Annotated in this window: 43 protein-coding genes, 2 pseudogenes and 1 riboswitch (2 of these 46 cut by a window edge); of the genes and pseudogenes, 29 read left to right on the top strand and 16 right to left on the bottom strand. The window is 73.0% G+C overall.

Annotated features, from left to right (window positions below; all coding sequences use genetic code 11):
* The 4 genes and pseudogenes from IG94_RS0124980 to IG94_RS0124965 form a co-directional block, all read left to right on the top strand.
* Positions 1-705, top strand: the 3' end of a protein-coding gene (locus IG94_RS0124980; protein ID WP_043484467.1) for a serine/threonine-protein kinase. Its footprint begins 1,119 nt before the window's first position; 705 of the gene's 1,824 nt are visible here — the last part of the coding sequence; its start codon lies off the left edge, out of view; it ends in the stop codon at positions 703-705.
* 13 nt (positions 706-718) lie between these two features.
* Positions 719-1,417 (top strand): annotated as a pseudogene (locus IG94_RS0124975) (serine/threonine-protein kinase); the annotation flags it as partial.
* Between the two features lie 221 nt (positions 1,418-1,638).
* Positions 1,639-3,252: a succinic semialdehyde dehydrogenase gene (locus tag IG94_RS0124970; RefSeq protein ID WP_031041349.1), complete on the top strand. Its 1,614-nt coding sequence runs from the start codon at positions 1,639-1,641 to the stop codon at positions 3,250-3,252.
* 80 nt (positions 3,253-3,332) lie between these two features.
* On the top strand, positions 3,333-5,150 hold the full coding sequence (locus IG94_RS0124965; RefSeq protein WP_031041345.1) for a GMC oxidoreductase: 1,818 nt from the start codon (positions 3,333-3,335) through the stop codon (positions 5,148-5,150).
* 386 nt (positions 5,151-5,536) lie between these two features.
* On the opposite strand, the gene IG94_RS0124960 is transcribed toward IG94_RS0124965, so the two are convergent.
* Positions 5,537-5,857, bottom strand: a complete 321-nt coding sequence (locus IG94_RS0124960) for a chorismate mutase (protein WP_031041342.1) — start codon at positions 5,855-5,857, stop codon at positions 5,537-5,539.
* 341 nt (positions 5,858-6,198) lie between these two features.
* Between IG94_RS0124960 and guaA the strand changes: the two are divergent.
* A pseudogene (guaA, locus tag IG94_RS0124955) lies at positions 6,199-7,584 on the top strand (glutamine-hydrolyzing GMP synthase); the annotation flags it as partial.
* Between the two features lie 197 nt (positions 7,585-7,781).
* On the opposite strand, the gene IG94_RS0124950 reads toward guaA, so the two are convergent.
* Entirely contained in the window at positions 7,782-8,282 is a 501-nt protein-coding gene (locus tag IG94_RS0124950) for a pyridoxamine 5'-phosphate oxidase family protein (protein WP_052410843.1), read from the bottom strand.
* A gap of 191 nt (positions 8,283-8,473) precedes the next feature.
* Here IG94_RS0124950 and IG94_RS0124945 point away from each other — a divergent pair, with 191 nt between their 5' ends.
* The 3 genes from IG94_RS0124945 (at position 8,474) to IG94_RS0124935 (ending at position 11,471) form a co-directional block, all read left to right on the top strand.
* Complete coding sequence (locus tag IG94_RS0124945) at positions 8,474-9,277, top strand: class II aldolase/adducin family protein (protein ID WP_031041334.1); 804 nt, start codon at positions 8,474-8,476, stop codon at positions 9,275-9,277.
* A gap of 176 nt (positions 9,278-9,453) precedes the next feature.
* Positions 9,454-10,749, top strand: coding sequence for a hypothetical protein (locus IG94_RS0124940; RefSeq protein WP_031041331.1), 1,296 nt, complete (start codon positions 9,454-9,456; stop codon positions 10,747-10,749).
* Positions 10,750-10,952: 203 nt separating this feature from the next.
* On the top strand, positions 10,953-11,471 hold the full coding sequence (locus IG94_RS0124935; RefSeq protein WP_031041328.1) for a DoxX family protein: 519 nt from the start codon (positions 10,953-10,955) through the stop codon (positions 11,469-11,471).
* A gap of 17 nt (positions 11,472-11,488) precedes the next feature.
* Here IG94_RS0124935 and IG94_RS0124930 read toward each other — a convergent pair whose 3' ends face one another.
* Entirely contained in the window at positions 11,489-11,749 is a 261-nt protein-coding gene (locus tag IG94_RS0124930; RefSeq protein WP_031041327.1) for a hypothetical protein, read from the bottom strand.
* The gene (locus IG94_RS0124925) at positions 11,736-13,178 is read right to left on the bottom strand and encodes a PspC domain-containing protein (RefSeq protein WP_031041326.1); all 1,443 of its coding nucleotides are present in this window, start codon (positions 13,176-13,178) and stop codon (positions 11,736-11,738) included. Before IG94_RS0124925 ends, IG94_RS0124930 begins: the two co-directional genes overlap by 14 nt.
* 229 nt (positions 13,179-13,407) lie before the next feature.
* On the opposite strand from IG94_RS0124925, the gene IG94_RS0124920 reads away from it, so the two are divergent.
* Positions 13,408-14,700: an ATP-binding protein gene (locus tag IG94_RS0124920; RefSeq protein ID WP_031041325.1), complete on the top strand. Its 1,293-nt coding sequence runs from the start codon at positions 13,408-13,410 to the stop codon at positions 14,698-14,700.
* Positions 14,697-15,443 carry a LuxR C-terminal-related transcriptional regulator gene (locus IG94_RS0124915; RefSeq protein WP_031041323.1) on the top strand — a complete coding sequence of 249 codons (747 nt, stop codon included), beginning with the start codon at positions 14,697-14,699 and terminating at the stop codon, positions 15,441-15,443. Before IG94_RS0124920 ends, IG94_RS0124915 begins: the two co-directional genes overlap by 4 nt.
* A 126-nt stretch (positions 15,444-15,569) precedes the next feature.
* Here IG94_RS0124915 and IG94_RS0124910 read toward each other — a convergent pair whose 3' ends face one another.
* Positions 15,570-16,619 carry a C40 family peptidase gene (locus IG94_RS0124910; RefSeq protein WP_031041321.1) on the bottom strand — a complete coding sequence of 350 codons (1,050 nt, stop codon included), beginning with the start codon at positions 16,617-16,619 and terminating at the stop codon, positions 15,570-15,572.
* Between the two features lie 318 nt (positions 16,620-16,937).
* Here IG94_RS0124910 and IG94_RS0124905 point away from each other — a divergent pair, with 318 nt between their 5' ends.
* Complete coding sequence (locus tag IG94_RS0124905; protein WP_031041318.1) at positions 16,938-17,291, top strand: membrane protein; 354 nt, start codon at positions 16,938-16,940, stop codon at positions 17,289-17,291.
* Here the strand turns inward: IG94_RS0124905 and IG94_RS0124900 are convergent.
* Positions 17,269-18,282 carry a tellurite resistance/C4-dicarboxylate transporter family protein gene (locus tag IG94_RS0124900; protein WP_031041315.1) on the bottom strand — a complete coding sequence of 338 codons (1,014 nt, stop codon included), beginning with the start codon at positions 18,280-18,282 and terminating at the stop codon, positions 17,269-17,271. The two genes, IG94_RS0124905 and IG94_RS0124900, sit on opposite strands and share 23 nt — an antisense overlap.
* 26 nt (positions 18,283-18,308) lie before the next feature.
* A complete protein-coding gene (locus tag IG94_RS0124895; protein ID WP_031041312.1) occupies positions 18,309-19,472 on the bottom strand; it encodes a C40 family peptidase in 1,164 nt (387 codons plus the stop codon).
* A 6-nt stretch (positions 19,473-19,478) separates the two neighbouring features.
* Positions 19,479-19,659, bottom strand: a riboswitch (cyclic di-AMP (ydaO/yuaA leader).
* 251 nt (positions 19,660-19,910) lie between these two features.
* Between IG94_RS0124895 and pcrA the strand changes: the two genes are divergently transcribed.
* On the top strand, positions 19,911-22,400 hold the full coding sequence (pcrA, locus tag IG94_RS0124890; RefSeq protein WP_031041309.1) for a DNA helicase PcrA: 2,490 nt from the start codon (positions 19,911-19,913) through the stop codon (positions 22,398-22,400).
* 32 nt (positions 22,401-22,432) lie between these two features.
* Here the strand turns inward: pcrA and IG94_RS0124885 are convergent, their stop codons facing one another.
* Complete coding sequence (locus IG94_RS0124885; protein WP_031041308.1) at positions 22,433-24,124, bottom strand: M23 family metallopeptidase; 1,692 nt, start codon at positions 24,122-24,124, stop codon at positions 22,433-22,435.
* A gap of 196 nt (positions 24,125-24,320) precedes the next feature.
* The gene (locus IG94_RS0124880) at positions 24,321-25,310 is read right to left on the bottom strand and encodes a lipase family alpha/beta hydrolase (RefSeq protein ID WP_031041304.1); all 990 of its coding nucleotides are present in this window, start codon (positions 25,308-25,310) and stop codon (positions 24,321-24,323) included.
* A 497-nt stretch (positions 25,311-25,807) separates the two neighbouring features.
* Here IG94_RS0124880 and icmB point away from each other — a divergent pair, with 497 nt between their 5' ends.
* Positions 25,808-26,224: a coenzyme B12-dependent isobutyryl CoA mutase small subunit gene (gene icmB / locus IG94_RS0124875; protein WP_031041301.1), complete on the top strand. Its 417-nt coding sequence runs from the start codon at positions 25,808-25,810 to the stop codon at positions 26,222-26,224.
* A gap of 43 nt (positions 26,225-26,267) precedes the next feature.
* Here icmB and IG94_RS0124870 read toward each other — a convergent pair whose 3' ends face one another.
* Together IG94_RS0124870 and IG94_RS0124865 are read right to left on the bottom strand one after the other, a co-directional pair.
* A complete protein-coding gene (locus tag IG94_RS0124870; RefSeq protein WP_031041299.1) occupies positions 26,268-27,911 on the bottom strand; it encodes a DUF5691 domain-containing protein in 1,644 nt (547 codons plus the stop codon).
* Between the two features lie 88 nt (positions 27,912-27,999).
* Positions 28,000-29,361: a hypothetical protein gene (locus IG94_RS0124865; protein WP_031041296.1), complete on the bottom strand. Its 1,362-nt coding sequence runs from the start codon at positions 29,359-29,361 to the stop codon at positions 28,000-28,002.
* Positions 29,362-29,492: 131 nt separating this feature from the next.
* Between IG94_RS0124865 and IG94_RS0124860 the strand changes: the two genes are divergently transcribed.
* From IG94_RS0124860 to sucD, 6 genes are all read left to right on the top strand, one after another.
* Entirely contained in the window at positions 29,493-30,614 is a 1,122-nt protein-coding gene (locus IG94_RS0124860; RefSeq protein ID WP_031041294.1) for an ATP-binding protein, read from the top strand.
* A 243-nt stretch (positions 30,615-30,857) separates the two neighbouring features.
* Positions 30,858-33,506, top strand: coding sequence for a DUF5682 family protein (locus IG94_RS0124855; protein WP_308017082.1), 2,649 nt, complete (start codon positions 30,858-30,860; stop codon positions 33,504-33,506).
* Positions 33,503-34,669, top strand: a complete 1,167-nt coding sequence (locus IG94_RS0124850) for a vWA domain-containing protein (protein WP_031041289.1) — start codon at positions 33,503-33,505, stop codon at positions 34,667-34,669. Before IG94_RS0124855 ends, IG94_RS0124850 begins: the two co-directional genes overlap by 4 nt.
* 253 nt (positions 34,670-34,922) lie before the next feature.
* Positions 34,923-35,912, top strand: a complete 990-nt coding sequence (locus IG94_RS0124845; protein ID WP_031041285.1) for a hypothetical protein — start codon at positions 34,923-34,925, stop codon at positions 35,910-35,912.
* 745 nt (positions 35,913-36,657) lie between these two features.
* Positions 36,658-37,842 (top strand): ADP-forming succinate--CoA ligase subunit beta, encoded by a 1,185-nt coding sequence (gene sucC / locus IG94_RS0124840; RefSeq protein ID WP_031041283.1) that lies wholly within the window; start codon positions 36,658-36,660, stop codon positions 37,840-37,842.
* A gap of 28 nt (positions 37,843-37,870) precedes the next feature.
* Entirely contained in the window at positions 37,871-38,755 is an 885-nt protein-coding gene (gene sucD, locus IG94_RS0124835) for a succinate--CoA ligase subunit alpha (protein WP_031041280.1), read from the top strand.
* Between the two features lie 156 nt (positions 38,756-38,911).
* Here sucD and IG94_RS0124830 read toward each other — a convergent pair whose 3' ends face one another.
* Entirely contained in the window at positions 38,912-40,144 is a 1,233-nt protein-coding gene (locus IG94_RS0124830; RefSeq protein ID WP_031041277.1) for a helix-turn-helix domain-containing protein, read from the bottom strand.
* A gap of 96 nt (positions 40,145-40,240) precedes the next feature.
* On the opposite strand from IG94_RS0124830, the gene IG94_RS0124825 reads away from it, so the two are divergent.
* Positions 40,241-41,944 (top strand): cell division protein PerM, encoded by a 1,704-nt coding sequence (locus tag IG94_RS0124825; protein WP_078892416.1) that lies wholly within the window; start codon positions 40,241-40,243, stop codon positions 41,942-41,944.
* An 18-nt stretch (positions 41,945-41,962) separates the two neighbouring features.
* On the opposite strand, the gene IG94_RS0124820 is transcribed toward IG94_RS0124825, so the two are convergent.
* The gene (locus IG94_RS0124820) at positions 41,963-42,775 is read right to left on the bottom strand and encodes a hypothetical protein (RefSeq protein ID WP_031041270.1); all 813 of its coding nucleotides are present in this window, start codon (positions 42,773-42,775) and stop codon (positions 41,963-41,965) included.
* 392 nt (positions 42,776-43,167) lie between these two features.
* Between IG94_RS0124820 and purN the strand changes: the two genes are divergently transcribed.
* On the top strand, positions 43,168-43,815 hold the full coding sequence (gene purN, locus IG94_RS0124815) for a phosphoribosylglycinamide formyltransferase (protein ID WP_031041267.1): 648 nt from the start codon (positions 43,168-43,170) through the stop codon (positions 43,813-43,815).
* A complete protein-coding gene (gene purH, locus IG94_RS0124810; RefSeq protein WP_031041264.1) occupies positions 43,812-45,395 on the top strand; it encodes a bifunctional phosphoribosylaminoimidazolecarboxamide formyltransferase/IMP cyclohydrolase in 1,584 nt (527 codons plus the stop codon). The genes purN and purH overlap by 4 nt, the downstream gene beginning before the upstream one ends.
* Positions 45,396-45,605: 210 nt before the next feature.
* Here purH and IG94_RS0124805 read toward each other — a convergent pair whose 3' ends face one another.
* The 3 genes from IG94_RS0124805 to IG94_RS0124795 all read right to left on the bottom strand — a co-directional run bounded on the left by IG94_RS0124805 (position 45,606) and on the right by IG94_RS0124795 (position 48,756).
* The gene (locus IG94_RS0124805; protein ID WP_031041260.1) at positions 45,606-47,270 is read right to left on the bottom strand and encodes a serine/threonine protein kinase; all 1,665 of its coding nucleotides are present in this window, start codon (positions 47,268-47,270) and stop codon (positions 45,606-45,608) included.
* A complete protein-coding gene (locus IG94_RS0124800; protein WP_031041258.1) occupies positions 47,267-48,013 on the bottom strand; it encodes an FHA domain-containing protein in 747 nt (248 codons plus the stop codon). Before IG94_RS0124800 ends, IG94_RS0124805 begins: the two co-directional genes overlap by 4 nt.
* Positions 48,014-48,144: 131 nt before the next feature.
* Positions 48,145-48,756 carry a hypothetical protein gene (locus tag IG94_RS0124795; protein WP_031041256.1) on the bottom strand — a complete coding sequence of 204 codons (612 nt, stop codon included), beginning with the start codon at positions 48,754-48,756 and terminating at the stop codon, positions 48,145-48,147.
* 273 nt (positions 48,757-49,029) lie between these two features.
* On the opposite strand from IG94_RS0124795, the gene IG94_RS0124790 reads away from it, so the two are divergent.
* The 7 genes from IG94_RS0124790 to IG94_RS0124760 all read left to right on the top strand — a co-directional run.
* Entirely contained in the window at positions 49,030-49,884 is an 855-nt protein-coding gene (locus IG94_RS0124790) for a bifunctional methylenetetrahydrofolate dehydrogenase/methenyltetrahydrofolate cyclohydrolase (protein ID WP_031041252.1), read from the top strand.
* A 355-nt stretch (positions 49,885-50,239) separates the two neighbouring features.
* On the top strand, positions 50,240-50,680 hold the full coding sequence (locus IG94_RS44230) for a DUF3017 domain-containing protein (protein ID WP_051159437.1): 441 nt from the start codon (positions 50,240-50,242) through the stop codon (positions 50,678-50,680).
* Positions 50,681-51,185: 505 nt separating this feature from the next.
* A complete protein-coding gene (locus IG94_RS0124780) occupies positions 51,186-52,670 on the top strand; it encodes an XRE family transcriptional regulator (RefSeq protein WP_107060671.1) in 1,485 nt (494 codons plus the stop codon).
* A 417-nt stretch (positions 52,671-53,087) separates the two neighbouring features.
* Complete coding sequence (locus IG94_RS0124775) at positions 53,088-54,077, top strand: malate dehydrogenase (RefSeq protein WP_031041243.1); 990 nt, start codon at positions 53,088-53,090, stop codon at positions 54,075-54,077.
* A gap of 279 nt (positions 54,078-54,356) precedes the next feature.
* Entirely contained in the window at positions 54,357-55,886 is a 1,530-nt protein-coding gene (locus IG94_RS0124770; RefSeq protein ID WP_031041240.1) for an aldehyde dehydrogenase family protein, read from the top strand.
* Between the two features lie 75 nt (positions 55,887-55,961).
* Positions 55,962-57,494, top strand: a complete 1,533-nt coding sequence (locus IG94_RS0124765) for a GMC family oxidoreductase (RefSeq protein ID WP_031041236.1) — start codon at positions 55,962-55,964, stop codon at positions 57,492-57,494.
* Positions 57,491-57,671, top strand: partial view of a quaternary amine ABC transporter ATP-binding protein gene (locus IG94_RS0124760; protein ID WP_224326273.1) — the 5' end (the start) only. Its footprint extends 1,154 nt past the window's final position; 181 of the gene's 1,335 nt are visible here — the first part of the coding sequence; its start codon is at positions 57,491-57,493; its stop codon lies beyond the right edge, outside the window. The genes IG94_RS0124765 and IG94_RS0124760 overlap by 4 nt, the downstream gene beginning before the upstream one ends.

The following is a 57,671-nucleotide window of genomic DNA, read 5'->3' as shown; positions in this document are numbered from 1 at the left end:
CGGGTGGTGCCGTTCGGCGGTCCGGAGGCGCCGGGAGGGCCGTCCGGCACGGGCACGGGCACCGGCTCGCGCTGGGGCGTCCGGCTGGGGCGCAACGTCTGGATCACCCTCGGCGCGGCGGCCGTCGCGGCGGCGGTGGCGTCGTACCTCGTGGTCGCCGACCCCTTCGCGGGCCCGCTGCCGGAGGGGTGGAAGCAGCGGGAGCTCGGCGCCAAGGCCGGGATGAGTGTCGGCGTGCCCGCGGAGTTCGTGAAGGAGGAGCACGCGGAGGACGAGGAGTGGGACGGCACCTACGAGACGTTCTCCGACCCCAGCGGCATGATCACCGTCCTCGTGGACCGGGACGTCAAGGCCGACGACAAGGCGGGCGAGATCCCGGACACCGCGGGAGCCAACGCCTGGGCGGACTGGGACATGCTCAAGGACGGCGAGTACTCCTGGGACTTCGCCGACAAGCCCGCCCCCCAGGGGGAGCCGGGCGAGACCGAGTACAAGGGCGAGAAGGCCGCCGAGAACACCATCGCCTACACGACCACGGACGCGGAGCACCCTCGCAAGCGCGAGTTCCACATCCTCTACTACCGTGCCGGCAACGGCGACATGTACAAGGTGTCGATCGACTACCCCCGCGAGGGCCACTTCGCGGACGAGGGCCGGGAGATCGCCCGGACGGTGATCGCCAACTGGGAGGTCGACAAGCTCTGATGGGACGTGGCTGATGGGGCTCGAAGGCCGACTGCTGGGTGAGCGGTACCGGTTACTGAGGCGTGCCGGTTCCGGCGCGTCGGGCACCGTCTGGCGGGCCCTCGACGAGGCGGCGGTCCGCGAGGACGACCGCGAGGTCGCCGTCCGCCGGCCCCGGTTGCCCGGCGACCCGGAGGAAGAGTCCTACCGGCGGGCGGCCCACCGCCTCTACCGCGAAGCGCGGGCCGCCGCCCGCGTCGACCATCCCGCCGCCGTCCGCATCCACGACGTGGTCGTGGAGGAGGCCGGTCTCGACGGACTGCCCTGGATCGTCACGGAGTGGGTCCCGGGCGAGTCCCTGCGCGACGTGCTCCTGCGCGGCCCGGTCGCACCGCCGGAGGCCGCCCGGATCGGCCTCGCCGTACTCGGCGCCCTCAGGGCCGCGCACGCCGTCGGCATCGTGCACCGTGCGGTCCGGCCCGCCAACGTGCTGCTCGGACGGCACGGCCGCGTCGTCCTCACCGGCTTCGGCACCGCCCACCTGGCCGGCGGGGAGCCCGTACGCGGTTCCGGGCCCGCGGCCGACCTGCGGTCCCTGGGCGACCTGCTGCGCACCGCCGCCGGAGACCCGCCGCCGTCCGGGCCGCTCGGCGCGCTCGCCGAACGCCTGCCGACCGGGCCCGGCTCGTCCCGGCCGGACGCCGAGGAGGTCGCCCGGCAACTGGAGTCGGTGGTCCGCGACCTCCGGGCCGCACCGGATCAGGAACCGGACTGGGAACCGAATCGCGAACCGGGCCGAAAAGAAGCGATCAGGTTCGGCCCTCCCGCGTAACGCCCTGATCAGCTGGTTTGTTGCCAGCGATCACTGGCGCCGTGTGAGCACTCGGTGAATCACCGTGAATCCCCGTTACCGACGGGTACACAAAGCCCGCCCCGCGTCATACCCTGCGGCACATGACGGACGCGCAGGCCCCGGAACTGACCGGCACCAACCCCCTCGCCCCCGCCCCGGAGGGCGCCCGCACCGCTGCCGACGTGGTCACGCCCGAGCTGGTCGCCCAGCTCACCAAGGGCGTCGCCGGGTCCGGCCGCACGGCCAACCACACCCCGCTCACCGGCGAGAAGCTGGCCGACCTGCCCGAGTCCACGCCCGAGGACGTGGCCGGCGCCTTCGAGCGGGCCCGTGCCGCCCAGGCCGTGTGGGCCCGGACGCCGGTACGGCAGCGCGCCGCCGTTCTGCTGCGCTTCCACGACCTGGTCCTGGCCCGCCAGGCCGAGGTCCTCGATCTCATCCAGCTGGAGACCGGCAAGGCCCGTCTGCACGCCCACGAGGAGGTCCAGGCCGTCGCCGTCGCCGCCCGGCACTACGGCCGCAAGGGGCCCGCCTACCTGCGGCCCAGGCGGCACACCGGCGCCGTGCCGACCCTCACGAAGGTGACCGAACTGCGCCACCCGCGCGGCGTCGTCGGCCAGATCGCCCCCTGGAACTACCCGTTGGAGCTGTCCGTCGGGGACGCGATCCCGGCCTTCGTCGCGGGCAACGCCGTCGTCATGAAGCCCGACACCGAGACGTGCCTGACCGCGCTGTGGGCCAGGGACCTGCTCATCGAGGCCGGCCTGCCCGCCGAGGCCTTCCAGGTCGTCCTCGGTGACGGCCCGGTCGTCGGCCCCGAGGTCGTCAAGCACGCCGACTACGTCTCCTTCACCGGCTCCACCCGCACCGGCCGCGAGGTCGCCCGGGGGGCAGCCGCCCGCCTGGTCGGCGTCTCCCTCGAACTGGGCGGCAAGAACGCCATGCTGGTCCTGGAGGACGCCGACATCGAGAAGGCCGCGGCGGGTGCCGTCCGCGCCTGCTTCTCGTCGGCCGGCCAGCTCTGCATCTCCATCGAGCGGCTCTACGTCCACGAGTCCGTCGCCGACGCCTTCCTGGAGCGCTTCGCCGCCCGCACCAGGGCGATGCGTCTCGGCACCTCCCTCTCCTACGGCGCCGACATGGGCTCGCTGGCGGGCGAGCGGCAGCTGGAGACGGTGAAACGGCACGTCGCGGACGCCGTGGAGCGGGGCGCGAGGCTCGTCGCCGGCGGTGTCGCCCGCCCCGACATCGGCCCGTACTTCTACGAGCCGACCATCCTCGACGGCGTCACGTCCCCCATGACGGTGTGCGACGAGGAGACCTTCGGCCCGGTCGTCTCCGTCTACCGCTTCACGACCGAGGACGAGGCGGTCGAGCACGCCAACTCCACCCCGTACGGCCTGAACTCCGCGGTCTGGACGAAGGACGCCCGGCGCGGCCGCGACGTCGCCGCCCGGCTGCGCACCGGCACCGTCAACATCAACGAGGGCTACGCCTCCGCCTACGGCAGCGTCCAGTCCCCGATGGGCGGCATGAAGGACTCCGGCCTGGGCCGCCGGCACGGTTCCGAGGGCATCCTCAAGTACACCGAGGCCCAGACGGTCGCCCAGCAGCGGCTGCTGCCGATGGCACCGTCGCTGGGGATGGACGACGAGAAGTACGCGGCGTTCATGAGCCGCAGCCTGCGCGCGATGAAGGCGTTCCGCTTCCGCTAGTCCCCCCCCTCGCTCCCGCCCGCGCCCGTTCCTGCCCGCCCCCACCATCCGTTCCCATCCGTTCTCGACGAGGAGAGCACGTGTCGCAGGAGAAGACTGTCCAGACCCGGGACGAGAGCGGGTACGACTACGACGTCCTCATAGTCGGTTCCGGATTCGGCGGCTCGGTCTCCGCGCTCCGCCTCACCGAGAAGGGCTACCGCGTCGGTGTCCTGGAGGCCGGCCGCCGCTTCACCAGGGAGTCGCTGCCCAAGAACTCCTGGGACCTGAAGAACTACCTCTGGGCGCCCAAGCTCGGCATGTTCGGCATCCAGCGCATCCATCTGCTCGGCAACGTCATGGTCCTGGCGGGTGCGGGCGTCGGCGGCGGCTCCCTGAACTACGCCAACACCCTCTACGTTCCGCCGAAACCATTCTTCGACGACCCCCAGTGGCGGGACATCACCGACTGGCAGGGGGAGCTGACGCCGTACTACGACCAGGCCCGGCGCATGCTCGGGGTCCGCATCAACCCGACGATGACCCCCTCCGACGTGCACCTGAAGGCCGCCGCCGAGCGGATGGGCTGCGGCGACACCTTCCACATGGCGCCGGTCGGCGTCTTCTTCGGCGACGGCGAGGACGCCGACGGCACGGCACGGGCGAAGCCCGGCGAGCGGGTGCCCGACCCCTACTTCGGCGGCGCGGGGCCCGAGCGCAAGGCCTGCAACGAGTGCGGCGAGTGCATGACCGGCTGCCGGCACGGCGCGAAGAACACCCTCAACGAGAACTACCTCTACCTCGCGGAGAAGGCCGGCGCGGTCGTCCACCCCATGACGACGGCCGTCTCCGTCACGGAGGACTCGCGCGGCGGGTTCGCGATCGCCACGCTCCGCACCGACCGCAGGAAGAAGGACGCGGGCCGCACCTTCACCGCCCGCCGCGTCGTGCTCGCCGCCGGCACCTACGGCACCCAGACCCTGCTGCACCGCATGAAGGCGGGCGGCCAGCTCCCGTACCTGTCCGACCGGCTCGGCGGGCTGACCCGCACCAACTCCGAGGCACTGGTCGGGGCCCAGACCGACGACCGCCGCTACCGCAGGGCCACGGGAGAACGGCGCGCCGACTTCACGCGCGGCGTCGCCATCACGTCCTCCATCCACCCGGACGCCAGCACCCACATCGAACCGGTGCGCTACGGCAAGGGCTCCAACTCGATGGGCGGCCTCTCGATCCTCCAGGTCCCGTACGCCGGCGAGAAGGGCTCGGGCGCCTCCCGCGTCGCGGGCTTCCTGGCCAACGCGGCCAAGCACCCGCTGCTGGTCCTGCGTTCGCTGTCCAACCGCAAGTGGTCCGAGCGGACCATCATCGGCCTCGTCATGCAGTCCCTCGACAACTCCCTGACCACGCACCTGAAACCGGCGGGCATCGGCAAGGGCCTGCTCACCGCCCGCCAGGGCCACGGTTCGCCCAACCCCAAGCAGATCAAGGCCGCGACCGAGGGCGCCTCCGCGCTCGCCGCCGAGATCAACGGCTTCGCCGGTTCCAACGTGGGCGAGCTGACGGGCATGCCGCTCACCGCCCACTTCCTCGGCGGCTGTCCCATCGGCGCCACCCGCGAGACCGGCGTCATCGACCCGTACCACCGCCTCTTCGGCCACCCCGGCATCTCGGTCGTGGACGGCGCCGCCGTCTCGGCCAACCTGGGCGTCAACCCGTCCCTGACGATCACGGCGCAGGCCGAGCGGGCGATGTCGTACTGGCCGAACAAGGGCGAGAGCGACCCGCGCCCCGCCCAGGGAGACGCGTACGAGCGCCTGGCGCCCGTCGGGCCCAACTCCCCGGCGGTCCCGGAGGAGGCCTTCGGCGCCCTCCGGCTGCCCTTCCTCGGCGTGCCCACGGTGCCGCCGAAGCGGTAGCGGGCCGCGGGCGGACCGTGTCGCGGACGGTGTCGCGGGCTGTGTCGGTGTCGGTGAATCGTGAGGGTGAATCGTCACGGGGTGGGGCCGGGGGACACTGCGGCCCGGACGGGAACGTGGGGACGTGTTCCGTCGGCCGGCTCCGGGCGTCCCCGGAGCCGGCCGTTCCTTGGGTGACCGGGCTGCTGTCCCCTGCCGTCCGGTCACTTCCTGGAGCGAGGTCCCACGACGTGCGGCACGATTCCGCACGTCTCATCGCTCCAGCGAGCCACGCGTGGTTCTTTCGGGCCCGCCCCTGGCTGACACGGACACCGGGACCAACGAAGCCGCGCGCGTGCCGGTCACGCTCCGTACGGGTGAGAAGGCGCCGAACTCAGATACGAGTCTCAGACCCGTCCCCGGCACAGCTCCAGCATCGTCATCGCCAGCGCGGTGCCGGGCTTGCCCAGCGCCTGCCGGTAGTGGTCGAGGACCTCCATCTCGCGGGAGAGGTTCACGCGCCGGCCGCCGGAGGTGATCCTCGTCTCCTGGATGACGGCGGAGACGGCCATCCGTTCCTGGATCAGCCCGATGATCCGGTCGTCCAGGGCGTCGATGCGGTCCCGGGCGCCGGTGATCACGTCGGCGGCCTCGGGGGTGCGGGCGCCCGTCTTGTCCGCGGTGGTGGCGGCGGGCGTGGCGGGGGTCGTGGGCGTGGTGACGGTCATGTCGGGGGTCCTCGCTGGTCGGCGGTGCCCCGGACTGCGACAGGTTCCGGAGAAACGCCAGGCGCCCCGGGCCTTGTCGGCCCGGGGCGCCTGGGAAGTCGCTTGTCAGTTGCTCAAGCAGCACGACCATGGCAGCCGGTGGGCCGGTTGCCATAGATAAACAGGGAAGCCTGGTGCTTGAGCATGGGGCCAGTATGCCCCGCGGACGTTCCGCGACCAAGCCGGTTCGCATGGTGAGATCCGGGGAGGGGGCGAGCGGGTTCCGGCCAGGGACGGGGCACGTGCGCGCCTCGGTAGAATCGGGAACACCAGACCCCCGCCCGACCGCCGGAAGGCACCCCGTGTCATCAGCGACTCCCGCTGCCGCCGCCCCCGACACCGTCCTGGTCGTCGACTTCGGCGCGCAGTACGCCCAGCTCATCGCCCGTCGTGTCCGCGAGGCGCGGGTCTACAGCGAGATCGTGCCGAGCTCCATGCCGGTCGAGGAGATCCTCGCCAAGAACCCGGCGGCCATCGTCCTCTCCGGCGGCCCCTCGTCGGTGTACGAGCCGGGCGCCCCGACCGTCGACCGCGCGCTCTTCGAGGCCGGCGTCCCCGTCTTCGGCATGTGCTACGGCTTCCAGCTGATGGCGCAGACCCTCGGCGGCACCGTCGACAACTCCGGAGCCCGTGAGTACGGCCGCACCGACCTCGCGGTCTCCAAGCCGTCCTCCACCCTCTTCGAGGGCACCCCGGCCGAGCAGGCCGTGTGGATGTCGCACGGCGACGCCTGCTCCGCCGCCCCGGAGGGCTTCACCGTCACCGGCTCCACGGACGTCGTCCCGGTCGCCGCCTTCGAGAACGACGAGAAGAAGCTCTACGGCGTCCAGTACCACCCCGAGGTCATGCACTCCACGCACGGGCAGCAGGTGCTGGAGCACTTTCTGTACCGGGGCGCGGGCCTCACCCCGGACTGGACCATGGGCAATGTCATCGACGAGCAGGTCGCGACCATCCGCGAGCAGGTCGGCGACCGGCGCGCCATCTGCGGCCTGTCCGGCGGCGTGGACTCCGCGGTCGCCGCGGCCCTCGTCCAGAAGGCCATCGGCTCCCAGCTGACCTGCGTCTACGTCGACCACGGTCTGATGCGCAAGGGCGAGACGGAGCAGGTCGAGAAGGACTTCGTGGCCGCGACCGGCGTGCAGCTGAAGGTCGTGGACGCCAGTGAGCGGTTCCTGGGCGCGCTGGCCGGGGTGTCCGACCCCGAGGAGAAGCGGAAGATCATCGGACGCGAGTTCATCCGCGTCTTCGAGCAGGCCCAGCTGGAGATCATGCAGGAGGAGGGCCCCGAGGTCGCCTTCCTGGTGCAGGGCACGCTCTACCCGGACGTCGTCGAGTCCGGCGGCGGCACCGGCACGGCGAACATCAAGTCCCACCACAACGTGGGCGGCCTCCCCGACGACATCGAGTTCGAGCTGGTCGAGCCGCTGCGCAAGCTGTTCAAGGACGAGGTCCGGATGGTCGGCCAGGAACTGGGCCTGCCGGACGAGATCGTCCAGCGCCAGCCGTTCCCCGGCCCCGGACTCGGCATCCGCATCGTCGGCGAGGTCACCGAGGAGCGGCTCGACCTGCTCCGCGAGGCCGACGCCATCGCCCGCGAGGAGCTGACCGCGGCCGGCCTCGACCGTGAGATCTGGCAGTGCCCGGTGGTGCTGCTCGCCGACGTCCGCTCCGTCGGCGTCCAGGGCGCCATGCACGCTCCCCCACTGCCTTAAGGGCGTGGGAGGTGCCCCCACTCGCCGCACCGGGCGCCGACCACGTACAACCAGTACGCCGGTCGACGCCCAGCACTCCCCCAGCCTCCGGCCGGGGGGACCCCCAGAGCACGCACCTGACGCCGCCAGGCCCGCCCTTCGGGCGGACGACGGGAATGTGACGACAGACTCTAGGCGCGCTTGAGGGTGCGCAAGGGCTTTCCGGGCTGCCAGAGTTCGACGACGAGGTACGTGTCGTCCTCGACGCGGGTCCGCACGACCTCCGTCAGCTCGGTACGGAAGAGGTGGAACGGCTCCGGCGGTTCCACCTCTTTGGCGTACCCGGCCCTGGTCTCCGGGTCCTCGACCTCGACCGCCCGCCCGGCGACCCGCACGTCCCCGCCGCCGAGGCCGGTGCCCGCCCCGGGGTTCGCCTGCAGCGCGAAGCGCGGATCGCGGCGCAGGTCCAGCGCCTTCAGCGAGCCCGGCATCATGCCGAGCCACAGCTCGCCGCCCAGGAAACGCACCTCCAGACCCGTGGTGCGGGGCGAGCCGTCCTTGCGGAGCGTGGCCAGGACGTGGTGCGTGTACGCGCCGAAGCGCGCTTCGACGGTGCCGGCCAGGGCGGGTTCGGCGGCGGCGAAGCCCGCCCAGTTCACACCGGTCCGGTTCACAGGGGCGCCTGAGGTCATACGGCGAGTGTGACCCCGAATACCGACACCCTCTGTCGAGTATCGGGCCGGGACCTGTCCTCCCGGCGGCCCCGGGGGTACCTTCCGGCCCGTGAGGCACATCCAGTGCCGGGAGCGGTGCCGGATCCCCGAGAGCGGATTCCGCGCCGGGCCCGCAGCGCTGGGCAGGACCAAGGCAGGACAGAGGACACATGCACGGGACGCCCGGGGCCACTCCGCCCCCGCCGCTGCCCACCGACCGGCTGCGGTTCGCGATGCCGCCGATGCACGACTCGGTCGAGGACGAACGCCGGCACCGCAAGGAACGGCTCGCGGGCGCGCTGCGCGTCTTCGGGCGGTACGGCTTCGAGGACGGGGTCTCCGGGCACATCACGGCCCGCGATCCCGAGTACAGCGACTGCTTCTGGGTCAACCCCTTCGGCATGCCCTTCGCGCACATCACGGTGAGCGACCTGGTGCTGGCCAACTCCGACGGCCAGGTGGTGGAGGGCGGCCACCACGTGAACCAGGCCGCCTTCACCATGCACTCCCAGGTCCACGCCCTGCGCCCGGACGTGGTCGCCGTCGCCCACTGCCACTCGGTGCACGGGCGCGCGCTCGCCGCCCTCGGCGACCTGCTCGACCCGATCACACAGGAGAGCTGCGCCTTCTACGAGGACCACGCCCTGTACGACTCCTACTCGGGCGTCACCGTCGACGCCGAGGAGGGGCGGCGCATCGCACGGGTGCTCGGCTCCGGCAAGGCGCTCGTGCTGCGCAACCACGGGCTGCTGACGGTCGGCGACTCGGTGGACGCGGCGGCCTGGTGGTTCCTGTCGCTGGAACGGTCCTGCCAGGTGCAGCTGACCGCGAGGGCGGCGGGCCGGCCGGTGCTGATCGGCCACCGGCAGGCCGTGGCGACGCGGGAGCAGCTCGGCGGCGACCTGGTGGCGTGGATCAACTACCAGCCGTTGTGGCGGCAGATCAGCCGCGCCGAGCCGGACCTCTTCGGCTGACGACTCGGCCGACGTCTCGGCCGACGTTCCGCGCCGCGTCAACACGGCGATCCACGCTTCACCCGCGCTGAGCAGAGACAACCGGGGGCGCCGGGCGTGGGAGGGTCGGCGTACGGCACAATTCGTCGTCGTCGCAAGGGACTTGGCAGCGTGGGAGCGGAAGGCGGGCGTCGGGAGTGGCGGTGCAGGAGGCGAGACGCGGGAGCGGCTCGGACAAGGGCGCGTACGAGACGGCCCACGGGGGCGGCTGCACCTGCGGGGACTGTCCCCACGGCGCCCGGCAGGGGCACCGCCGGGCGGTCGCCGCGTTCCTGCGGCGCCGGGACGAGTTCGCCGCCGGGCAGGGGCTGCCGGCCGCGGTCGCCCACTCGGCCTCCGCCTCCCGGCAGTGGGTCTCCGAGGAACTGACCCAGTCCGCCGAACTCGTCGCCGAACGCGGTCGCGCCGAGGGCGAGGCGTGGCTCGCGGGCCTGGGCCGGCGCACGGCGGCCGCGGTGTGGGCGGCTGTCGTCCTGCTGCTGCTCGGGCAGGCGCTCACCGCGATCGGCGCGGGCTGGTCGGCGGCGCGCACCGCGGGGCTCGCGGCGGCGCTGGTCGTGGCCGGTGCGCTGACGGCGGCGTCCTGGTTCCACCGGACCCGGGGCGGGGCGCTGGCGCCGGTCATCGGGGAGGACAACCGGCTGTCCACCTCCCGGGCGGTGGCGGTTGCCTGGGTCCTCTTCATCGCCTACGCGGTGCTCGTGCTGGCCGGCCAACTGGCCGTCGCCTCGGGCCACGACCGGCGGGACGCGCTGATCTCTGGCCTCGAACTCGGCCGCGGCACCGGCGCGGTGACCGTGCTCGCCGTGGTCTGCGGGATCGCGGTCCTGGTCCGGCGCGTGGTCGGCCTGCGGGTGCTGGGGCAGCGGCTGCAGAAGGTCCGGGCGGACCGGCCGCGGGCCTCCGACCTCCTCACGGACGACGCGGGACGCGGCACCTTCGCCGACATCCAGTACGTCGTGATCAGCGCCGTCGCCCTGGTCTTCGCGGCGGTGCGCCTGGCCCGGCGTCCGGAACAGCTCCCCGACCTGCCGTGGGGGCTCGCGGTCGTGGTGCTGGTCTCGGCGGCGACCTACCTGGCCGGCAAGTACGCGGAGGGCGGCCGGCCGGTCGTCCTCTCCGTGGTCCGGGCACGGGAGGCCGGTGACCTGGACGCGCCGATCCGTACCGGCGACGACATCGAGATCCGCGGCGCCGGCTTCGTGCCGCCCGGCGCGCAGCGGGCGGACCGGCTGTCCCGCATGGTCGTCCGCATCGGCGCGGTCAACGTCCACGTCCCCCTGGTCCCGGTGGCCGGCGGCTTCAGCAACCCCGCGGACGACCTCCTCACGGTCCCCGTACCGGCCGACGTGGAGCCGGGCCGGGTGGACGTCCAGGTGGTCACCGGCGCGGGCGTGGAGACCAACCGCTACGCGATCGACGTGACGGACTGAGCCTGCCCGAGTCGATGCGGCGGACTGAGTCCGTGTGACGGACTGAGTCGATGTGACGGCCCGACACCTCGCGCGCCGCCCGGCCGGGACCTGTCGAAACCGACAGCAAGAAACCGGTGGGCAGAGGGTTGAGCCGGGTGCCCTTGTCGTACGTATGGTCTGGCGGGGGTCTCGGCATGCGCGGCGGGAGGCGGCTGGCAGTGATGACTCACGGTAGGCGGACGGATGTGTCCCCCTCCCAACAGGGTGGCGGGGACTGGCGGGACAGTGCCGCCCGGTACGCCCTCCTTCCTCTACGGATCTTCCTCGGCGTCACCTTCGTCTACGCGGGTCTGGACAAGCTCACCGACAGCGCCTTCATGAAGGACGGCGGCGCCGGTTCCGTGGGTGACATGATGCGGGCCGTCCGGGACTCCTCGGCCCTCCCCGCGCTGGTCGACCTCGCACTGAAGAACCCGCCCGGCTTCGGCTACGCCATCGCGCTGGGCGAGCTGGCCGTCGGCGTCGGCGTCCTGCTCGGCCTCCTCACCCGGCTGGCCGCGCTCGGGGGCGCGCTGATCTCGCTCAGCCTGTGGCTGACCGTCAGCTGGGCCTCCGACCCGTACTACTACGGCAACGACCTCCCGTACATGTTCTGCTGGGTGCCGCTCGTGCTGGCCGGCGCACCCTTCTGGTCACTGGACGCCTTGATCGGGAACCGGCGCCGCAGGGGGGTCTACTAGGGGATGCCGTTCGCCCGTCAGCCGGAAGGGTCCGCTCGGGACTCGTCCGGCTGTCCCGTGTGCGGCGCCCCCCGGCGCCGGTGCACGGTGCGCCGGTGCACGGTCCGGGCCACGACGCCGACCGCTCCCGCGAGGCAGAGACCGCCCACCACGACGGGGATCACCACGAACCACGGTGTCTCCCACAGCCCGCCCGCGTCACCGGCGTAGATGACCCCGGCCAGGATCAGGAAGACGCCGGCCACCAGCCGTCCGGGCTGGAACCTATGACGCAGCACGGGTCACCTCCGCCTGGCCGATGCCGACCTGGAGGTCGAGGTCGAGCGTCCCGGTGTCCTCGCCGCTCCCGGTGGGACGCAGGGTGATCTCCTTGTGCCTGCCCGGCGCCACGTCCACGTCCTTGTCCTCGTCGCCCGGCAGCCGGATGTCGCCGACGCCCACCGAGACGCTGAGCCGCACCGTCGCGTCCCGGGGCACCACGATCCTTATTCGGCCGATGCCCACGTCGGCGCGGGTGCTGACCGTCTGCTTCTCCGTCAGGTCCAGGCGGGACAGGTCCACGGTGCCGCTGCCCGCGCCGATCTGGTACTCCTCGCGCACGTCCGCCACGGCCGCCGGCGCCCAGGTGGTCCGGGACCATTCCGTGCCCACGTCTTTCGGTACCGCGGCCGAGCCGGCCAGCAGGCCCGCCGTGATGATCGCCAGGAAGACCGAACCCGCTCCCGTGCGCCCGAGGAAGGCGCTGACGGCGATGCCGAGACCGAAGACGGCGAGCGCACATGCCAGCCCGGTCTGCAGGCTGGTGCCGAGCGGGTGGTCGTCCCAGGTCAGCCGGGTGCCGAGGAAACCGGCGAGCACGGCGAGGAGGAACACCCAGCCCCCGATTCCGCGGGGGCCGCGCGGCTGCGGGCGCCGTGGGTGCCGGGCACCGCCCGCAGGGGCGTACGCGAGGTCGAGGCCTCTGCGGCCCGCGAGCCCGCGGCCGATGGCGACGGCCGCCGCGATGTCGCGGTCCTCCGCGTCCGACGGGCCCCACAGGTATCCGGTCCCGCCGTCGTGGGTTCCGTCCTTGACTATGGGGCCACGCCACCAGGAGGGCCAGGTGTACATGATCGGGGGCGCCTGGGCCTCCGGCGGAGCGTCGGCGACGGTCTGGGCGGAGAGCGGGTCGGGCTCGGGGGCCCTGCGGTGCCGCGACCAGTACCCGGCGCCCGCGAGGAGGAGCGAGAGGACGACGGCGAAGGTCAGCACCCCGCCGTTGCGCAGCATGGTCAGGAAGATCCCGCAGCCGACCAGGGCGAAGAGCACGGCCGCCAGCGCCTGGCCGTCGACCCGGCCGGTCAGCAGCTTGCGTACCTCGTTCTCCTCCTCGTCGTCGTAGGGGACGAAGAGCCAGGCGAAGCCGTAGAAGAGGAGACCGATGCCGCCGGTCGCGGAGAGCACCGCGAGGGTGATCCGGAATATCACGGGGTCCAGATCACACTGCCGTCCCAGGCCGGCGCAGACTCCGGCGAGCGTCTTGTACCGGCGGTCGCGCCGGAAGTGCTGCGGCGGCCCGGGAGCGTCGGCGTCGTCGGTGACGCCCGGGCCGCTCGCGGTACCGGGAACATCCGCGGCGGGCGCGGCATCCTGCGGCCCGGCACCCCGTGGAGGGCGCGGGCCGGAGCCGGGTCCCGGACCCGTCGCGGCGTGCTCGTGATCTGTCATGGCTCCATGGTGACGGGCGCGGCGCCGCGACGGCAGTCGGTACGACCCTGGTCGGACCCTGATATCGCCCCTGAGCGGACGTTCGGGAAGCGTTCGAGGCCCCTCGGCCCAGGATTGGTCCCTCGGCCCAGGACCGGCCCCTCGGCCCAGGACCGGGGGAGCAGATCAGGGGAGTATGGGGGGCGGACCCTGATGCCGCCGCTCCCGCACCCGTGTGACCATCAGTGTCATGCCGGAAGCCGCAGCAGCACCCCTCGCAGAACCGCGGCCGCCGCGCAAGCTCTACCGCAGCAGTGACGGACGCTGGCTCGGTGGCGTGGCGCGGGGGCTCGCCGGGCATCTCGGGCTGCCCGTCATCTGGGTGCGCTTCGCCTTCGTCGGCCTGTTCATGGCCGACGGTCTGGGCGCGCTGCTGTACGCGGCCTTCTGGTTCTTCGTGCCGCTGGGCGTCGGCGGTGTCGAGGCGCAGAAGCCGCCGTCCCTCGTCACCTCCGAGACCGCGCCGGACGGCCGCCGCAGACTCGTCGCCCGCAGACCGGACAAGGGGCAGATGGTCGCCCTGCTGCTCATGGTCGTCGTGGCCCTGGTCTTCGTGGGCAACGTCGACCTCGGCGGCGGAGCCAAGGCCTACCTCTGGCCGACCGTGCTCGTCGGCGCCGGTGTCGCCCTCGTCTGGCGCCAGGCGGACAACGCGCGCCGGGCCCGCTGGGCGGAGGTCGGACGCCACCGGCGCACCGTCACCCTGCTGCGCTCCGTGGCCGGGGTCCTGCTGGTGACGGCCGGTGTCACCGGCATCTTCGTCCTCCAGGGCTCCGCCGCGCACCTCGGCTCCGTCCTGCAGGCGGCCCTCGCCGTCCTCGTCGGGATAACGCTCCTCGCCGGCCCCTACCTGGTCCGGATGACGCAGGACCTCTCCGAGGAGCGGCTGATGCGCATCCGCGCCCAGGAACGCGCCGAGGTCGCCGCCCACGTCCACGACTCGGTCCTGCACACCCTGACCCTGATCCAGCGCAACGCGGAGAACGCGGGCGAGGTGCGCCGCCTGGCCCGGGCCCAGGAGCGGGACCTGCGCTCCTGGCTCTACAAGCCGGAGGGCAACGGCAAGGACGAGGACGAGGAGCCCACCACCCTCGCCGAGGCCGTGAAACGCAACGCCGCGGAGGTCGAGGACAAGCACGGTGTCCCCATCGAGGTCGTGGTCGTCGGCGACTGCCCGCTCGACGAGAGGGTCGGCGCACAGATGCAGGCCGCGCGTGAAGCCATGGTGAACGCGGCCAAGTACGGTGGCGAGGGCGGCGCCGTACAGGTTTTCGCCGAAGTCGAGGGGAGGACGGTCTTCGTGTCCGTCCGGGACCGCGGCCCCGGCTTCGACCTCGACTCGATCCCCGCCGACCGGATGGGCGTCAGAGAATCGATCATCGGCCGCATGGAGCGCAACGGCGGCACGGCGCGGCTGCGCGCGGTGCCCGACGGCGGCACGGAGGTCGAACTGGAAATGGAGAGGGCGGAGAAGACGTCATGAGCGACCCGACCGAGGCGGACGGAATCGCGGGAGCGGGCGAGACGGCCGAGCCCGCGCAGCCGGCGAACGGCGGCACGGGGGAGCGCCGGGTACGCGTGGTGCTCGTCGACGACCACCGCATGTTCCGTACCGGAGTCCAGGCCGAGATCGGCCAGACCGCCGAGACCGGGGTCGAGGTCGTCGGCGAGGCCGCCGACGTCGACCAGGCCGTCACGGTCATCACCGCGACCCGCCCCGAGGTGGTGCTCCTCGACGTCCACCTCCCCGGCGGCGGCGGAGTCGAGGTGCTGCGCCGCTGCGCCCCCCTGATGGGCGACACCGACCGGCCCGTCCGCTTCCTCGCCCTGTCCGTGTCGGACGCGGCCGAGGACGTGATCGGCGTCATCCGCGGCGGCGCCCGGGGCTATGTCACCAAGACCATCACCGGCACCGACCTGGTCGACTCGGTCTTCCGGGTCCAGGAGGGCGACGCCGTGTTCTCCCCGCGCCTGGCCGGTTTCGTCCTCGACGCGTTCGCCTCCACCGACGCCCCGCCGGTCGACGAGGACATGGACCGCCTCACCCAGCGCGAGCGCGAGGTGCTGCGCCTGATCGCCCGCGGCTACGCGTACAAGGAGATCGCCAAGCAGCTCTACATCTCGGTGAAGACGGTCGAGTCCCACGTCTCGGCGGTCCTGCGCAAGCTCCAGCTCTCCAACCGCCACGAACTGACGCGCTGGGCGACGGCACGGCGACTGGTCTGACGGAAGCCGTGCGGTCCGCGGAGCCCCGTCACACCACCGACGCCGCACCACCGGCCCTGCACTGCCGGCCCCGCACTACCGGCCCCGCACCACCGGCCCCGCACCACCGCAGTCACCCCGTCCGAGTCAGACGACGCGCGCCGCCCCCGCGAAGGGCATCTCGTCGACCGGGGCCACCCGGACCGGTGCCGACGGGTTCGGGGCGTGGATCATCTTGCCGTCGCCGACGTAGATGCCGACGTGGCTGATGCCCGAGTAGAAGAAGACCAGGTCGCCGGGGAGGAGTTCGGACCGGCCGACGCGACGGCCCGCGTCGATCTGGGCGTAGGTGGTGCGGGGCAGGGAGACACCGGCGGCGCGGTAGGCGGCCTGGGTGAGGCCCGAGCAGTCGAAGGCGTTCGGACCCGTCGCGCCCCATACGTAGGGGCTGCCGAGCTTCTGGTGGGCGTAGGCGACGGCCGCCGCCGCGCGGGAGTGGGGGGCCTGGGCGGAGGCCGGCAGTCCCTCCCTGGGGCCCGCCGCGCGTGAGGCGCGAGCCCCCGTGCCGTCGCCGACGCGGGCGCGTTCCTCGGCGGTCAGCCGGGACAGCTGCCGGCGGGCCGCCTCCAGCTTGCCGGTGACGGTCTCGCGGTGGCGTTGCAGCTCCGCCCGGCGCGAATTCAGCGAGGCCACCTCGACGCGGGCGGCACCGCGCAGTTGCTCGACGTCGCGGAGTTCCTTGCGCACGCGGCCCACGGCGGCCTTCTGCCGGGTGCCCGCGCGCTCGGCGAACGCGGCGCCGTCGAGATACCGGTCCGGATCGGAGGAGAGCGCGAGCTGCACGGCCGGGTCCAGGCCCCCGCTGCGGTACTGCGCCGCCGCGACGGAGCCCAGCGCCTCCCGGGTCGAGTTCAGCCGGTCCTCCTTGCGCGCCGCCTCGTCCCGCAGGTCCTCCAGGCGCCGTTCGGCGGCGTCGGCCTTCTCCTTCGCGCCGTTGTACTTCTCGGTGGCGACCTCGGCCTCCTGGTAGAGCTTGTCCACCGTGGCCTTGACCTGCGCCGCCGTCGGTTGCGGGTCGGCATGCACGGTTCCGCCCAGGCCCGTCGCGGTGGCCGCGCCCGCGAGGGTGATGGTGACGGCCGTACGGGCTCTGCCGCCGCCCGTCGCGCGCTGTCGCGGCCTGCGGTGCGTTCCCACCTGCGATCCACGTCCTTCCGTACGACTCGACTCCGGCCCGTGCCGGGTCGGCTCCGGTCCGCTCCGGCTGCCTGGGGCAGGACGCTAGGCGCGCCGGTAACGGACCGGTGACGGAATGCGCGGAAGTGGCGGTACAGGATCGGAAGGCGACCGTTTGTGACCACCGTCGCGTCCGGCGGCCGTCGTCTTCACGCAGGGTGATGACCGATCTTCGGGACACGGGGGCGGATGGGGGACCTGAGCTGCTACGGGGCCCCGGGGAAGGGCGGGGCGGGCCGGTGTCCGGGCGCCCGCGGGTGCTCATTAGGCTCCGGCCCCATGGACGTACTCATCCACATGTTCGTCGGTCTGCACATCATCGGTATCGCCGCGCTCCTCGGCGGTTTCCTGACCCAGATGAAGGCGACGGGCCAGGGCGCCGCGCGGTTCACGCCCGCGATGCTGCACGGCGCGCTGACGATGCTGGTCACCGGTGCCGTCCTGGTCGGCCTCAACCAGGCCCAGGACCACCCCGTCGACAACGTGAAGATCGGCGTGAAGCTCGCCGTCCTGGTCGTGGTCCTCGGACTGGTCTACGTGAAGCGCGACGCCGAGAAGGTGGAGAAGCCGCTGTTCGGCCTGGTGGGCCTGCTGACCGTCGTGAACGTCTTCATCGCGGTGCTGTGGACCTGAGCCCGGGGGCGCCCCCGGCCGCGGACCGCAGCCCGGCCCGGGCCGCGACGACCGCTCCCGCCGCGACCGCCAGCCACCCGGCCACCGCGATCCACAGCAGCGCCCGGCCGGGCGTCTCCAGCCAGGGCGCGTCGAGGACGGTCGCAGCGGAGAGCGTCGCCGCCGCCGTCATGCCGAGAGGGAAGACGGTCGACCAGCGGCGCACGTCGTAGCGCAGACGGGGCCACACGATCTCGGCGGCCAGGAGTACCGCGTACCATGCCAGGCCCAGGGCGAGGAGGAAGACGGTCAGGTCGTGCAGGACGGCCTGGTCGTCGGCGTTCCACAGGTACATGCCCGTCCCGGCCGCCGCCAGCAGTTCGGCGCCGGCGAGGGCGGAGACGGCGAGCGCACCGCCCGCCACCCAGTGGTCGCCGCGGCCCCGGGCCACCTGCCGCAGATCGAAGCGGAACAGCGCGATCAGGTAGAGCACGATCCCCAGCCAGAACGGCACCAGGGCCGCGTGCGCCAGCCAGGCCGTCGAGGTGGCCGCGGCCAGCGTGGCGCCGAGCACGGCGAGCCCTTCCGTGGCCACGCACCCCAGGAACACCGCCCCGGGCATTCTGCGCCCCCAGCGCCGTACCACCAGCACCAGCAGTCCCGGCCACAGCAGCGCGGCCGACGTCAGCAGCACCGCCGCGAGCGGTGTCCAGCCGAGCAGGGTGAAGCGGGTGCCGAGGACGGTCGTCGCGGCGACCGCGGTCAGCGCGCCCGGTGTGCCCGCCCGTGTCGTCCACCGGGTCCGCTCGGCCGGCAGCAGGTGGACGAAGTTCGCCGCCAGTGTCACCCACGCGGCGCACGCCAGGACCAGGGCGGTCCGGGACAGGGACTCGTGACCGGTCAGGTGCAGGGCGACCGACACGATGCCGGTCGCCATGACCGCGGCCCCGGCCGCCGGTGGACGCTGCGCCCACCAGGCGCGCAAGGGGGAGGGGGAGCTACCGGACGACATGCCCCGATGCTAGAGAGCGGGGCCCGTCAGGCCGGGCGCACCACGCTGTGGATCGACGACTCGCCGTCGTAGAAGATCGACTCCTCGCGGACGTACGCGCCCGGCTTCGGGGCGTGGACCATCTTGCCGTCGCCGACGTAGAGGCCGACGTGGCTGATGTCGTCGTAGAAGAAGACCAGGTCACCGGGTTGGGCCTGGGAGACGGAGACGGTCGTGCCGGCGTTGACCTGGTCGTAGGTGGTACGCGGCAGTGTCACCCCGGCGGCCTTCCAGGCGGCCTGGGTCAGGCCCGAGCAGTCGTAGGAGCCGGGACCGGTGGCGCCCCAGACGTACGGCTTGCCGATCTGGGCCTGGGCGAAGGCGAGCGCCTTCTGGGCCTGGGTGCCGTTCGAGGAACCCGGCGTCGACGACTCGGACGAACCGGAGGAGGAACCGCTTCCCTGCTGCTGGGCGGCCTCCTCCTGCCGCTTGCGCTCCGCCTCCTCCGCCGCCTGCTGCTTCGCCAGCTCGGCGGCCTTGCGGGCGGCTTCCTTCTGCTTCTTCTTCTCGATCGCCGCGAGCCGGGCCTTCTCCTCGGCGGTCAGCTCGGAAAGCAGCTCCCGCGCGGTGGCGAGTTTCTTCTGGACGGTCGACTTGGCCGTCTTCAGGTCGTTCTGCGAGTCGGTGAGCGTATCGAGGCCCGCGGTGGCCTCCTGGCGCTTCTTCATCGTCTCGGACTGCTGGGTGACGTAGTCGTCGACCGCGGTCTTCTGACGACCGGTGAGGCGGTTCATCAGCTGGTTCTGGTCGAAGTAGTCCTGCGGGGAGTCCGCGAGCAGCAGGGTCGCGGTCTCGGGGACCGACGCGCCCGTGCGGTACTGGGCGGAGGCGAAGGAACCCAGCTCCGTGCGCGCGTCGTTGAGCTTCTGGGTGCGCTTGGCGACGTCGTCGAGGAGGGTGTCGACCTTCTTGCGCTGTTTGGAGGTCTTCTCCTTGGCCGCGTTGTACTTCTCGGTCGCCGATCCGGCCTGGCGGTACAGGTCGTCGACCTTCTTCTCGACCTCTTCGAGACTCGGCCGGTCGTCCGACGGCGCGGCGTTGGCCGTCTGGGACAGCAGGGCGACGGAGGTGAGGGCCGCCGTGGCGAGGGCGGGGGTCCGTATGCCTGCGACGCGGGTGCCGGTGGAGCGCGACTTGCGGTGCGACGCCAAGGAGGCGACTCCTTCCAGTGCTCCGCCTACCGGGTTAGCTGTCGGGTTCGGGCGGTGTTGCGCGGAAGGGTTGCCCTACGGCGGACCGTCCTCGGGGAGGGCGGTGCGGCCGATTCACCCCAATGTCTCGGTTGGGTCCCCGGCTCCGGGTGCCGTGCGGGCACACCGGACTAAGCGGAGGCCGCACGGCCCGGCGAGGTTCGCCGGAGGGGGTCGAGCGGCCTGCCCGCACCGTAGCCAACCCGTGTGGCCGCTGTGAAGGTTGGTGGGTGATATGCCCGATACATTTTCGTGACCTTTCGTGGGTGTGCCGCACTTCGGGCAGGAGTGTCACTCTTCGTGGTCCGGCCTGTCGCAGGGCGTGCCCGGTCCCGGAGTGCCGGGCATTTTCCGGGGTGGCACCGGGTTGTCGGTGGGGCGCCCTAGACTCGGAGAGCGATGAGCAGCCTCTTTGACGACAACTTCCTGGCGAGCCTCCAGACCCCCCGTGGTCACGAGGAGGAACCCCCGCCTCCGCCCGAGGACGATCACGGACCGGAGCAGGTCCCGCACGATCTGTTCGCCGGGAAGTTCGACGCGCCGCCGGACCGGGACACCCACTACCGGGACGGTGCGCCGCGCCCGGTCCTGGACCCGGCCGCCCTGCTGGACGGGCTGAACGAGAACCAGCGCGCCGCCGTCGTCCACTCCGGCTCCCCGCTGCTCATCGTGGCCGGAGCCGGCTCCGGCAAGACCCGCGTGCTCACCCACCGCATCGCCCACCTGCTGGCCGAGCGGAGCGTCCACCCGGGCCAGATCCTCGCCATCACCTTCACCAACAAGGCCGCGGGCGAGATGAAGGAGCGCGTCGAGCAGCTCGTCGGCCCGCGCGCGAACGCGATGTGGGTGATGACCTTCCACAGCGCGTGCGTGCGCATCCTGCGCCGCGAGTCCAAGAAGCTGGGCTTCACGTCGTCGTTCTCCATCTACGACGCCGCCGACTCGAAGCGCCTGATGACGCTGGTCTGCCGCGACCTGGACCTGGATCCCAAGCGCTTCCCGCCGAAGTCCTTCAGCGCCAAGATCAGCAACCTGAAGAACGAGCTGATCGACGAGGAGGACTTCGCCGCACAGGCGGCCGACGGGTTCGAGAAGAGCGTCGCCCAGGCGTACGCCCTCTACCAGTCGCGGCTGCGCGAGGCCAACGCCCTCGACTTCGACGACCTGATCATGACGACGGTCAACCTGCTCCGCGCCTTCCCGGACGTCGCCGAGCACTACCGCCGACGCTTCCGGCACGTCCTGGTCGACGAGTACCAGGACACCAACCACGCCCAGTACGCCCTGGTGCGCGAGCTGGTCGGCATCCCCTCGGAGCACGCGGTTGACGTGCCGCCCGAGGCCGAGGTACCGCCCGCCGAGCTGTGCGTGGTGGGTGACGCCGACCAGTCGATCTACGCCTTCCGCGGCGCCACCATCCGCAACATCCTCCAGTTCGAGGAGGACTACCCGGACGCCACGACGATCCTCCTCGAGCAGAACTACCGCTCCACCCAGACCATCCTCAGCGCGGCCAACGCGGTCATCGAGCGCAACGAGTCCCGCCGCCCCAAGAACCTCTGGACCCAGCAGGGCAACGGCGCGCAGATCACCGGGTACGTCGCCGACACCGAGCACGACGAGGCCCAGTTCGTCGCCGAAGAGATAGACCGCCTCACCGACGCGGGCGAGGCGAAGGCCGGCGACGTCGCCGTCTTCTACCGCACGAACGCCCAGTCCCGTGTCTTCGAAGAGATCTTCATCCGCGTCGGCCTGCCCTACAAGGTCGTCGGAGGCGTCCGCTTCTACGAGCGCAAGGAGGTCCGGGACGTCCTGGCCTACCTGCGGGTGCTGGCCAACCCGGAGGACTCCGTGCCGATGCGCCGGATCCTCAACGTCCCCAAGCGGGGCATCGGCGACCGTGCCGAGGCGATGATCGACGCCCTCGCCCAGCGCGAGAAGATCAGCTTCTCGCAGGCGCTGAGGCGCGTCGACGAGGCGTACGGGATGGCCGCGCGCTCGGCGAACGCCGTCAAGCGGTTCAACACGCTCATGGAGGACCTGCGGACCGTCGTGGAGTCCGGTGCCGGACCGGCCACCGTCCTGGAGGCCATCCTCGAACGCACCGGCTACCTGGCCGAGCTGCAGTCCTCCACCGACCCCCAGGACGAGACCCGCATCGAGAACCTCCAGGAACTCGCGGCCGTCGCCCTGGAGTTCGAGCAGGAGCGTGCGGAGGGCGACGAGGGCGGCACCCTGTCCGACTTCCTGGAGCGGGTCGCGCTGGTCGCCGACTCCGACCAGATCCCCGACGAAGAGGACGGCGACGGTGTCGTCACCCTGATGACCCTGCACACCGCCAAGGGCCTGGAGTTCCCGGTCGTCTTCCTCACGGGCATGGAGGACGGCGTCTTCCCGCACATGCGCGCCCTCGGCCAGTCCAAGGAACTGGAGGAGGAGCGGCGCCTGGCGTACGTCGGGATCACGCGCGCCCGGGAGCGGCTCTACCTCACCAGGGCCACCCTGCGCAGCGCCTGGGGCCAGCCGTCGTACAACCCGCCCTCCCGTTTCCTGGAGGAGATCCCGGCGCCCCACCTGGAGTGGAAGCGCACCGGGGCGAACGGGCCCGCGCCCTCCGCGCCGGTCTCGGGGGTGGCCGCCTCGCTGTCCTCGTCCCGCTCCCGCTCGTCGGCTTCGGGCGCGTCCGGCTTCGCCACGCGCAGGTCGGCCTCCGCCGACCAGCCCACGGTCTCGCTGGCGGTCGGCGACCGCGTCACGCACGACCAGTTCGGCCTCGGCACGGTGGTCGGCGTCAAGGGCACGGGCGCGAACGCCGAGGCGACGGTCGACTTCGGGGACCCCAAGCCGAAGCGGCTGCTGCTGCGGTACGCGCCGGTGGAGAAGCTCTGAGTGTCCGGCCGGTCCGCTGAAGGGTCAGGGTCTCACTGCGGGTTGAGTCCGTGGCTGCGCAGCCAGGAGAGCGGGTCGATCGCCGATCCGCCCGCGGGGCGCACCTCGAAGTGCAGGTGCGGGCCGGTCGAGTTGCCCGAGTTGCCGGAGAAGGCGATCGCGTCACCGGCCTTCACCGTCGTACCGGAAGGGACCTGGTAGCTGGAGAGGTGGCAGTACCACGTCTCCGTGCCGTCCTTCGCGGTCAGGATGAGCATGTTCCCGTACGCGCTGTTGTACTGCGTACGCACGGTCCCGTCGGTCACGGCCATCACCTTCGTCCCGTACGACACGGGGAAGTCGATGCCGCTGTGCACGGACATCCAGTTGATGCCGGCCTGCCCGTAGTACGCGCTGAGTCCGTGCTGGGCGACCGGGAGCGCGAACTTGGGACGCAGCCGCTCCTTGCGGGCCGCCTCCTCCGCCGCCCGCCTCTTCTCGGCCGCCTGCTGGGCCTTGAGGTCGATGCGCTCCTGCGTCCGGCTGGCCCGGTCGGCGAAGTCGTCGGCGCCGGCGGCGAGGCTCGTGAGCTGGGTGTCCAGCTTGTTGTTGGCGGCGGACGGTTTGACCGGCGCGGCCTCGGCCTCGCCCGGGTCCGCGGCGGCCGCCGTCGTCTCCACGCCGTCGTCGCCGGTCAGGCTGCCCACGGAGGCGGCGGCGATGCCCGCGACGCTCATCACGCAGGCCGACGGTACGGCGATGGTCAGCAGGGCGGAGCGCTTGGCGGGCTGGCGGCGGCGGGAGCCCGACCCGCCGCGTGAGCCGGTGCGGGCCGTGGGGACTCGGGTGGTGGTGGCGGGGGTGGCAGGGGTGGCAGGGGTGGTCTCTTCCTGGTCGTCCAGGAGTGGCATCACGGTGGGGAGTTCACCGGTGGCGGCCGGCTCGCCGCCTTCCGGGCCGGGCTCCTCGTGGCCGTGCGGGGTGTCGAGGGCGGCGTCCGCCGCTGAGTGCTCCGCGAAGTCCGCTGCGGTCGCGTCCGGGTTCCACTGAGTGGCGTCGTAGGCGCCGGTGTCCACCGTGCCGTCGCCGTAGGCACCGGAGTTGAAGGTGCCGGTGGCGAAGGTGCTGGTGTCGGCGGTGCCGGTGGCGAAGGCGCTCGTGTCGAACGCGCCGGTCTCGAAGGAAGCGTTTCCGACCGCGCCGGTGGTGAAGGTGCCGGTCTCGAAGGTCTGGGTGCCCCAGTCCCACTGCTGGGTTCCGTCGACCGGGTCGCCGGACTGGTCCGGGTGCGCCCAGGCGCCGGTGTCCCACTGCCCGGTGGCCCCGGCGTCCGCGGCCTGCGGCGGCATGGCGGCGGCCTGCTGGTAACCGGCCGTCCACGTCGTCGTGTCGTAGGCGCCGGTGTCGTAGGCGGTGTGGTGCTGGGCCGCGTACGCGTCGTAGTTCAGGACCTGCCCGCTGCCGGTGGACCACTGGGTGGCGTCGCACGCGCCCGTGGTGCCGTACGAACCGGTGACGTCGTAGGTGCCGGTGGTGTCGCCCGGCATACTGCCGAAAAGGGGGTCCGTGTCGAAGGCGGCCGTGGTGCCGGCGCCGGTGGAGTAACCGGTGGTGTCGTAACCGGAGTACGTGGTGAAATTCCCGTACTGGGCCTCCTGTGCGCCGTACGACGCGTACTGCGCCGAAGCGGCTTCGGAAGCCGGAGCCGGGGTGGTTGCGGTCCCCGACGGGTGAGGGTCGTTCACCAACTTCTCTTTCGCCTCGACAACAGGGGCTGCCAGAGCAGTGCGGCGACTGTACCCGGCGGTATACGGGCACGACAATCTTCGTCAGGTTTCGCTGTCGAAGGAAACGGGCAATCGGCCGTGTTTTGGCGGTCGGCGGGCAAGGCTTTGGCTTTGTGTTCGAGATTCGTTCGAATCTGAACGGGTTGTGCCGGGGTCAGGCGACCGTCAGACCGCCGGAGTGTTCGCCCGTTTCCGACCCGATGGTGTCGAGTGCCTGCCTGATGCCCGTGGCCACGGTGGGGTGCACGGGCAGCGCGAGATGGCCGACGCCGCTCACCCGGACGTTCTCCACGGTCAGGTCGGCGTGGTCCAGGCAGGCCGTCTCCAGCGGGTCCATCACCTGGTCGAGGTCGCTCCAGAAGCTGACGAACCGCGTGCGGCAGCCGGGCGCGGGCTGGGCCAGTTCCTCGAGCACCGCCGACCCCGGACGCATCTGGCGGACGATGGGGTGCGCGTTGGCCAGCGGAATCACCCGCGTGCCGGAGTGCGGGGTGCCGAGCGTCACGAGGGTGCGCACCCGTGCGTCTCCGCCGAGGCGCTGGACGTAGTACCGCCCGATCAGTCCGCCCAGGCTGTGCCCGACCACATCCACCCGCTCGCTGCCCGTGCGCTCGCAGATCTCCTCGATGTGCCGGCCGAGCAGCTCGGCGGCGGTGCGGATGTCGCAGGTCAGAGGGGAGTGGTTCAGTGACTCGACCTGGTGCCTGCCGTGCTGGGCCAGACTGCGCCGCAGGAACAGGAAGACCGAGCGGTTGTCGATGAAGCCGTGCAGCAGTACGACCGGGGGGTTCTCGGGGGTCGGGAGCCTGGGCGCGGGAGGCGCGTGGCGTGCGGCCTCGGGGTCCGCCGGCGCGTGGGGGGCCGCCGCTCGGCGCTCCTGGATGATGCCGGAGGGGTAGAGCAGGAGATGCCCGGCGAGGATCGCGGCCTCCAGCGCGCTCGCCTTCAGCAGGTTCAGGGAGAGGCCCGTGAGCCGTCCGGGGAGGCTCGCGAGTTCCGGCAGTCCCGGTACGGCGGGCAGTCCGGGTAGTCCGGACAGTCCGGGGAGCGCGGAAACCCCCGGAAGCCCAGGAAGCCCGGGAAGCTCGGGAAGCAGACGCTGACAGAGCGGGAGCAGGGGCAGTGCTGCCGTGGTGACCTTCATGGGCCGACCTCCTGTCGGCACGCGCAGGGACGCCTCTGTCCCCCGTGTGCCCTTAATCCCCCGTGTGCCCTTGTTGGAGAGCCGTGACACCAGTGGTGGGTGAGGTTTGCGAGGTTTGGCCGGACGGGTGCGTCCTGCGTCGGCGATGCCGTCGTCGTCCGCCGCTGCCTTGTCCCGCCTCGCCGCGGCTCTCCTGCGCGTTTCGATCACCGCGCCCCGAGCCGGGGGCGGCGAACGTGTCCCACCGTGTGATTTCCCCCTCTGTATCCACCGCGAAACTGTCGGCTGCGGGATGCTGGGGATAACGTTCGTTCACTTCGTCGGACCCGGTGGTGCGGGGCTTCGCGTCCGTGGGAGCGCACGCTCCGCGCACTTCGCGTACTTGGCGCACTTGGGCGGCGTGTGTCGATATGGATGCCGTGCCCGTGTGTACGGCATCGGTGAAGTGTGCGGTACTTGTCCGTACGGTTGGATGTAGTCGCTTCATGGAGGCAGTGATGGGTGTGGCAGCCGGTCCGATCCGCGTGGTGGTGGCCAAGCCGGGGCTCGACGGCCACGATCGCGGGGCCAAGGTGATCGCGCGTGCGCTGCGCGACGCCGGTATGGAGGTCATCTACACCGGGCTTCACCAGACACCGGAGCAGGTGGTGGACACGGCGATCCAGGAGGACGCCGACGCGATCGGACTGTCCATCCTCTCCGGTGCGCACAACACGCTCTTCGCCGCCGTGATCGAGCTGCTCCGTGAGCGGGACGCGGCCGACATCCTGGTCTTCGGAGGCGGCATCATCCCCGAGGCGGACATCGCCCCGCTGAAGGAGAAGGGCGTCGCGGAGATCTTCACCCCCGGAGCGACCACGGCGTCGATCGTGGACTGGGTCCGGGCCAACGTCCAGGAGCACGCGCAGGCGTAGCCGTCGCGACCCGAGCCGCCCCGGTGCCGCCGGGGCACACTTGCTACTCTTCCCGTCCTCCCTCCAGTTCCCCGGCCATCGCCGCCCGCAGCCGCAGGGTCGTCACGAGCCGTTGGAACGCCTCCGCCCAGTAACTTCCGGCTCCCGGCGACGCGTTCTCAGGCTCGTCGGGTGTCGCCAGCAGCGCGTCGAGGCGGCCCGCCTCCGCCGGGTCGAGGCAGCGCTCGGCCAGGCCCATGACACCGCTGAAACTCCACGGATAACTTCCGGCGTCCCGGGCGATGTCGAGCGCGTCGACCACGGCCCGCCCCAGCGGCACCGCCCAGGGCACCCCGCACATGCCGAGCAGCTGGAACGCCTCGGACAGACCGTGTGTCGCGATGAACCCGGCGACCCAGGCGGCCCGTTCCTCCGCGTCCAGCGTGCCGAGCAGTTTCGCCCGCTCGGCCAGGGACACCGCCCCCGGACCGCCGGCCTCGGGGGCCGTGGGCGCTCCCAGCAGCGCCCTCGCCCACGCGCCGTCGCCCTGCCGCACCGCCGCCCGGCACCACGCCGCGTGCAGCTCGCCACCCCAGCCGTCCGACACGGGCAGGGCGACGATCTCCTCGGGACCGCGACCGCCGAGCCGCGCCGACCAGGTCCGGAGCGGAGCGGCCTCCACCAGCTGACCGAACCACCACGACCGTTCTCCCCGCCCCGCCGGGGGGCTGGACACCACCCCGTCCCGCTCCATGCCCGCATCGCACTCGTGGGGCGCCTCGACGGCGATCGCCGGCGGGACGAGGGCGCGGTCGAGCGACACGCACGTCACGGCCCGTGCCGCCATGCGCCCGGCCAGCGCCGAACCCGGCAGCGCCGACAGCAACTCCGCCGCTGTCGCCCGTACGTTGCGACTGCGGTCGGCCAACGCCTCTTCGAGGAACGGCTCGTCCGCGGCATCCAGCCCCGTGCGCAGCGAGTCGAGGAACATCAGCCGGTCCTCGGCACGCTCCGCCGCCCAGGTCGAGGCCAGCAACTCCCGCGCACCGCCCGCGTTACGGGTCCGCAGAGCCGCAAGGAGCGCGACCCGTTCGGCGAACAGGCCCTCGTCCCAGAGCCGTCGCACCCGCTCCTCGGCATCGGAGCCGGGCGGCACTGGTCCCACGCCCGGCATGGCACGCAGCGCGAACCGCCAGTCCGGATTCAACCGGGCCAGCCAGACGGCACGCGGCCCGGCGAACGCCAGCACCGCCGGCCGCAGGTCCGTACGCCCCCGGGCCGCGTCCAGCAGTGCCGGGAGGGCCTCCGGAGGGGCCGCGAAACCACGGGCGTTGGCCGTCGCCAGCCACTGGGGCAGCAACTCCATCAGATCGGGCGCGCCGCCCCGGCGCCCGCCGGCCGCCGGACCGGGGCGGTCGGCGAGCAGCATGGTGAGCCGGTGGGCGGCGGCGGCCGGGAGCGCGGGGCGGGGATCCCCGGGAGCGGGGTCCGGGCGTCGCGCGGCCCGGGCCGGCCGCAGCCCGGCCCGACGGCGGACGGTCTCGGCGGCGGCCGCGTCCAGCAGCGCCTCCGGCGCCCCCGGACCGTGTCCGCTTCCGGGCGGCGTGCGCCGGTCCGTCCCGAGCAGGGCCGAGGTGACGAGTGCCTCCCAGACGGCTGGGGCGGCGGCTGCAGAGCCGCCGGGCGGAAGGGCGTCCACCCTGGTCATACGGTTCCCCTCTGATCTCCTGGATCCCTGGTCGTCCTCAAGTCCCCTCGGGCTCTTGCGTGGTCGGGCGCGCCCCGTGCGGCGCGGGTCAGCACAGCGGTACCGCCGGGCCCGGTCCGGTCGGCCAGGCCGTCAGCGGAGTGAAGCCGCGGTGACCGCACTCCCCGAAGACCGTCACGGGGGCGCCGCCCGACAGGGCGACCAGGCGCCACAGGCCGGGCCGGTTCCCGGTCGCCGGGGTGAGCGGCAGCGCCGTGTCCGAGTCGGCGTCCGCCAGTTGCCAAGCGTCGCCGTCCGGTACCGGGACCACCCGCTCCAGTGCCACCGGCACCGATTCCAGCCACGGGTCCTCGCGGAGCGTCTCGCCGTAGTCGGCGGCGGCCCGGGCGGCCGTCACCCCGCGCGGGCGTGTCCGGGCGGGTGCGGGCGGTCCGAACCGGCGGCCCAGGGCTCCGCGCCGCCGACCGGTGTCCGGGTACGCCGACACCTCCGCGTCCAGGGCGAGTCCCACGGGCAGTGCCGGCTCCAGGGGCCGACCGCCCGCGCCGTAGGAGAGGAGCAGCACGGCGCGCTCCTCCTCCGCTCCGTACAGCCAGGTGCGGCGGGTCGTCAGCCGCGCGTCCGCCGTGTCGTACCGAGCGACGACCAGCCAGCGGTCCCGCACCGGAGAGCCGTCCGCCGACGTCGGCAGACCCACCCGGGAACGGACCGTCGCGGCCAGCGCGTCCGGCAGCCGCTCGCGGTGGAGCCAGCCCCGGCCGAGCAGGTGCAGCAGGGCGCACTCCTCCAGCAGCCGGACCGGCCAGCCGGGACCCGACGACGGTATGGCCCCCAGCTCCCGCACCCGAAGGGCCAGTCCGGGCGCCTGGGCGTCGACCATGCGGGCCGCCGTCTCCTCCCACAGCGCGTACCCCGGCTGTTCCGCGCCCGCCAGGCCGCCGCGCAGCAGGTCCGTCAGCCGTTGCTCCAGATCCGTCACGCCCGCGGTGATCCGCCCCGCCCGCTGCTCCGCACGGCGTCGTGCCGCCTCCGGGTCGCCGGTACCGGCCGCGCCGTGCGGGCCGGCCGCCGGCCCCTTCCTCTCCCGCCCCGCGCCCGCGCGCCGCTCGACGGGCCAGGGCCGCGTCCAGGCCGGTGCCTCGGCCTCCGGCACCGCCCCGGCCCCGCCCGCCCAGAGCAACAGCAGTCCCAGCGCGTGCTTGCACGGGAGCTTGCGGCTGGAGCAGTCGCACCGGAACGCGGGCCCGGTCCCGTCCGCGACCGTGACGACCGTCCGGTACGGCTCGCTGCCGCTTCCCTCGCACAGTCCCCACACCGTCCCCCCGTCGGAACTCCCCACCCCGGACCAGGGGCCGGCCGCGCCGAGCCTGCTCCCCGCCTCGCGCGACGCCGCGTCCGGCGCCAGCGTCAGCACCTGCTCCACGGTCCAGCGCACCCCCTGCTGAGTCATGCCATCGAAGGTAGGACCCGCCACTGACAACGGGCCGACGGCGAGCGTTTTCGCTGGTCAGAGCGATTGTCAGTGGCGTGGTGCACGGTGGATGACAGATCGAACCGGCCGAGCTGGAGGGGGAATCAGCCATGCCTGTGTCCGTGGAGCCGACGACCGCACCTTCGACGCCCGCCGAAGTGCTGCGGCCGCACGCCGAGGACGCGTTCGGGGCCGAACTGGCGGCGCTGGCCGTGCAGGACGACCGGCCGCGTCCGGCCCGCTGGAGGCTGTCGCCGTGGGCCGTCGCCACCTACCTGCTCGGGGGTGCCCTGCCCGACGGCACGGTGATCACACCGAAGTACGTGGGCCCGCGGCGCGTCGTCGAGGTCGCCGTCAGCACGCTCGCCACCGACCGCGCCCTGCTCCTTCTCGGTGTGCCGGGCACCGCGAAGACGTGGGTGTCCGAGCATCTCGCCGCGGCCGTCAGTGGGGACTCCACCCTGCTGGTCCAGGGGACGGCCGGCACCCCGGAGGAAGCCATCCGCTACGGGTGGAACTACGCGCAGCTCCTCGCCCGCGGTCCCAGCCGCGAGGCCCTCGTGCCCAGCCCGGTCATGCGGGCCATGGCGGAGGGGATGACCGCACGGGTGGAGGAGCTGACCCGCATCCCGGCCGACGTCCAGGACACCCTCATCACCGTCCTGTCGGAGAAGACCCTGCCGATACCGGAGCTGGGCCAGGAGGTGCAGGCGGTGGGCGGCTTCAATCTCATCGCCACCGCCAACGACCGCGACCGCGGGGTCAACGAGCTCTCCAGCGCCCTGCGGCGCCGCTTCAACACCGTGGTGCTGCCGCTGCCCGAGAGCGCCGAGGCGGAGGTCGAGATCGTCACGCGCCGTGTCGACCAGATCGGCCGGTCCCTCGACCTGCCGCCGGTGCCCGTCGGCGTCGACGAGATCCGCCGGGTCGTCACCGTTTTCCGGGAGTTGCGCGACGGGCTGACGAGTGACGGGCGCACGAAGGTGAAGTCGCCCAGCGGAACGCTGTCGACGGCCGAGGCCATCTCGGTCGTCACCGGCGGACTCGCGCTGTCCGCCCACTTCGGCGACGGGGTGCTGCGGCCCGGCGACGTCGCCGCTGGCGTGCTCGGCGCCGTCGTTCGTGATCCGGCCACCGACCGGGTCGTCTGGCAGGAGTACCTGGAGACGGTGGTCCGGGAGCGCGAGGGCTGGCAGGACTTCTATCGGGCCTGCCGGGAGATCAGCGCGTGAACGGCGCAGGGGCGGGGGCGGCGGCAGCGGCAGGTACGGGAACCGCCACAGGCACAGGCAGAGGCAGAGGCACCGGATCTGGCACGGGGAGAGGGACGGGGACGGGGATGCGAACACGGAACGGGGCGGAGGCAGCGGTGATCGGTTATGCGGGCAACGGTTATGCGGTGATCGGTTCTGTGGGGGACGACGGGGACTCGACGTGGAGCCGGAAGCGGTGGAGCCGCGGACGAGGGGGACGGCGTGCCGGGCACTGACACCGCCGGGAGCGGCGGCCCGGACCGCGCCGGAGACCAGCGGGGCGCCGCCGGGTTCGACGGTGGGCCCCTGCTTCTGGGGGTGCGTCATCACGGTCCGGGGTCGGCCCGGGCCGTGCGGGCGGCGCTGGAGGCGGCCCGCCCCGGGGTCGTGCTGATCGAAGGGCCGCCCGAGGCCGACGCGTTGATTCCGCTGGCCGCGGACCCGGACATGCGCCCGCCGGTGGCACTGCTCGCCCACGCCGTGGACGAGCCGGGCCGCTCGGCCTTCTGGCCGATGGCCGAGTTCTCCCCGGAGTGGGTGGCGGTCCGCTGGGCCCTCGCACACGACGTACCGGCCCGTTTCATCGACCTCCCGGCCGCGCACACGCTGGCCTGGGGGACGGCGGACACGCCGGCCTCGGCCTCGGGGGAGGAGGAGCTGGGGCCGGGGCAGCGGGAGGCGACCGGTGCCGTCTCCTCCGACGTGCGGGGTGATCCGCTCGCCGCCCTCGCCGCGGCCGCGGGCCACGACGATCCCGAGCGCTGGTGGGAGGACGTCGTCGAGCACCGGGGCGCCGGTGACGGAGACGCACTCGCGCCGTTCACCGCGCTGGAGGAGGCCATGGCGGCACTGCGGGAGACGGGGGAGGAGGACGAGCGGGACCTCGTGCGGGAGGCCCATATGCGGCTCCAGGTGCGGGCGGCCCGGCGGGAGTTCGACCAGCGGGTGGCCGTGGTGTGCGGGGCGTGGCACGTGCCCGCCCTGCGGCGCAGGGCCGCCGTCGCGGCCGACCGGGCGCTGCTGAGGGGACTGCCACGGACCAAGGTGGACACGACCTGGGTGCCCTGGACCCATCGCAGGCTCTCCCGGGCGGGCGGGTACGGCGCCGGCATCGAGTCACCGGGCTGGTACGGGCACCTGTTCGCCGCCGTCGACCGTCCCGTCGAGCGCTGGCTCACCAAGGTGGCCGGGTTGCTGCGGGCGGAGGACCGGATCGTCTCCCCGGCGCATGTCATCGAGGCGGCGCGGCTGGCCGAGACCCTGGCGGTACTGCGCGGGCGCCCGCTGCCCGGACTGGGCGAGACGACGGACGCCGTACGGGCGGTGATGTGCGACGGCTCGGACGTTCCGCTGGCGCTGGTCCACGACCGCCTGGTGGTGGGGGACGTGCTGGGGGCGGTTCCCGAGCGGGCGCCCGCCGTGCCGCTGCAGCGGGACCTGGCCCGGCTCCAGCGGCGGCTGCGGCTCGCACCGCAGGCGGCGGAACGCGAGCTCGAACTCGACCTGCGCAAGGAGACCGACGCCGGGCGCAGCAGACTGCTGCACCGGCTGCGTCTGCTCGGCGTCGGCTGGGGCGAGCCGGCCGCCTCGCGGGGCAGTACGGGGACGTTCCGGGAGACGTGGCGGCTGCGCTGGGAGCCGGAACTGTCGGTGCGGGTCGCCGAGGCCGGCGTGTGGGGCACGACCGTGCTCACCGCGGCGACCGCCAGGGCCGAGGCGGACGCGGTGACCGCCAGGGAACTCGCCGAGGTCACGGCACTCGCCGAACGCTGCCTGCTGGCCGAACTGCCGGACGCCTTGCCGCCGGTGATGCGGATACTCGCCGACCGCGCGGCGCTCGACACGGACGTCGGCCACCTGGCACAGGCGCTGCCGGCCCTGGTCCGCTCCCTGCGGTACGGCGACGTGCGCGGCACCGGCACCCGGGCGCTGTCCGAGGTCGCTGCGGGCCTCGCCGAGCGCGTCTTCGTCGGCCTGCCCGCCGCCTGCGCCGCCCTGGACGCCGACGCGGCCGACGAGATGCGCTCTCACGTGGACGCCGTGCACGGAGCGGTCGGCCTGCTCGCCGACGTGGGCACCGGTGCCGACGCCCACGGCGACCTGCGGTCGCGCTGGCGGACCGTGCTGCGGATCCTCTCCGGGCGGGACACCGTGCCCGGCGTCGTCCGGGGGCGCGCCGTACGGCTGCTGCTCGACGACGGGGAGTTGGCACCGGCCGCGGCGGCGCGGCTCATGGGCCTGGCACTGTCCCGGGGGACGCCGCCGCAGGACGCGGCGGCGTGGATCGAGGGCTTCGTCGGAGGCGGCTCGGGCGGCGGCATGCTCCTGCTCCACGACGAGCGGCTGCTCGCCCTGGTCGACGCGTGGCTGACCGGCGTCCCGGCGGAGTCCTTCAGGGACGTACTCCCGCTGCTGCGACGCACCTTCTCGGCCTACGAGTCCGGGGTGCGCCGCGGCCTGGGCGAACTGGTCCGGCGGGGGCCGGAGGCGCGGGGGAGCGTGACGACGGCCGGGGCCGGCATACCGGGTTTCGCGGCCGGCCTCGACACCGGGCGGGCCGACGCCGTACTGCCGGTGGTCCGGCTGCTCCTGGGCCGGGGCGATGCCGGGGAGGACGGCGCGGGCCGGGCCGACGCCGGGCACGGTCGCGGGAGCCGGGGCGATGCCGGGGAGGACCGGGCGGGGCGGGGCGATGCGGCGGGCTGCGGGGAAGCGGGCGCAGCGGCGCGGGGCGGGGGAGCGCAGGGCGGGGCGCGGCGGTTGGGTGAGGCGGTCTGTGCCGCCGGCGTCGGGACGGGCACGGAGCGCGGGCGTCGCGGGCGCCCCGGGCCCGGGGCAGGGGAGGACGACCTCGTGGGGGTGGACGGATGACGGCCGGGGTGACGGAGAGCGGCGCCGCTCAGGAACGGCTGCGGCGGTGGCGGCTGGTGCTCGGCGGCGATGAGGCCGACGGCACCGGGCACACGCTCACCGGGCAGGACGCCGCGATGGACGGAGCCCTCACCACGCTGTACGGAAAGAGGGCGCCGAGGGCGGGGCGGGACCGTTCGGCGGGGCTCGGGGCCTCCGCCCCGGCCGTGGCGCGGTGGCTGGGGGACATCCGCAGCTACTTCCCCTCCTCCGTCGTGCAGGTCATGCAGCGGGACGCGATCGACCGGCTCGGTCTCGCCACGCTGCTGCTGGAGCCGGAGATGCTGGAGGCGGTGGAGGCCGACGTGCACCTGGTCGGCACCCTGCTCTCCCTCAACAAGGCGATGCCGGACACGACGAAGGAGACGGCACGGGTCGTCGTACGCAGGGTCGTGGAGGATCTCGAGCGACGGCTCGCGACCCGCACCCGGGCCACCCTGACCGGCGCGCTGGACCGCGGCGCACGTGTCCGCAGGCCCCGTCACCAGGACATCGACTGGAACCGTACGATCGCGGCCAACCTCAAGCACTACCTGCCCGAGCAGCGCACCCTCGTGCCGGAGCGGCTCGTCGGGCACGGGCGCGCGTCCCGGTCCGTGCGCAAGGAAGTCGTCCTGTGCGTGGACCAGTCGGCTTCGATGGCGGCGTCCGTCGTGTACGCGTCGGTGTTCGGTGCGGTGCTGGCGTCCATGCGGTCGATCGACACCCGCCTCGTCGTCTTCGACACGGCGGTCGTCGACCTCACCGACCGGCTGGCCGACCCGGTCGACGTGCTCTTCGGCACCCAACTCGGCGGTGGCACGGACATCAACCGCGCGCTCGCCCACTGCCAGTCGCGGATCACCCGGCCCACGGAGACCGTCGTCGTGCTGATCAGCGACCTGTACGAGGGAGGCGCGAGGAACGGCATGCTCAAGCGGGTCGCGGCCATGCAGGCGGCAGGGGTGCGGTTCGTGACGCTGCTGGCCCTGTCCGACGAGGGAGCACCCGCGTACGACCGGGAACACGCGGCGGCACTGGAGGCGCTCGGCGCACCGGCGTTCGCCTGCACGCCCGACCTCTTCCCGGAGGTGATGGCGGCGGCGATCGAGAGGCGCCCCCTGCCGATACCGGACGCCGGGTGACGAAGCGGCGGGTGGCGGGGCGGCGGGTGGCGGGGCGTCAGGTGGTGATTTGTCGACAGTTGTGACCTGATTCCTGTCGGAAAGACGGACATGGGCCCCCGTCGGCGACGGCGGGGCTTGCGTTACCCGCCGAGTTCCGTGCGAGGATCGCGCGTCATCGATGTCGACGCGTTGTCCGACACGTGAGCCGGTACGCGATTCGACGCACACTGCGACACACGCATCGGTCCGCCGTACGGGAGGCCTTCCCACCGTGACCTGGTCAGCAGCACTGCCCGGTGCCGCCCTGCGCGTGATGCGCACGGCGGCCGGGCGGCGTGCGCTGCGCCTGGCGCTGCTGATGGGCGGGTTGTTCGTGCTCGGGGTGCTCTGCGCGACCCGGGCACAGGCCGCCGACGGTGCGCCGTCCCTCGGAGACGCGGTCGGCAGGGTCGCGACAGCTTCGGCCGGGAGTGATCCGGCCGGGGGAGGCCGGGGCGCCGAAGAGGCTCCGGCCGTTCGTGGTGACGGCTCCGGCGCGGTGCCGCCGGACCTCCGTCCGGTCACGGCGGATGTCGTGCGGTCCGCGACGGACCGGGTCGCGAGGCCGGTCCGTGACACGGTGGAGACGGCCGTCGGCAAGGTGCGGGCGACGGCACGGGACGTGCTGTCGACGCTTCCGTCCGCCGCCCCGGTGCCTCCCCCGGCCTCCCCGCTCCCGTCGCTCCCGTCGCCGTCGTTGCCCTCGCTGTCCGTGCCGCCGGTATCCGTACTCCCGGATCTCTCCGGGGTCGGCGGCCCGTCCGGGGCGTCGGACCAGCGGGGCGCGACCGGCCGCTCCGAGCGTCCGGCGCCGGACAGACCGGACTCCGGTCCTGCCGCCGGAGAGGCCGACCGGCAGGGCGGCTCGCCCGACGCATCAAGCGTCGACGTCCCTGGGGCCGCCGCGACCGCGGCCCGCTACGGCCCCGCTTCCGGTGCCGGCGGGGAGCTGCTCCCGGACGCTCACACCAGCGGCACCGGCACCGGCAGAGCGGGGCCGACGGCCGCCGCGGAGGCAGAGGCTCCCGGGACGCACGGCGACCCCGACGGTTCGCTCGGTACCGCCTCGGGCGCCGACCACGGAGTGCCGCGTCACGGCGACGCGCACGCGGTCACGCCGTACCACCGGATCCCCTTGCGGCTCGTCGCCGCCGTCCTGGTGCGGGCCGACGAGGGCGGCACCCGGGATCCGTACCGGGACATCCCGGTCTCGCCCGCGTAGGTGCGCGACGGAGTGCGGCGCAGTCGCCCCGCTCCTTTGATTCCCCTGATTCTCCGCCCGCTCCCCACTCGCTCCTCCGCCGCTCGCATGCCCTGTGACCCCGGCGGATGGCACCGCCCCCTCAGGACGGTGCGCTCGTGCACGCCGTCACCCCGGGCCCGTACTCGCACCCGGCATCCAGTGCGACGCCCGGCGGCACCGCGACATCCGCGCTCCGCCCCGGAGGTCGCGGCAGGTCTCCGCGGAGCGGCAGCGCCGGACGGACGGCCGAAAGCCGTCGGCCCTCCTCCGGGCGAAACTCCGCGGACAGGCCGGCTGGTCCCCATTGGGGTGGGGACCAACCGCGCCAAGCCCCCAGGAGGTCCGCAATCCAGCGCACCCCCCGGGGCACCCGGACCTCACCGGGCCAACCCCAGCCCGGTGAGGTCCTCCACCACCCCCGGCCGCCGCCCCCTACGGCGCGCCTCGCGTCGCCCACCGCGAGTCCGGTGCGGCCCCATGGCCGGTCCCTCGCGAACGGCACGCCGTGCCAGTGAGCGAGGCATCATGTGACAGGTATCACCGCTCAGGTGTGACCCGCGATTTAGAGACCCCCCACGTCCGGCGATAACCTGCGAGACGGACATGCCGCGCGCTCGGACACCGTGTGCGCCCCCCTTGTGACTCACGGCGGACGTCACGTTGCCCTTCGCGGCACGCCCACGCATCCAACGAACCGCGAGATCACTGATAGGGACGGAAGCGCGTGGACCTGTTCGAGTACCAGGCGAGGGACCTCTTCGCCAAGCACGATGTACCGGTGCTGGCCGGTGAAGTCATCGACACGCCTGAGGCGGCGCGCGCGATCACCGAGGGTCTGGGCGGCAAGTCCGTCGTCAAGGCTCAGGTGAAGGTCGGTGGCCGCGGCAAGGCCGGCGGCGTGAAGCTCGCCGCTTCGGCGGACGAGGCCGTCGCCCGCGCGACGGACATCCTCGGTATGGACATCAAGGGCCACACGGTCCACAAGGTGATGATCGCCGAGACCGCGCCCGAGATCGTCGAGGAGTACTACGTCTCCTTCCTCCTCGACCGTGCCAACCGCACCTTCCTCTCCATCGCCTCCGTCGAGGGCGGCATGGAGATCGAGGAGGTGGCGGCCACCCGTCCGGAGGCCGTCGCCAAGACCCCGATCGACGCGATCGACGGCGTGACGCCGGAGAAGGCGCGCGAGATCGTCGAGGCGGCGAAGTTCCCGGCCGAGGTCGCCGACCAGGTCGTGAACGTCCTGGTCAAGCTGTGGGACACCTTCATCAAGGAGGACGCCCTCCTGGTCGAGGTCAACCCGCTGGCCAAGGTCGTCTCCGGCGACGTCATCGCCCTGGACGGCAAGGTGTCGCTGGACGACAACGCCGAGTTCCGTCACCCCGACTTCGAGGCCCTCCACGACAAGGCCGCGGCCAACCCGCTCGAGGCCGCCGCCAAGGAGAAGAACCTCAACTACGTCAAGCTCGACGGCGAGGTCGGCATCATCGGCAACGGCGCGGGTCTCGTCATGAGCACCCTGGACGTCGTCGCGTACGCCGGTGAGGCGCACGGCAACGTCAAGCCCGCCAACTTCCTGGACATCGGTGGCGGCGCCTCCGCCCAGGTCATGGCGAACGGCCTGGAGATCATCCTCGGCGACCCGGACGTCCGCTCCGTGTTCGTCAACGTCTTCGGCGGCATCACCGCCTGCGACGAGGTCGCCAACGGCATCGTCCAGGCGCTGAAGCTCCTGGAGGACCGCGGCGAGAAGGTCGAGAAGCCGCTCGTCGTCCGTCTCGACGGCAACAACGCCGAGCTGGGCCGCAAGATCCTCACCGACGCCGACCACCCGCTGGTCCAGCGCGTCGACACCATGGACGGCGCGGCCGACAAGGCCGCCGAGCTGGCTCACGCCGCCGCCAAGTAAGCACTCAGGACGAGGACACCAACACACCATGGCTATCTGGCTCAACAAGGACAGCAAGGTCATCGTCCAGGGCATGACCGGCGCCACCGGCATGAAGCACACCAAGCTCATGCTCGGTGACGGCACCGAGGTCGTGGGCGGCGTGAACCCGCGCAAGGCGGGCACCTCCGTGGACTTCGACGGCAACGAGGTACCGGTCTTCGGCACCGTCAAGGAGGCCATCGAGAAGACCGGCGCCAACGTCTCCGTCATCTTCGTGCCGGAGAAGTTCACCAAGGACGCCGTCGTCGAGGCCATCGACGCCGAGATCCCGCTGGCCGTCGTGATCACCGAGGGCATCGCGGTGCACGACTCCGCCGCCTTCTGGTCGTACGCCGGCAAGAAGGGCAACAAGACCCGGATCATCGGCCCGAACTGCCCCGGCATCATCACCCCGGGCCAGTCCAACGTCGGCATCATCCCGGGCGACATCACCAAGCCGGGCCGTATCGGCCTGGTCTCGAAGTCCGGCACGCTGACGTACCAGATGATGTACGAACTGCGTGACATCGGCTTCTCGACCGCCGTCGGCATCGGTGGCGACCCGATCATCGGCACCACGCACATCGACGCGCTCGCCGCGTTCGAGGCCGACCCCGAGACCGACCTGATCGTCATGATCGGCGAGATCGGCGGCGACGCCGAGGAGCGTGCGGCGGAGTACATCGCGAAGAACGTGACCAAGCCGGTCGTCGGCTACGTCGCGGGCTTCACCGCGCCCGAGGGCAAGACCATGGGCCACGCCGGCGCCATCGTCTCCGGTTCGTCCGGCACCGCCCAGGCGAAGAAGGAGGCCCTGGAGGCCGCCGGCGTCAAGGTCGGCAAGACGCCGACCGAGACGGCCAAGCTCGCCCGCGCCGTCCTGGCCGGCTGACCCGGCCCCACCGGCCGAGCGCCTGTTCCGCACCGAGTGGCCCGCCCCCTTCCCGGGGAGCGGGCCACTCGGCGTATACCGGCCCATGGTCGTCCGGTGGATCGTTCACAAGCCAGCCGTGGGCCCTCCGTGGGTCAGCGGTGGGCCAGCCGTGGGTCATTCGAGGCGCGGCTCCAGCCGTTCGGGCCCGTCCTGCAACCGGTCGCGCAGCTTCTGCCGCAGCTCCCGCTCCGCCTCCGACAGCGAGCCGGGCGCCACCCGCGGCGGCACCCCGCGCACCGCCACTCCCGGGGACACGGCCGGTTCGTAGTGGGTCGGCGCGGTGCGCACCGTCAGCGCCGTGGCGCCGATCAGGGCGACGGTGAAGGCGATCGCGGCCCGGGTCCGGAACCGCGCCCGGCGTTCGCCGCCCTTGCGCACCCCGGTCGGCTTGGCCGCCCACAGCCGCTCGGCCGACGCCAGCTCGGTCAGCCGCTGGTGCAGTACCCGCGAGTCGGCCAGCGCGGGCAGCCGCCCGGCGACGGTCTCGCGGGCGTGCAGCAGCCGGTTCGCGGCCGCCGGAGTGCTCGCCTCCGTCTCCGCTGCCGTCTCGGGCAGGTCCAGGCCCACCCCGTCGTACAGCACCAGGGTGCGGCGGTGCTGCGGCCCCAGTCTGAGCAGCGCGTTCAGCAGCGTGCGGTCGCCGGGGTCCGCGGGCGGCGGTTCGGGCTGCCGGTGACGCGGGCGGAAGCGCTGCCAGGGGGAGAGCGCGAACTCGTACGCCGTCGCCCGCACCCAGCCCACCGGGTCCCGGTCGCGCGCCACCTCGGGCCAGCGCTCCCAGGCGGTCTGGAAGGCGCGCTCCACCGACTCGCGGGCCAACTCGCGACGGCCGGTCAGCAGGTAGGCCTGCCGTACGAGGGCGGGGGCGCTGAACTCGTACAGGGCGTCGAACGCCTGGGCGGGCGTCAGGACGGGGTGCTCGGGGGCCGGTTCTGGTACCGGTTCCGGCTCCGATCCCGACTCCGGTTCCAGCCCCGACCCCGGTTCCGGCTCCGATCCCTTCTCAGGCCCTGACACCGGGTCCGACACCGGGTCCGACACCGGGTCCGACGCTGTGTCTGACGCCGGGCCTGACACCGGCTCAAGCACCGGTGTCGGTGCCGGCTCGGGAGGCGGGGTCGACCGTGTGCCCCGTGCCGCGTCCTCCTCGGCCAGGGTCTTGAGCAGCCTCGCGTACGCCTCCCGTTTGCGGCCGCGTGGGGCCGTGCGACCGCTCTCCCACGCACGGATCGTCGCTCGGGTGACGTTCACCCGGGTCGCGAGCTGAGTCTGCGTCAACGCGGCGGCCTCGCGCAGGCGTCGGCGTGCCTTGGGAGGCGGGAGCGGGGTCGCGGGGCTCCGTGTCACAAGACACTCCTTCGTACGAAAAAGTACATAAACATATATTGAGCGACACAGCGGTGCTTCGCGCGTTACGACGGGAAAGCGCGTGTCGTTGGGAGCATGGCGGGCGTGATGCAGACGACCGCTCGCCCGAACCCGTTCGCCGCCCTGCGCACCCGGTGGCGCGACCGGTCACCCGGGCTGGCGGCCGGCCTCCTGGGCGGCGCGGTCGCGGCGGTCCTGGGACTGGCGTCGTGCGCCGCGCTCGTGACGCTGCTGTGGATCAGCTCGCCGTACCCCGACAGCGGGCCGGACGGCGCCCTGCACGTCGCGGCTGCCCTGTGGGTGCTGGCGCACGGCGCCGAACTGGTCCGGGCCGACACGCTCTCCGGCACGCCCGCGCCCGTCGGCGTCGCCCCGCTGCTGCTGCTCCTCCTGCCGGTGTGGCTCCTGCACCGGGCGGCCCGGGACGCCACGGACCCCGGGGACGGTGTGGGCGTGGCCGTGGGGTCGGGCAGGCCGGGACCGAAGGCGGGAGCCGGTGTGCGCCCGGCGTGGATGGAGGGCGTGCCGGATGCCGGTCCGCCGCCCGTCTCCGCGCGCAACGCCTGGACCGGGGTCGTGCTCGGCTACCTCGCCGTCGCCGCGCCCGTCGTCCTGTACGCGCAGGGCGGCGCGCTGCGGCCCTCCTGGTGGTGGGCGGCGGTGTGCCTGCCTCTGGTGGCCATGGGGGCCGCCGGCGCCGGGGTGTGGACGGCGTTCGGGCGGCCGGGTGGGCCGGTGGGGCGGGTGCTGCGCGTGCTGCCCCGCAAGCTGCGCGAGCTGATGGTGGAGCCGGACGCGCGCCTGGGCGCCGCGACGCGTGCCGCGGGCGCCGGCGCGGCGGTGCTCGTCGGGGGCGGCGCGCTGCTGCTCGCGGTGTCGTTGGTGTGGCACGGCACGACCGCGGCGGACGCCTTCCTGCGGTTGACCGACAACTGGTCGGGACGGTTCGCCGTGCTGCTGCTCTGCCTGGCGCTGGTGCCGAACGCCGCGGTGTGGGCGGCGGTGTACGCGCTGGGCCCGGGGTTCGTGCTCGGTACCGGGCATGTCGTGGCCCCCTTCTCCTCGGCTCCCGCCTCGCAGTTGCCGCCGTTGCCCCTGCTGGCGGCGGTCCCGGAGGCGGGTCCCGGCACGCCGCTGCAGTGGGCTGCCGGGGCGGTGCCGCTGGCGGCGGGCGCGGTGGTGGGGTGGTTCACGGCCCGGGCGGCGACGGCCGGGGCGGGCGCGGCCTGGTCCTGGCGGCGGACCGCCGGCGCCGCCCTCGTGGCCGCCGTCCTGTGCGCGGGCCTCGTCGCCCTGCTGGCCGCGTTCGCGGGCGGGTCGCTCGGGAACGGTGCGCTCGCGCGGTTCGGGCCGGTGTGGTGGCAGGCCGGGGGCGCGACGCTGGCCTGGGCCGCGGTGGTCGCGGTGCCGGTCGCTGTGGGGGCGCGGGCGTGGCGGTGCCGGGGCGACGCCGCACCGCGGGCCGTGGAGAAGGGCGGGGCCGACGAGGGCGCCGAGGAGGGCCGGGGTGCGTGGCCGTGGATGCGGTTGCCTTCGGCGGGGCGGTGGCGGTGGCTGTGGTGGAGGCGGGATGCGGGGAGCGGCGCCCAGGCGGGGAAGCGGGGCGGGAGTGCGGGCAGGGGCGCGGACGGGAAGGGGATGCCGTTCGGGCTGTACGACGACGAGGGCGAGGCGGGGGACGGTGCGGCGTACGACTTCCTGCCCGTGGACGTGCCCGTGGACGTGCCCGTGGACGTGCCCGTGGACGTGCCGGGGGAGCGGTCCGGGGGCGGGGTGTGACGCCTGCGGCGCCGGAGGTCAGTCCTCCGAGCCCAGCAGGTCCCTCAGCTGTTCCGGCAGATGGCGTTCGCAGGACTGCTTCGCCGTGTTGGTCAGGGCGTCGTCGCGGCAGGTGTAGTAGTCGCTGTAGACCAGCTGGGCACTGAAGGACGCGGCGACCAGGACGATCGCCAGCGACGACAGGACCAGGCCGCTGATCGCGGCGGTGCGCTGCGGGCGGCGGGTCTGCTCGGCGGGCCGGGCGGCGGCCGGGGTGTCCGGGTCGGCGGCGGCGCGGGGTCCCGCGCGCAGCGCGCTGATCGCCCAGTACACGGCCGGCGCGCCGAGCAGCAGGGCCACGTAGGGCCAGGCCAGGAGGGCGAAGAAGAGGGCCCACATGCCGCTCAGCAGGGCGTAGCGGGCACGCCGCTGGGACGGGTCGGTCGGGTCCCAGCGCGGACCCGGGGTGTTGCCCGACCCCTCGGGCCCGGAAGCGCCGGGGCGCTCGCCGAAACCGCCGGGGGAGCGGCCGGGCTGGCGGTCGCTCCACTGGCCGCCCCACGGGGACCGTCCGTCGCCCTGCGCGCCGGACGGGTCCTGGGAGCCGCCGTCGCCGGACGGGTGCCGCGGCTGCCAGGGGCTGTCCGGCGTGCCCTCCGGGGGTGGCGCGAACGGGTTGTCCTGCTCGCCCGCGTCGTCCGGCTTGCCGTCGCTCCTCCGGTCCGGGGACGAGTGGTCCGAGGCCGAGTCGGGCGGTGACGAGGGGCGCTCCCGCAGCAACACGGTGCTGCGCTCCCCTTGCTGCACCGACTGCTGGGGGAGCGTGAGCAGTCGCAGGCTGCGGTCCGGCATCAAGTGAGCGTCTTCCCCTTGGCGGTAAGGAACGGTCGAACAAGTGGAACGGGTCAAACAGGTGGAACAGGTCGAACGGTGAACGGGTCGAACGGGCGAACCCGTCGGCACAACCTGTGAACGCTTGACGCACAGGTCGCGTTCCCGGTCCGGCTCCACGCAGACGCTACCCTCCGGCCGCGCCCCCGTCCCGAGGGGGCCTTCCGGTGTGCCGGTATCGTTGCTGACGGTCGGCCGCTTCGTAGACTTCCCCGTATCCGGGGGCGCGAAGCATTCGTACGACTGTACAAACGGACGCACGGACAACACACGGACGTACGGACGCGCGTACAGAGGCATCGGCAGTACGAGGCCGGCCCGTACCCACCCGCTTCCCCGAGAAAGGCCCCACCGTGGCCGCCAAGCCCGTGGCCCAGCGAGCCAAGCGCCTCGTCGTGCTGGTCTCCGGATCCGGTACCAACCTCCAGGCGCTCATCGACGGGATCGCCGCCGCCGGCGTCGAGGCCTACGGGGCCGAGATCGTCGCCGTCGGAGCCGACCGCGACGGCATCGAGGGACTCGCCCGCGCCGAGCGCGCCGGACTGCCGGTCTTCGTCCGCAGGGTCCGGGACCACGGAACCCGCGAGGAGTGGGACGCGGCGCTCGCCGAGGCCGTCGCCCGCCACGAGCCGGACCTCGTCGTGTCGGCCGGCTTCATGAAGATCGTGGGGAAGGAGTTCCTGGCGCGGTTCGGTGGGCGGTTCGTCAACACCCACCCCGCTCTCCTGCCCAGTTTCCCCGGCGCCCACGGGGTGCGGGACGCGCTCGCGTACGGGGCAAGGGTCACCGGGTGCACCGTCCACTTCGTCGACGACGGCGTCGACACCGGGCCGATCATCGCGCAGGGCGTGGTGGAGGTACGGGACGAGGACTACGAAGACGAAGGTGCCGCTCTGCACGAGCGCATCAAGGAAGTCGAGCGAAAGCTGCTCGTCGATGTCGTGGGGCGGCTCGCCCGCAACGGCTATCGCATTGAGGGACGAAAGGTAGTTATCCAGTGACCGCCAGCGCCACTGCCACCACCGGAAGCGACAAGCGGGCCGTTCGTCGGGCGCTCGTCAGCGTCTACGACAAGACCGGGCTCGAGGACCTCGCCCGCGGGCTGCACGAGGCGGGCGTCGAACTCGTCTCCACCGGGTCCACCGCCGGGCGGATCGCCGCCGCCGGCGTCCCCGTCACCAAGGTCGAGGAGCTGACCGGCTTCCCCGAGTGCCTGGACGGCCGGGTCAAGACCCTGCACCCCAAGGTGCACGCCGGCATCCTCGCCGACCTGCGCCTGGAGAGCCACCGGCAGCAGCTCGACGAGCTGGGCGTGGCGCCGTTCGACCTGGTCGTGGTCAACCTCTACCCGTTCCGCGAGACCGTCGCCTCGGGCGCCACCCCCGACGAGTGCGTCGAGCAGATCGACATCGGCGGCCCCTCGATGGTCCGTGCCGCCGCCAAGAACCACCCCTCCGTCGCGGTCGTCACCAGCCCCGCCCGGTACGCCGACGTGCTCTCCGCGGCCAAGGACGGCGGCTTCGACCTGCCCGCCCGCAAGCGCCTGGCCGCCGAGGCCTTCCAGCACACCGCGGCGTACGACGTGGCCGTCGCCTCCTGGTTCGCCGCCGCGTACGCCCCGGTCGACGAGTCGCGGTTCCCGGACTTCCTCGGCCACACCTTCGAGCGGGCGCACACCCTGCGCTACGGCGAGAACCCGCACCAGCCCGCGGCCCTCTACACCTCGCCCGACGGCGGCGGCCTCGCGCAGGCCGAGCAGCTGCACGGCAAGGAGATGTCGTACAACAACTACACGGACACGGACGCCGCCCGCCGTGCCGCGTACGACCACGCCGAGCCCTGCGTCGCGATCATCAAGCACGCCAACCCGTGCGGCATCGCCGTCGGCGCGGACGTCGCCGAGGCGCACCGCAAGGCGCACGCCTGCGACCCGCTGTCCGCGTTCGGCGGCGTCATCGCCGTCAACCGCCCGGTCTCCAAGGAGCTGGCCGAGCAGGTCGCCGAGATCTTCACCGAGGTCGTCGTCGCGCCGGACTACGAGGACGGCGCCCTCGAAGCCCTCACCAAGAAGAAGAACATCCGCGTGCTGCGCGCCCCCGCGGCGCCCGCGGCCCCGGTCGAGGTCAAGCCGATCGACGGCGGCGCCCTCCTCCAGGTCACCGACCGCCTCCAGGCCGACGGCGACGACCCCGCCACCTGGACGCTGGCCACCGGTGAGGCCCTGTCCGAGGCGGAGCTGGCCGAGCTGGCCTTCGCGTGGAAGGCCTGCCGGGCCGTCAAGTCCAACGCGATCCTCCTCGCCAAGGACGGCGCCTCCGTCGGCGTCGGCATGGGCCAGGTCAACCGCGTCGACTCCGCGAAGCTCGCGGTGGAGCGGGCGGGCGCCGAGCGCGCCCAGGGGGCGTACGCCGCCTCCGACGCCTTCTTCCCCTTCCCGGACGGCCTGGAGATCCTCACCGCGGCCGGCGTGAAGGCCGTGGTCCAGCCGGGCGGTTCGGTCCGCGACGAGCTGGTGGTCGAGGCCGCGAAGAAGGCCGGCGTGACGATGTACCTCACGGGGACGCGGCACTTCTTCCACTGACAGCCGCTTCCCTCGCTTCCGTATCCGCCCCTGCGGGGACGGGTACGGAAGCGGGTATGGAACCCGCCGCCCTCGTCCCCCTCCCCGATCCTCCCCCCCCGGGGTCGACCTCCTCCAGTCCAACGACGGGCAGCGTAGGGGAGGCGGGTGAGGGAGGCCCGGGCTGTGCGGTGGTTCGGCGGGGCGCCGTCCACCTCTGACCTCACAGGGTCACTTCTGCCGCCGGGGCGTGTATTCCTTGAGGTGGTGAGCGACGCGGTCGGCGTAGTCGTAGTACTTCGGGGGAACCCCGCCCGCGTCGTTCACCTTCTTGTACGACGTCCGGTAGGCGACAGCGGTCAGCACGGAGCGGTCGCCCTCGATGTTCTCGTCCAGCCGGGGAGCGATCCAGCACAGGTAGCGGCCCATCGCCGGGATGGACTCGGCCGGCGGGAACGGGGGCTGGGGGACGCTCTCACCGGGCGTGCCGTCCTCGTTCATCCACCAGCGCAGCACGCTCGGGGTCCAGCGGGCGATGCCGTACTCGTCGTTCTCGGGGTCGGCGAGGTCCGGTTCGAAGTCGCTCTCGACCTTCAGTATCGCCGCGAGCAGGGCCGGGGTGACCTCCGGGCGGTCGCAGTCGTGCGCCGTCTCGACGATCAGCAGCCGGTAGGCGGGCGGCACGTCCCGGTCGGTGCGCAGCTCGTCCGCGCCGTAGGAGGCGGCGGAGACGCTCGCGGTGCCGCCGGGACCCGGGCCCGAGACGGGCTCCCGGCCGCCGTCGGACCAGCGGACCGCGCCGTACCCGAGCGCGGCGAGGGCCACGAGCCCCGCGACCGCGGCGGCGAGGAGCGTACGCCGGGGGCGCCCGCGGGTGCGTGGCCGGAACAGGGCGCGCGGCGAGAACCTCGCCGCGCCCCGCGCGCCCTCCGCCGCGGCCGTCACCCGGTGCAGCAGGGCGTCGGTGCCGATCCGGTCGGCGTGCGTACGGGTCAGGCACGCCCGGACGATCTCCCGCCAGGCCTGCGGAAGTTCGGGGGAGAGCCGCAGCTCGTGGGTGCCGCGGGCGTAGGCGACGGCGGCGTCGCGGCGGGTCGTCGGGGTGGCTCCGGGTAACGGGAAGGAACCCGTGAGCACCAGGTGGGCGAGGACGCCGAAGGCCCACACGTCGGCGGACGGGCGGATCCGGCGGCCCCGTTCGCCGATCTCGGACCACAGCAGTTCGGGCGGCGTGTAGTCGGGGGTGGAGAAGGCGGGCGTGTAGGCGTGGGTGCCTTCCATCTCGGCGGCCATGTTGAAGTCGGCCAGCCGCACCGAATCGTCGGCCATCAGCAGCACGTTGGCCGGTTTGAGGTCCCCGTGGACCCAGCCCGCCCGGTGCAGCTGGGCAAGGCCCGCACAGACCTGCGCGAGCAGGGCGGGCCCGGCCGGCGGGCGCGGCACCGTCTTGAGCAGGGCCGACAGGGAGCCCTCGGCCCGTTCCAGTACGAGGACGGTGGCGCCGTCGAGCCGGCCGTCGGCGGGGTCGTCGACCGTGAGGCTCTCGTACATCCGGATCAGCCGCGGCTGCCGCAGCCGTTGCAGCAACTCGACCTCGCGCCCGATCAGTTCCCGCAGATGGTTCAGCTGCCGCGGGGTACCGGTGCCGGTGGGCAGGAACTTCAGCGCGGCCGTCTCCGGCAGAGCGCTCCCGCTCCCGGCGCCGGTGGCGCCGTGACGCGCGGGGCCCGGGCGGTCCGTGCGCCCGGCGTCCCCGGTGCCCCGGGAGCGGTCGCCGTCGTCCATGCGGCGCGCGGCGTACACGCTGCCGAAGGCGCCGGTCGCGATCGGCTCGCGCACCTCCCAGACTCCCACCCGGTAGCCCCGGGGCACCGGCACGGCGTACGGCTCGGTCATCGCAGCGCCTGTCCGGACGGCTCCGAGAGAACCACCAGGTCGTCCTCGCGGACCAGGTCGAAACGGAGGGCCAGGGAGACCAGCGACTCCTTCTTGCCGTTCAGCCGGGGGCCCGGAGCGGCTGTCTCCGGGCCCGGCTTCAGGCGCAGTTTGACCGCGAGGTAGTCGATGTTCCACTGCACCGACGTGCGCGAGGCCGCGGGCCAGGTCGGGCGGAGCCGCTGCACGACCTGGTCCATCGTCGGCAGCGGGGCGTGCGGCGCCCCGCGCAGCCGGGGCTCGCACAGCGCGGCCAGCACCGCGAAGTAGCGCTTGGTGCGGTCGACGGAGAAGGCCGGGGCGGTGGGCTCCCCGTCGGCGCCGTCCTCGCCGCGCAGATAGTCGTGGCGCGGCGCCCAGACCTCGACCGGCAGCAGGTCGCCGGCCGCGGGCAGCACGATCCGCGAGAACTCGAACGGCACCGGGGCGTCGAGCCGGCCGGGCGCGACCTTGATGTGCTCGCCGGCGCCCTCCGGGTTCTCCACCACGTAGGTCTGGTGGGCGGAGAGGTTGCTCACGGTCCAGAAGGTGCCGTGGGCGGTGATCTCGCCCGCCCTCCTGGACACCCCGTCGTGCCCGATCAGCAGCCCGCCCTCGGGCACGGCCCGTCCGAAGACGAGCCGCTCGCCGGGCGCGAGCCGGAACTGCGTGCCGGTGCGTTCGTCCTCCGGGGTCTGCGGAGGTACCACGATGATGCTGAACAAGGTGCGTCTCCCGTGCCTGACGGCTGCCTTCGCCAGACTAGGCCGACGCCGCAGGGCCGTGCCCCCCTCGTACGGGTGAGACACGGCCCTGTGACGTGATTGGCGAGAAGTACGCCCCGGCTGAGGCCGGTTCAGTACCGCGGGCGGGTGAACCAGGCGCTGCCGTTCCGGTTGGCGCAGAAGACGATGATCAGGATGCCGAGCACGATGCTGACGAGGGCGAAGACGTTCGCGGCGAACAGGCTGATGACGCTGAACAGGGTCACCAACGACGCGAAGACGATCGCGGACACCCGCACACCGCCGCGTCCCGTGCTGAACTTGACGGCAGTGAATATCGCCCAGAACGCAAACAGCAGCACGATGACGCCGAAGCCGATCATGACGCCGGCGCCGATGTTGGAGACGGTGTCGATGTCGTCCGCGGAGAGGTCGGGGTTGGAGGAGGCCTCGTCCTCGAACTGGTCCACGAACCAGGCGCTGGCGATCATCATCAGCAGTCCGCCGAGGGCCTGGAGGCCGCCCAGCACGAACAGCATCACGCGCGCGGCCTTCACGCTGCCGGGCATCGTCGCCGGGCCCGGGGCGTAGCCTCCGCCGTAGGGCTGCTGCACCGGCGGGGCCGCAGGGTAGCCGTAGCCCGGCTGGCCCTGCCCCTGGGGCTGTTGCTGGGGGTAGCCGTAGTTCGGCTGCTGGCCGCCCTGGGGGGCGCCGTAGGGGTTGTTCGGGTCGCCGAAACTCATGGCGGGACTTCCTCCGTAGCTGTCAAGTGCGGGGACGACGCGTGGCCCGGCTCGGAGGAATGATGTGAAGAAGCGGTTCGTCCCCCCGGTACGGCCCCGCGGCACTGTGCTCCATATCGTTCTTGACCGATCTCTTACTTGTCCACCCCGTTCACCATGCGTTGTGCAAGTGCAACAACGTCGATCATGAGCGGATACGGGTGGACGCGTCCCCCGGCGTCCGGATGATGGCCGGATTGGAACCGGGGGCCGGTCATCCGCGAGGATGGGGGCATGACCGCCCAGATTCTCGATGGCAAGGCCACCGCAGCCGCGATCAAGTCCGAACTGACCGCCCGCGTGGCGGCGCTGAAGGAGAGGGGTGTCACACCGGGCCTCGGCACCGTCCTGGTCGGGGACGACCCCGGCAGTCAGAAGTACGTCGCCGGCAAGCACCGCGACTGCGCCCAGGTCGGCATCGCCTCCATCCAGCGCGAGCTGCCGGCCACGGCCACCCAGGAGGAGATCGAGGCGGTCGTCCGTGAGCTGAACGAGGACCCGGACTGCACCGGCTACATCGTCCAGCTCCCGCTGCCCAGGGGCATCGACGAGAACCGCATCCTGGAGCTGATGGACCCGGACAAGGACGCGGACGGCCTGCACCCGATGAACCTCGGCCGCCTCGTGCTGAACGAGCCGGCGCCGCTGCCCTGCACCCCCCACGGCATCCTCACCCTCCTGCGCCGCCACGGCGTGGAGATCAAGGGCGCCGAGGTCGTGGTCGTCGGCCGCGGGGTCACCATCGGCCGCCCGATGCCGCTGCTGCTCACCCGGCGCAGCGAGAACGCCACCGTGACCCAGTGCCACACCGGCACCCGGGACCTCGCCGCGCACCTGCGGCGGGCCGACATCGTCGTCGCCGCGGCCGGCTCCCCGCACCTGGTCCGCGCCGAGGACGTCAAGCCGGGCGCCGCCGTCCTCGACGTCGGTGTCTCGCGCAACGCCGAGGGCAAGATCGTCGGCGACGTCCACCCGGACGTGGCCGAGGTGGCCGCCTGGATCTCCCCGAACCCCGGCGGAGTCGGCCCCATGACCCGGGCTCAGCTGCTCGTCAACGTCGTGGAAGCGGCGGAGCGCCGTGCCGGCTGAGGACACCGGCGCCGAGCGCCCCGTGCGGACCGGCGGCCCCGAGCGCCCGAAGCGGCCGGCGCCCTCGGCCGGGCCGGACGCGTCGCGGCGCGGGGCACACGGCGAGAGCCCGGCGGGGGCCAGCGATTCCCAGCAGGCCGGGAGTTCGGAGCCGGCCGGGGACCCCAAGCAGTCCGGGGACCGGGAACCGGCCGGGGCCCCGCGGCGGGCCGGAGACCGGGAGCGGGCCGGAGGGCAGAAGCCTGCCGGGAGCCCCGGAGACTCCGGCGGCCACGGGGGCCCCAGAGGCCCCGGCGGCCCCGGGAGCGGCAGGAGCCCCGAGAATACGGAGGGCGCCGGGGACGGGGATGACGGCATCACCGTCCGGGACCCCGTCAGCGCGCCGGACGCCACGGGCCGGCCGCGCCGGATCACGCGCCGGTTCCCCCTCTTCACCCGCGACACCGCGCGCCCCGAGGGCGGCGGCAGGGCCGCGGCCCGCGACGCTCCGGCGCCCGCACGGCAGTGGCCGGTGCTCGGCGTCGTCGTCCTGGTCGGGGTCGGCCTGCTGCTCACCGGGCTCGACGTGTTCCGCTGGGGCCTGGTCCTCGTCGGTGCCGCGCTGCTGATGGGCGCCGCGCTGCGCTGGGTCGTACCGGACGTCGGCATGCTCGCCGTGCGCTCGCGCTTCACGGACATCGCTACCTACGGCGTACTGGGCACCGCGATCGTCATGCTGTCGCTGATGGCACAGCCGGACGCACCGCTGAAGATCCCGTTCCTGAACGATCTGCTGCATTTCACCGTAAGCAGTTAGGGAAAGTCCCGGGTGAACGGCGGCCCGTCCTCACCCCCGTTGAAGGACGGGCCGCCGCCGGGGACCACACTCCTGCAGGCCGAACGGCTGGTTCAATGCCTGTCAGGGCGCTGTGGCACGGAAGTGACCGTTCCGCTACTCCGCTACGCGAATCCGGGAACCACGCCGGTCCGGGAATCACGAGGTCGGGGAAAGCGGGGCGGCCGGGGCGGGGGCGCGCTAGCGTCGGGGGTTCCGTCCGGAGCACGAGGACGCCGGTGGGACACTGGACCGGGAGTTGGCGGGCGTGGGACGGTGCACGCCTGCAGCCTCTGTGCTCCTGTGCGCCCCTGTCCCGGGAACTGCGATCCTGACCGGGCGCATCCCTGTGGGTAGCCAGAACCGGTACCGCGAGCGGGACGCCGCGCGCGCGGACCGGTCGCGGTACCGGCGGGGGACCAGCGAAGACCAGCGGTAACCGGCGGGGGAACGACCAGCACGCCACCGGGGGGAAGAGGGGGAAGCAGTGCCTCGTTGGAAGGCCTTGCCGGACGAACTCGATCCGCAGATCAGAGAGTTCACCAGCCAGCTGCGCCGGCTCGTGGACCGCGGCGAGCTGAGCATCGCGTCGGTGGCCGACGCCACGGGCTACAGCAAGACGTCCTGGGAGCGCTATCTGAACGGCCGGCTGCTCGCGCCGAAGGGCGCGATCGTGGCCCTGGCCGAGGTGACGGGCACCAACCCGGTCCACCTGACCACCATGTGGGAGCTGGCCGAGCGCGCCTGGAGCCGCTCGGAGATGCGCCACGACATGACCATGGAGGCCATCCGGATCTCCCAGGCCCGCGCCGCGCTCGGCGAGGCGGGCGCACCCGCCGGCAAGGCGGGCAGGGCGGGTGGGCCGGACAAGGCAGGCAAGGCGGGCAGGGCGGGCAAGGCAGGCAAGGCGGACGGCGCGGGCGACGGCGGAAGGAACGTCCGGCCGGGCAAGTCCGGCCGCCACGCCGGAGGCGGACCGTCGTCCGGCGTCGCCGGCCCGGCCGGTGTCGCGCCGACGCTGCCGCCGTCGGTCCCCGCCCAGCCGACGGCCGCCGACAGTCCCGACTCGGCCCTCGGCCCGGTGCGGGGCGGCGGTGCCTCCGACGACCCCGACGCCCCGTCCCCCGGCGGAGCGACCGACGGCAACTCGTGGGGCCTGGCCGGGTACCGGGGGCCGTCGCCGACCGGCGACCGCACTCCGCGGCACGGGAGCCGCACCGGTGCCGCCGAGCCCGCGGGAGCCCCGGGTGCCGCGGACCCCGCGGCGCCGGGCCACGCCTTCCCGAACGGCCAGGGCCCCGCCGATCCCTACGGCAGCCCCGGCCCCGGTGACGCGTACGCCGGCCCCGGCCCCGGTGACGTGTACGGCAGCCCGGGCTCCGCCGACCCCTACGGTTACCGCACCGGCCCCGCAACCGCCTACGGCCGGCCCCCGCACGACGGCCCGCGTACGGGCGGGCGGCCCTCCGGGGGCGGCGGCAAGCGGATGGCGGCGTTCGCCGCGGGTGTCGTCGGTGTGCTGGTCGTGATCGCGGGCGCCTTCTTCCTGCTGAACCAATCCGGCGACAAGGACGACGAGGGCGCCAAACCCTCCCCGTCCCCCACCGTGAGCAAGTCGCCCGAGCTGCCGCCCGGCGTCCAGTGCAGCGGCGACGCCTGCACCGGCAAGGACCCCGAAGTCATGGGCTGCGGCGGCGACCTGGTGGCCACCGGGGCGACCGCCGCCGTCGGCACCGCCTCCGTGGAGGTCCGCTACAGCAAGGTCTGCGGTGCCGCCTGGGCCCGCGTCACCCAGGCCGCCCAGGGCGACGAGGTTCAGGTCAACGCCGATGGCGCCAACGAGCAGCGGGCGACGGTCGGCAACGCCGGTGACACCGTCGCGTACACCGCGATGGTCGCCGCGGACTCCGCGGCCGACGCCACCGCGTGCGTGACGCTCGCCTCGGGACAGCAGGGCTGCACCGAGAAGTAGAAGAAGCCGAAGAAGCCGAAGAAGCCGGAGAAGTAGCAGAAGCAGGGGGAGCAAGGGAGCAGGGGGCAGCGGGCAAAGAGGCAGGTCGGGGCTGGGAAAGCGGGCGGTTTGAAAAAAGTTCGACTCCGGCAGGCATGCCCGCCCAAGTGCCGGGCACGCGAGTAGTACCCCCACGGGAGTCCGGCAACGGTCCCCGAAACGGCGGCCGCCTTCGTCCCCCTCTCCCGGACGGGCGGCCGCCTCTTCGTTGGCCCGGCGGGACGTGTTCCGGCCTGTGGGCCGGGCCACACCGACCCGGACGTGCCGGACACCACGGGCGCGATAGCCTGACGGCTGGATCGGTCTCTTGATACCAAGAGATCGATCAAACGCCCGGGGCCGGGACGCCCCACCGCCAGCTGTCATTCGGAGAACGCCATGACTCGCACTCCCGTGAACGTCACCGTCACCGGCGCGGCCGGCCAGATCGGTTACGCCCTGCTCTTCCGCATCGCCTCCGGCCAGCTGCTCGGCGCGGACGTGCCGGTCAAGCTGCGCCTCCTGGAGATCACCCCGGCGCTCAAGGCCGCCGAGGGCACCGCGATGGAGCTGGACGACTGCGCGTTCCCGCTGCTCCAGGGCATCGAGATCACCGACGACCCGAACGTGGCCTTCGACGGCGCCAACGTCGGCCTCCTCGTCGGCGCCCGCCCCCGCACCAAGGGCATGGAGCGCGGCGACCTCCTGGAGGCCAACGGCGGCATCTTCAAGCCCCAGGGCAAGGCCATCAACGACCACGCCGCGGACGACGTCAAGATCCTCGTGGTGGGCAACCCGGCCAACACCAACGCCCTGATCGCCCAGGCCGCCGCCCCGGACGTACCGGCCGAGCGCTTCACCGCGATGACCCGCCTGGACCACAACCGCGCCCTGACCCAGCTGGCGAAGAAGACGGGCTCGACGGTCGCCGACATCAAGCGCCTGACCATCTGGGGCAACCACTCCGCCACCCAGTACCCGGACATCTTCCACGCCACCGTCGCCGGCAAGAACGCCGCCGAGACGGTCAACGACGAGAAGTGGCTGGCCGACGAGTTCATCCCGACCGTCGCCAAGCGCGGCGCCGCCATCATCGAGGCCCGCGGCGCCTCCTCGGCCGCCTCCGCCGCCAACGCCGCCATCGACCACGTGCACACGTGGGTCAACGGCACCGCCGAGGGCGACTGGACCTCCATGGGCATCCCGTCGGACGGCTCCTACGGCGTCCCGGAGGGCATCATCTCCTCCTTCCCGGTCACCACGAAGGACGGCGCGTACGAGATCGTCCAGGGCCTGGACATCAACGACTTCTCCCGCGCCCGCATCGACGCCTCCGTCAAGGAGCTGTCCGAGGAGCGCGAGGCGGTCCGCGGTCTCGGCCTCATCTGAGCAGCGTCGCGCCCACGCCTCACCGGCCCCGTACGGGCCCCGTTCCAGTCACCGACCGGGACGGGGCCCGTATGCGTTCCCGTTCCCGTTCCCGCTCCCTCGCCCGGCCCATACGCTCCCTTGCCCATATGCTCCGTTCGTCCTCTTCCTCCGTGAGGCGCCGCACTTTCGTGGCCGATTCGGCATGCATGGACGGCCCTGGGGCAGGGGCTCACGGTCCCCGGCGGTGACACGCGTGTGACACAGGGGTTGATCAGGAGCGGAAGGCAGTAAACAACCATGGCGAACAGCACCGAAACCGCGGTGGAGCGGGCGCATCGGACCATTCACGCGGGAGGCGAGTGGCTGGCCGCGTCCTCCGGCGCCACGCGCGAGATCCTCGACCCCGCGGACGCCCGGCCCTTCGCCGTGGTCGCGGAGGGCGACGAGCAGGACACCGACCTCGCGGTCGCCGCCGCCCGGCGCGCCTTCGACGCGGGCGACTGGCCGCACACCCCCGTCGCCGAGCGCGCCGCCCTGCTGCGCCGCGTCGCCGACCTGCTCGTGCGCGACCGCGAGACGCTGGGCCTGCTGGAGAGCCGCGACGCCGGCAAGACCGTCGAGGAGGGCCGCGTCGACATCGACTGCGTCGCCGACGCCTTCCGCTACTTCGCCGACCTCGTCGCGGGCGAGGGCGCCGGCCGGGTCGTCGACGCGGGCTCGCCCGACATCCACAGCGTCGTCGTGCACGAGCCCGTCGGCGTCTGCGCGATGATCACGCCCTGGAACTACCCTCTCCTCCAGGCCAGCTGGAAGATCGCCCCGGCGCTCGCCGCAGGCAACACCTTCGTGATCAAGCCCAGCGAGATCACCCCCCTGACGACCGTCGCCCTGATCGACCTGCTGACCGAGGCCGGGCTCCCCAACGGCGTCGCGAACATCGTCACCGGCCCCGGACACACCGTCGGCGCCCGGCTCGCCGAGCACCCCGGCGTCGACCTGGTCTCCTTCACCGGCGGCCTGATCAGCGGCACCAAAGTCGCGCAGGCCGCGGCCGTCACCGTCAAGAAGGTCGCCCTCGAACTCGGCGGCAAGAACCCCAACGTGGTCTTCGCCGACGCCTGCGAGAGCGAGGAGGGCTTCGACACCGCCGTCGACCAGGCCCTCAACGCCGCCTTCATCCACAGCGGCCAGGTCTGCTCCGCGGGCGGCCGGCTCATCGTCGAGGAGTCCGTCCGCGAACGCTTCGTCGCCGAACTCGTCCGCCGCGCCCAGAAGATCCGCCTGGGCCGCGGCACCGAGGACGGCGTCGAGTGCGGGCCGCTCGTCTCCGAGCAGCAGCGCGCCAAGACCGAGGACTACGTGGCCTCCGCGCTCGCCGAGGGCGCCGCACTGCGCTGCGGCGGCAAGCGCCCCGAGCCGTCGCCCCAGCGGCCCGAGTCCGGCTACTTCTACGAGCCGACCGTCCTCGACCACTGCCACCGCGACATGCGGGTCGTACGGGAGGAGGTCTTCGGCCCCGTCCTCACCGTCGAGACCTTCCGGACCGAGGACGAGGCCGTAGCCCTGGCCAACGACACCGAGTACGGTCTGGCCGGTGCCGTCTGGACCGCCGACGCGGGACGGGCCCGCCGGGTCGCGGGCCGGCTGCGGCACGGCACCGTGTGGATCAACGACTTCCACCCCTACCTGCCGCAGGCGGAGTGGGGCGGCTTCGGCAAGAGCGGCGTCGGCCGCGAACTCGGCCCCGCCGGCCTGGCCGAGTACCGCGAGAGCAAGCACGTCTACCAGAACCTGGCGCCGCGGCCCGTCCGCTGGTTCGCCGGCTGACCCGGCCGCGCCGCCCTACGTTCCCGCGCCACCGTACGTTTCCGCACCATCCGCCCGCCCCACTGGAGTACCCCCATGCCAGAGACCACTCACGTGTACGACTACGTCGTCATAGGCGGCGGCACGGCAGGCTCCGTGATCGCCTCCCGGCTCACCGAGAACCCCGACGTCACCGTCGCCGTCATCGAGGGCGGACCCAGCGACGTCGGCCGCGACGACGTACTGACCCTGCGCCGCTGGATGGGCCTGCTCGGCGGCGACCTGGACTACGACTACCCGACCACCGAGCAGCCGCGCGGCAACTCGCACATCCGGCACAGCCGCGCCCGGGTCCTCGGCGGCTGCTCCTCGCACAACACCCTCATCGCCTTCAAGCCGCTCCCGTCCGACTGGGACGAGTGGGAGGCCGCCGGCGCCAAGGGGTGGGGCGCGGTGCAGATGGAGGCGTACTTCGCCCGGCTGAAGAACAACATCGTCCCGGTCGACGAGAAGGACCGCAACGCCATCGCCCGCGACTTCGTCGACGCCGCGCAGAAGACGCTGGAGGTCCCCCGAGTCGAGGGCTTCAACAAGAAGCCGTTCACCGAGGGCGTCGGCTTCTTCGACCTCGCCTACCACCCCGAGGACAACAAGCGCTCCTCCGCCTCCGTCGCGTACCTGCACCCGGTGATGAACGACCGCCCCAACCTCACGCTGCTGCTGGAGACCTGGGCGTACCGGCTTGAGCTGGACGGCACCCGCGCCAAGGGCGTCCACGTGCGCACCAAGGACGGCGAGGAGCTCCTGGTCGAGGCGCGGGGCGAGGTGGTGCTCTGCGCCGGCGCCGTCGACTCCCCGCGGCTGCTGCTGCACTCGGGCATCGGCCCGCGCGAGGACCTGGAGGCGCTCGGCATACCCGTGGCGCTCGACCTGCCCGGCGTCGGCGAGAACTTGCTCGACCACCCCGAGTCGGTGATCGTGTGGGAGACCAACGGCCCCATCCCGGACAACTCCGCGATGGACTCCGACGCCGGTCTGTTCGTGCGCCGCGACCCCGAACACGCGGGCCCGGACCTGATGTTCCACTTCTACCAGATCCCCTTCACGGACCACCCGGAGCGACTGGGCTACGAGCGCCCGGAGTTCGGCGTCTCGATGACCCCGAACATCCCCAAGCCCAAGTCCCGCGGCCGCCTCAGCCTCACCAGCGCCGACCCGGCCGAGAAACCCGCCCTCGACTTCCGCTACTTCACCGACGAGGACGACCACGACGGCCGCACCCTCGTCGACGGCATCCGCATCGCCCGCCGGGTCGCGGCCTCCGAGCCGCTGGCCGGCTGGCTCAAGCGCGAGGTCTGCCCCGGCCCGGACGTCACCGGCGACGAGGAGCTGAGCGAGTACGCCCGCAAGGTCGCCCACACCGTCTACCACCCGGCGGGCACCTGCCGGATGGGCGCCGCCGCGGACGAGGCGGCCGTCGTCGACCCCGAGCTGCGCATCCGGGGCCTTCAGGGCATCCGGATCGCCGACGCCTCCGTCTTCCCGACCATGCCCGCCGTCAATCCGATGATCGGCGTCCTCATGGTCGGCGAGCGCGCCGTCGAGCTGATCGGCGGTGACGCCCGATGAGCGCCGTCGCCCACGGCACCGAGGCCGTCAACGACACCGTGGCCGAGCGGCCCCCGGTCTTCTCCGTGGACGGCCTGTGGAAGGTCTTCGGCCCCAGGGCCGAGCGCGTCCCCGCCGACCCGGAACTCGCCGCCCTGAGCCCCGCCGAACTGCGCTCGCGCACCGGCTGCACCGCCG

Origin of the sequence: Streptomyces olivaceus (genome assembly GCF_000721235.1) — a bacterium.
Lineage (GTDB): Bacteria > Actinomycetota > Actinomycetes > Streptomycetales > Streptomycetaceae > Streptomyces > Streptomyces olivaceus.
Note: the sequence above shows the minus strand (reverse complement) of the source record. Positions and strands in the feature narration are given on the sequence as shown.

Excerpts from the sequence above, each read along its gene's own strand:
- IG94_RS0124925 (WP_031041326.1), bottom strand. The coding sequence starts at position 13,178 with ATGACAGATCACGAGCACGCCGCGACGGGTCCGGGACCCGGCTCCGGC.
- IG94_RS0124850 (WP_031041289.1), top strand. The coding sequence starts at position 33,503 with ATGACGGCCGGGGTGACGGAGAGCGGCGCCGCTCAGGAACGGCTGCGG.
- IG94_RS0124905 (WP_031041318.1), top strand. The coding sequence starts at position 16,938 with ATGGACGTACTCATCCACATGTTCGTCGGTCTGCACATCATCGGTATC.
- IG94_RS0124900 (WP_031041315.1), bottom strand. The coding sequence starts at position 18,282 with ATGTCGTCCGGTAGCTCCCCCTCCCCCTTGCGCGCCTGGTGGGCGCAG.
- IG94_RS0124770 (WP_031041240.1), top strand. The coding sequence starts at position 54,357 with ATGGCGAACAGCACCGAAACCGCGGTGGAGCGGGCGCATCGGACCATT.
- IG94_RS0124920 (WP_031041325.1), top strand. The coding sequence starts at position 13,408 with ATGCCGGAAGCCGCAGCAGCACCCCTCGCAGAACCGCGGCCGCCGCGC.
- IG94_RS0124915 (WP_031041323.1), top strand. The coding sequence starts at position 14,697 with ATGAGCGACCCGACCGAGGCGGACGGAATCGCGGGAGCGGGCGAGACG.
- IG94_RS0124805 (WP_031041260.1), bottom strand. The coding sequence starts at position 47,270 with ATGACCGAGCCGTACGCCGTGCCGGTGCCCCGGGGCTACCGGGTGGGA.
- IG94_RS0124945 (WP_031041334.1), top strand. The coding sequence starts at position 8,474 with ATGCACGGGACGCCCGGGGCCACTCCGCCCCCGCCGCTGCCCACCGAC.
- IG94_RS0124790 (WP_031041252.1), top strand. The coding sequence starts at position 49,030 with ATGACCGCCCAGATTCTCGATGGCAAGGCCACCGCAGCCGCGATCAAG.
- IG94_RS0124775 (WP_031041243.1), top strand. The coding sequence starts at position 53,088 with ATGACTCGCACTCCCGTGAACGTCACCGTCACCGGCGCGGCCGGCCAG.
- IG94_RS0124880 (WP_031041304.1), bottom strand. The coding sequence starts at position 25,310 with ATGAAGGTCACCACGGCAGCACTGCCCCTGCTCCCGCTCTGTCAGCGT.
- IG94_RS0124870 (WP_031041299.1), bottom strand. The coding sequence starts at position 27,911 with ATGACCAGGGTGGACGCCCTTCCGCCCGGCGGCTCTGCAGCCGCCGCC.
- sucD (WP_031041280.1), top strand. The coding sequence starts at position 37,871 with ATGGCTATCTGGCTCAACAAGGACAGCAAGGTCATCGTCCAGGGCATG.
- IG94_RS0124935 (WP_031041328.1), top strand. The coding sequence starts at position 10,953 with ATGACTCACGGTAGGCGGACGGATGTGTCCCCCTCCCAACAGGGTGGC.
- IG94_RS0124865 (WP_031041296.1), bottom strand. The coding sequence starts at position 29,361 with ATGACTCAGCAGGGGGTGCGCTGGACCGTGGAGCAGGTGCTGACGCTG.
- IG94_RS0124860 (WP_031041294.1), top strand. The coding sequence starts at position 29,493 with ATGCCTGTGTCCGTGGAGCCGACGACCGCACCTTCGACGCCCGCCGAA.
- IG94_RS0124825 (WP_078892416.1), top strand. The coding sequence starts at position 40,241 with ATGGCGGGCGTGATGCAGACGACCGCTCGCCCGAACCCGTTCGCCGCC.
- IG94_RS0124950 (WP_052410843.1), bottom strand. The coding sequence starts at position 8,282 with ATGACCTCAGGCGCCCCTGTGAACCGGACCGGTGTGAACTGGGCGGGC.
- IG94_RS0124765 (WP_031041236.1), top strand. The coding sequence starts at position 55,962 with ATGCCAGAGACCACTCACGTGTACGACTACGTCGTCATAGGCGGCGGC.
- IG94_RS0124820 (WP_031041270.1), bottom strand. The coding sequence starts at position 42,775 with ATGCCGGACCGCAGCCTGCGACTGCTCACGCTCCCCCAGCAGTCGGTG.
- icmB (WP_031041301.1), top strand. The coding sequence starts at position 25,808 with ATGGGTGTGGCAGCCGGTCCGATCCGCGTGGTGGTGGCCAAGCCGGGG.
- IG94_RS0124960 (WP_031041342.1), bottom strand. The coding sequence starts at position 5,857 with ATGACCGTCACCACGCCCACGACCCCCGCCACGCCCGCCGCCACCACC.
- IG94_RS0124970 (WP_031041349.1), top strand. The coding sequence starts at position 1,639 with ATGACGGACGCGCAGGCCCCGGAACTGACCGGCACCAACCCCCTCGCC.
- IG94_RS0124795 (WP_031041256.1), bottom strand. The coding sequence starts at position 48,756 with ATGAGTTTCGGCGACCCGAACAACCCCTACGGCGCCCCCCAGGGCGGC.
- pcrA (WP_031041309.1), top strand. The coding sequence starts at position 19,911 with ATGAGCAGCCTCTTTGACGACAACTTCCTGGCGAGCCTCCAGACCCCC.